Origin of the sequence: Curtobacterium sp. MCSS17_011 (genome assembly GCF_003224275.1) — a bacterium.
GTDB lineage: Bacteria > Actinomycetota > Actinomycetes > Actinomycetales > Microbacteriaceae > Curtobacterium.
The window spans coordinates 1-52,911 of record NZ_QKLE01000005.1; the positions used below are offsets into that span (position 1 = coordinate 1).

Annotated in this window: 64 protein-coding genes and 1 pseudogene (1 of these 65 only partly in view); 29 read left to right on the forward strand and 36 right to left on the reverse strand. The window is 71.9% G+C overall.

All coding sequences use genetic code 11. The annotated features are described in order from the left end of the window. Positions 1-284: hypothetical protein (locus DEJ17_RS05050; protein ID WP_220033611.1), on the reverse strand; the 284-nt coding region annotated here is incomplete at its 3' end. 111 nt (positions 285-395) lie between these two features. Here DEJ17_RS05050 and DEJ17_RS05055 point away from each other — a divergent pair. Then, positions 396-827 (forward strand): GNAT family N-acetyltransferase, encoded by a 432-nt coding sequence (locus DEJ17_RS05055; protein WP_110892372.1) that lies wholly within the window; start codon positions 396-398, stop codon positions 825-827. A gap of 29 nt (positions 828-856) precedes the next feature. Here the strand turns inward: DEJ17_RS05055 and DEJ17_RS05060 are convergent, their stop codons facing one another. Together DEJ17_RS05060 and DEJ17_RS05065 are read right to left on the reverse strand one after the other, a co-directional pair. After that, the gene (locus DEJ17_RS05060; protein WP_110892373.1) at positions 857-1,384 is read right to left on the reverse strand and encodes an Lrp/AsnC family transcriptional regulator; all 528 of its coding nucleotides are present in this window, start codon (positions 1,382-1,384) and stop codon (positions 857-859) included. A 9-nt stretch (positions 1,385-1,393) separates the two neighbouring features. Further along, a complete protein-coding gene (locus tag DEJ17_RS05065; protein ID WP_110892374.1) occupies positions 1,394-1,960 on the reverse strand; it encodes a TetR/AcrR family transcriptional regulator in 567 nt (188 codons plus the stop codon). 119 nt (positions 1,961-2,079) lie between these two features. On the opposite strand from DEJ17_RS05065, the gene DEJ17_RS05070 reads away from it, so the two are divergent. Beyond that, positions 2,080-3,555 (forward strand): MFS transporter, encoded by a 1,476-nt coding sequence (locus DEJ17_RS05070; RefSeq protein ID WP_110892375.1) that lies wholly within the window; start codon positions 2,080-2,082, stop codon positions 3,553-3,555. 177 nt (positions 3,556-3,732) lie between these two features. Next, complete coding sequence (locus tag DEJ17_RS05075) at positions 3,733-4,182, forward strand: phage holin family protein (protein ID WP_110892376.1); 450 nt, start codon at positions 3,733-3,735, stop codon at positions 4,180-4,182. A 47-nt stretch (positions 4,183-4,229) separates the two neighbouring features. On the opposite strand, the gene DEJ17_RS05080 is transcribed toward DEJ17_RS05075, so the two are convergent. Beyond that, positions 4,230-4,736 (reverse strand): hypothetical protein, encoded by a 507-nt coding sequence (locus DEJ17_RS05080; protein WP_110892377.1) that lies wholly within the window; start codon positions 4,734-4,736, stop codon positions 4,230-4,232. Between the two features lie 39 nt (positions 4,737-4,775). Next, entirely contained in the window at positions 4,776-5,165 is a 390-nt protein-coding gene (locus DEJ17_RS05085) for a DUF5997 family protein (protein WP_110892378.1), read from the reverse strand. A 33-nt stretch (positions 5,166-5,198) separates the two neighbouring features. Between DEJ17_RS05085 and DEJ17_RS05090 the strand changes: the two genes are divergently transcribed. Next, positions 5,199-6,002, forward strand: coding sequence for a LysR family transcriptional regulator substrate-binding protein (locus tag DEJ17_RS05090; RefSeq protein WP_146239631.1), 804 nt, complete (start codon positions 5,199-5,201; stop codon positions 6,000-6,002). Next, entirely contained in the window at positions 5,999-6,469 is a 471-nt protein-coding gene (locus tag DEJ17_RS05095) for a GNAT family N-acetyltransferase (protein ID WP_110892380.1), read from the forward strand. Before DEJ17_RS05090 ends, DEJ17_RS05095 begins: the two co-directional genes overlap by 4 nt. A gap of 153 nt (positions 6,470-6,622) precedes the next feature. Here DEJ17_RS05095 and DEJ17_RS05100 read toward each other — a convergent pair whose 3' ends face one another. Genes DEJ17_RS05100 through DEJ17_RS05110 form a run of 3 tightly spaced genes read right to left on the reverse strand, consistent with a single transcriptional unit; the run spans position 6,623 to position 8,429 of the window. Continuing rightward, complete coding sequence (locus tag DEJ17_RS05100) at positions 6,623-7,303, reverse strand: DJ-1/PfpI family protein (RefSeq protein ID WP_110892381.1); 681 nt, start codon at positions 7,301-7,303, stop codon at positions 6,623-6,625. Positions 7,304-7,354: 51 nt separating this feature from the next. Beyond that, complete coding sequence (locus DEJ17_RS05105) at positions 7,355-7,975, reverse strand: DNA-3-methyladenine glycosylase I (protein ID WP_110892382.1); 621 nt, start codon at positions 7,973-7,975, stop codon at positions 7,355-7,357. 37 nt (positions 7,976-8,012) lie between these two features. Then, positions 8,013-8,429, reverse strand: coding sequence for a VOC family protein (locus DEJ17_RS05110; RefSeq protein WP_110892383.1), 417 nt, complete (start codon positions 8,427-8,429; stop codon positions 8,013-8,015). Between DEJ17_RS05110 and DEJ17_RS05115 the strand changes: the two genes are divergently transcribed. After that, positions 8,410-9,054 carry a DUF3800 domain-containing protein gene (locus tag DEJ17_RS05115; RefSeq protein WP_146239632.1) on the forward strand — a complete coding sequence of 215 codons (645 nt, stop codon included), beginning with the start codon at positions 8,410-8,412 and terminating at the stop codon, positions 9,052-9,054. The two genes, DEJ17_RS05110 and DEJ17_RS05115, sit on opposite strands and share 20 nt — an antisense overlap. Positions 9,055-9,273: 219 nt before the next feature. Here the strand turns inward: DEJ17_RS05115 and DEJ17_RS05120 are convergent, their stop codons facing one another. Both DEJ17_RS05120 and DEJ17_RS05125 read right to left on the reverse strand, forming a co-directional pair. After that, the gene (locus DEJ17_RS05120; RefSeq protein WP_071247515.1) at positions 9,274-9,609 is read right to left on the reverse strand and encodes a hypothetical protein; all 336 of its coding nucleotides are present in this window, start codon (positions 9,607-9,609) and stop codon (positions 9,274-9,276) included. Between the two features lie 22 nt (positions 9,610-9,631). Continuing rightward, positions 9,632-11,302, reverse strand: a complete 1,671-nt coding sequence (locus DEJ17_RS05125; RefSeq protein WP_071405106.1) for a sodium:solute symporter family protein — start codon at positions 11,300-11,302, stop codon at positions 9,632-9,634. 142 nt (positions 11,303-11,444) lie between these two features. On the opposite strand from DEJ17_RS05125, the gene aroQ reads away from it, so the two are divergent. Further along, on the forward strand, positions 11,445-11,888 hold the full coding sequence (gene aroQ / locus DEJ17_RS05130) for a type II 3-dehydroquinate dehydratase (RefSeq protein WP_110892385.1): 444 nt from the start codon (positions 11,445-11,447) through the stop codon (positions 11,886-11,888). An 81-nt stretch (positions 11,889-11,969) separates the two neighbouring features. Here the strand turns inward: aroQ and DEJ17_RS05135 are convergent, their stop codons facing one another. After that, on the reverse strand, positions 11,970-12,866 hold the full coding sequence (locus DEJ17_RS05135) for an NADP-dependent oxidoreductase (RefSeq protein ID WP_110892386.1): 897 nt from the start codon (positions 12,864-12,866) through the stop codon (positions 11,970-11,972). Positions 12,867-12,894: 28 nt separating this feature from the next. Continuing rightward, positions 12,895-13,773, reverse strand: coding sequence for an NmrA/HSCARG family protein (locus DEJ17_RS05140; RefSeq protein WP_110892387.1), 879 nt, complete (start codon positions 13,771-13,773; stop codon positions 12,895-12,897). 70 nt (positions 13,774-13,843) lie between these two features. Here DEJ17_RS05140 and DEJ17_RS05145 point away from each other — a divergent pair, with 70 nt between their 5' ends. Beyond that, positions 13,844-14,308 carry a MarR family winged helix-turn-helix transcriptional regulator gene (locus tag DEJ17_RS05145; RefSeq protein WP_181421056.1) on the forward strand — a complete coding sequence of 155 codons (465 nt, stop codon included), beginning with the start codon at positions 13,844-13,846 and terminating at the stop codon, positions 14,306-14,308. Here the strand turns inward: DEJ17_RS05145 and DEJ17_RS05150 are convergent. Next, positions 14,305-15,363 (reverse strand): annotated as a pseudogene (locus DEJ17_RS05150) (LLM class flavin-dependent oxidoreductase). The gene DEJ17_RS05145 and the pseudogene DEJ17_RS05150 overlap by 4 nt on opposite strands. 90 nt (positions 15,364-15,453) lie before the next feature. On the opposite strand from DEJ17_RS05150, the gene DEJ17_RS05155 reads away from it, so the two are divergent. Genes DEJ17_RS05155 through DEJ17_RS05165 form a run of 3 tightly spaced genes read left to right on the forward strand, consistent with a single transcriptional unit; the run spans position 15,454 to position 16,841 of the window. Further along, positions 15,454-15,966 (forward strand): MarR family winged helix-turn-helix transcriptional regulator, encoded by a 513-nt coding sequence (locus tag DEJ17_RS05155; RefSeq protein WP_110892388.1) that lies wholly within the window; start codon positions 15,454-15,456, stop codon positions 15,964-15,966. 57 nt (positions 15,967-16,023) lie between these two features. Beyond that, complete coding sequence (locus tag DEJ17_RS05160; RefSeq protein ID WP_110892389.1) at positions 16,024-16,392, forward strand: DoxX family protein; 369 nt, start codon at positions 16,024-16,026, stop codon at positions 16,390-16,392. Beyond that, complete coding sequence (locus DEJ17_RS05165) at positions 16,389-16,841, forward strand: MmcQ/YjbR family DNA-binding protein (protein ID WP_258366667.1); 453 nt, start codon at positions 16,389-16,391, stop codon at positions 16,839-16,841. Before DEJ17_RS05160 ends, DEJ17_RS05165 begins: the two co-directional genes overlap by 4 nt. Positions 16,842-16,853: 12 nt before the next feature. Here DEJ17_RS05165 and DEJ17_RS05170 read toward each other — a convergent pair whose 3' ends face one another. Further along, complete coding sequence (locus DEJ17_RS05170; protein WP_110892534.1) at positions 16,854-17,450, reverse strand: NAD(P)H-dependent oxidoreductase; 597 nt, start codon at positions 17,448-17,450, stop codon at positions 16,854-16,856. An 88-nt stretch (positions 17,451-17,538) separates the two neighbouring features. Here DEJ17_RS05170 and DEJ17_RS05175 point away from each other — a divergent pair, with 88 nt between their 5' ends. Continuing rightward, the gene (locus tag DEJ17_RS05175; protein ID WP_110892390.1) at positions 17,539-18,006 is read left to right on the forward strand and encodes an MSMEG_6728 family protein; all 468 of its coding nucleotides are present in this window, start codon (positions 17,539-17,541) and stop codon (positions 18,004-18,006) included. Between the two features lie 3 nt (positions 18,007-18,009). Here DEJ17_RS05175 and DEJ17_RS05180 read toward each other — a convergent pair whose 3' ends face one another. The 7 genes from DEJ17_RS05180 to DEJ17_RS05210 form a co-directional block, all read right to left on the reverse strand. After that, entirely contained in the window at positions 18,010-18,300 is a 291-nt protein-coding gene (locus tag DEJ17_RS05180; RefSeq protein WP_110892391.1) for a hypothetical protein, read from the reverse strand. A 217-nt stretch (positions 18,301-18,517) separates the two neighbouring features. Next, complete coding sequence (locus DEJ17_RS05185) at positions 18,518-18,784, reverse strand: hypothetical protein (RefSeq protein ID WP_146239634.1); 267 nt, start codon at positions 18,782-18,784, stop codon at positions 18,518-18,520. 79 nt (positions 18,785-18,863) lie between these two features. Next, a complete protein-coding gene (locus tag DEJ17_RS05190) occupies positions 18,864-20,003 on the reverse strand; it encodes a cysteine desulfurase family protein (RefSeq protein WP_110892393.1) in 1,140 nt (379 codons plus the stop codon). Between the two features lie 2 nt (positions 20,004-20,005). Further along, complete coding sequence (gene nadC / locus DEJ17_RS05195) at positions 20,006-20,890, reverse strand: carboxylating nicotinate-nucleotide diphosphorylase (RefSeq protein ID WP_110892394.1); 885 nt, start codon at positions 20,888-20,890, stop codon at positions 20,006-20,008. Further along, a complete protein-coding gene (gene nadB / locus DEJ17_RS05200; RefSeq protein WP_110892395.1) occupies positions 20,887-22,539 on the reverse strand; it encodes an L-aspartate oxidase in 1,653 nt (550 codons plus the stop codon). The genes nadC and nadB overlap by 4 nt, the downstream gene beginning before the upstream one ends. Positions 22,540-22,571: 32 nt before the next feature. Continuing rightward, a complete protein-coding gene (nadA, locus tag DEJ17_RS05205) occupies positions 22,572-23,843 on the reverse strand; it encodes a quinolinate synthase NadA (RefSeq protein WP_110862480.1) in 1,272 nt (423 codons plus the stop codon). Between the two features lie 8 nt (positions 23,844-23,851). Then, positions 23,852-24,559 carry an NUDIX domain-containing protein gene (locus DEJ17_RS05210; RefSeq protein WP_110892396.1) on the reverse strand — a complete coding sequence of 236 codons (708 nt, stop codon included), beginning with the start codon at positions 24,557-24,559 and terminating at the stop codon, positions 23,852-23,854. A gap of 144 nt (positions 24,560-24,703) precedes the next feature. Here DEJ17_RS05210 and DEJ17_RS05215 point away from each other — a divergent pair, with 144 nt between their 5' ends. The 3 genes from DEJ17_RS05215 (at position 24,704) to DEJ17_RS05225 (ending at position 27,916) form a co-directional block, all read left to right on the forward strand. After that, positions 24,704-24,985, forward strand: a complete 282-nt coding sequence (locus DEJ17_RS05215) for an acylphosphatase (RefSeq protein ID WP_110892397.1) — start codon at positions 24,704-24,706, stop codon at positions 24,983-24,985. Between the two features lie 167 nt (positions 24,986-25,152). Beyond that, the gene (locus tag DEJ17_RS05220) at positions 25,153-26,634 is read left to right on the forward strand and encodes an MDR family MFS transporter (RefSeq protein WP_110892398.1); all 1,482 of its coding nucleotides are present in this window, start codon (positions 25,153-25,155) and stop codon (positions 26,632-26,634) included. A 34-nt stretch (positions 26,635-26,668) separates the two neighbouring features. Then, entirely contained in the window at positions 26,669-27,916 is a 1,248-nt protein-coding gene (locus tag DEJ17_RS05225; RefSeq protein WP_110892399.1) for a D-arabinono-1,4-lactone oxidase, read from the forward strand. A gap of 165 nt (positions 27,917-28,081) precedes the next feature. On the opposite strand, the gene DEJ17_RS17685 is transcribed toward DEJ17_RS05225, so the two are convergent. Continuing rightward, the gene (locus DEJ17_RS17685) at positions 28,082-28,591 is read right to left on the reverse strand and encodes a 2'-5' RNA ligase family protein (protein ID WP_181421057.1); all 510 of its coding nucleotides are present in this window, start codon (positions 28,589-28,591) and stop codon (positions 28,082-28,084) included. A 193-nt stretch (positions 28,592-28,784) separates the two neighbouring features. On the opposite strand from DEJ17_RS17685, the gene DEJ17_RS05235 reads away from it, so the two are divergent. From DEJ17_RS05235 to DEJ17_RS05245, 3 genes are read left to right on the forward strand one after another with little or no spacing between them, the layout of a single operon-like run. Further along, positions 28,785-29,735: a MetQ/NlpA family ABC transporter substrate-binding protein gene (locus DEJ17_RS05235; RefSeq protein WP_110892400.1), complete on the forward strand. Its 951-nt coding sequence runs from the start codon at positions 28,785-28,787 to the stop codon at positions 29,733-29,735. Next, complete coding sequence (locus tag DEJ17_RS05240; RefSeq protein ID WP_110892401.1) at positions 29,735-30,844, forward strand: methionine ABC transporter ATP-binding protein; 1,110 nt, start codon at positions 29,735-29,737, stop codon at positions 30,842-30,844. Before DEJ17_RS05235 ends, DEJ17_RS05240 begins: the two co-directional genes overlap by 1 nt. Next, on the forward strand, positions 30,841-31,515 hold the full coding sequence (locus DEJ17_RS05245; RefSeq protein ID WP_214529670.1) for a methionine ABC transporter permease: 675 nt from the start codon (positions 30,841-30,843) through the stop codon (positions 31,513-31,515). Before DEJ17_RS05240 ends, DEJ17_RS05245 begins: the two co-directional genes overlap by 4 nt. A 532-nt stretch (positions 31,516-32,047) precedes the next feature. Here the strand turns inward: DEJ17_RS05245 and DEJ17_RS05250 are convergent. Both DEJ17_RS05250 and DEJ17_RS05255 read right to left on the reverse strand, forming a co-directional pair. Further along, positions 32,048-32,824, reverse strand: a complete 777-nt coding sequence (locus DEJ17_RS05250; protein ID WP_110862486.1) for an endonuclease/exonuclease/phosphatase family protein — start codon at positions 32,822-32,824, stop codon at positions 32,048-32,050. A gap of 133 nt (positions 32,825-32,957) precedes the next feature. Continuing rightward, a complete protein-coding gene (locus tag DEJ17_RS05255; protein ID WP_110892402.1) occupies positions 32,958-34,367 on the reverse strand; it encodes an MFS transporter in 1,410 nt (469 codons plus the stop codon). A gap of 239 nt (positions 34,368-34,606) precedes the next feature. On the opposite strand from DEJ17_RS05255, the gene DEJ17_RS05260 reads away from it, so the two are divergent. Next, positions 34,607-35,854: a hypothetical protein gene (locus DEJ17_RS05260; RefSeq protein ID WP_110892403.1), complete on the forward strand. Its 1,248-nt coding sequence runs from the start codon at positions 34,607-34,609 to the stop codon at positions 35,852-35,854. Between the two features lie 115 nt (positions 35,855-35,969). Here the strand turns inward: DEJ17_RS05260 and DEJ17_RS17690 are convergent, their stop codons facing one another. From DEJ17_RS17690 to DEJ17_RS05275, 3 genes are all read right to left on the reverse strand, one after another. Continuing rightward, positions 35,970-36,461: a pyridoxamine 5'-phosphate oxidase family protein gene (locus DEJ17_RS17690; RefSeq protein WP_027466283.1), complete on the reverse strand. Its 492-nt coding sequence runs from the start codon at positions 36,459-36,461 to the stop codon at positions 35,970-35,972. Between the two features lie 369 nt (positions 36,462-36,830). Then, entirely contained in the window at positions 36,831-37,493 is a 663-nt protein-coding gene (locus tag DEJ17_RS05270; RefSeq protein ID WP_110892405.1) for a hypothetical protein, read from the reverse strand. Between the two features lie 200 nt (positions 37,494-37,693). Beyond that, the gene (locus DEJ17_RS05275) at positions 37,694-38,803 is read right to left on the reverse strand and encodes an LLM class flavin-dependent oxidoreductase (protein ID WP_258366668.1); all 1,110 of its coding nucleotides are present in this window, start codon (positions 38,801-38,803) and stop codon (positions 37,694-37,696) included. Between the two features lie 111 nt (positions 38,804-38,914). Between DEJ17_RS05275 and DEJ17_RS05280 the strand changes: the two genes are divergently transcribed. Continuing rightward, complete coding sequence (locus tag DEJ17_RS05280) at positions 38,915-39,853, forward strand: SDR family oxidoreductase (RefSeq protein ID WP_110892406.1); 939 nt, start codon at positions 38,915-38,917, stop codon at positions 39,851-39,853. Positions 39,854-40,084: 231 nt separating this feature from the next. Here DEJ17_RS05280 and DEJ17_RS05285 read toward each other — a convergent pair whose 3' ends face one another. After that, positions 40,085-40,876 carry an NRDE family protein gene (locus DEJ17_RS05285; RefSeq protein WP_181421058.1) on the reverse strand — a complete coding sequence of 264 codons (792 nt, stop codon included), beginning with the start codon at positions 40,874-40,876 and terminating at the stop codon, positions 40,085-40,087. Between the two features lie 64 nt (positions 40,877-40,940). On the opposite strand from DEJ17_RS05285, the gene DEJ17_RS05290 reads away from it, so the two are divergent. From DEJ17_RS05290 to DEJ17_RS17695, 7 genes are all read left to right on the forward strand, one after another. Continuing rightward, positions 40,941-42,206, forward strand: coding sequence for a phosphopantothenate--cysteine ligase family flavoprotein (locus DEJ17_RS05290; RefSeq protein ID WP_110892538.1), 1,266 nt, complete (start codon positions 40,941-40,943; stop codon positions 42,204-42,206). Between the two features lie 79 nt (positions 42,207-42,285). Beyond that, complete coding sequence (locus DEJ17_RS05295) at positions 42,286-42,684, forward strand: hypothetical protein (protein ID WP_110892408.1); 399 nt, start codon at positions 42,286-42,288, stop codon at positions 42,682-42,684. Continuing rightward, positions 42,681-43,472, forward strand: a complete 792-nt coding sequence (locus DEJ17_RS05300) for a YqjF family protein (protein WP_181421059.1) — start codon at positions 42,681-42,683, stop codon at positions 43,470-43,472. The genes DEJ17_RS05295 and DEJ17_RS05300 overlap by 4 nt, the downstream gene beginning before the upstream one ends. After that, positions 43,469-43,948: a DUF1810 domain-containing protein gene (locus tag DEJ17_RS05305; protein WP_110892410.1), complete on the forward strand. Its 480-nt coding sequence runs from the start codon at positions 43,469-43,471 to the stop codon at positions 43,946-43,948. The genes DEJ17_RS05300 and DEJ17_RS05305 overlap by 4 nt, the downstream gene beginning before the upstream one ends. 134 nt (positions 43,949-44,082) lie before the next feature. Further along, the gene (locus tag DEJ17_RS05310; RefSeq protein ID WP_110892411.1) at positions 44,083-44,733 is read left to right on the forward strand and encodes a GntR family transcriptional regulator; all 651 of its coding nucleotides are present in this window, start codon (positions 44,083-44,085) and stop codon (positions 44,731-44,733) included. Between the two features lie 175 nt (positions 44,734-44,908). Continuing rightward, the gene (locus tag DEJ17_RS05315; RefSeq protein WP_027466277.1) at positions 44,909-45,364 is read left to right on the forward strand and encodes a MarR family winged helix-turn-helix transcriptional regulator; all 456 of its coding nucleotides are present in this window, start codon (positions 44,909-44,911) and stop codon (positions 45,362-45,364) included. A 328-nt stretch (positions 45,365-45,692) separates the two neighbouring features. Then, positions 45,693-46,565 carry a phospholipase gene (locus DEJ17_RS17695; protein WP_181421060.1) on the forward strand — a complete coding sequence of 291 codons (873 nt, stop codon included), beginning with the start codon at positions 45,693-45,695 and terminating at the stop codon, positions 46,563-46,565. 88 nt (positions 46,566-46,653) lie between these two features. On the opposite strand, the gene DEJ17_RS05325 is transcribed toward DEJ17_RS17695, so the two are convergent. Genes DEJ17_RS05325 through DEJ17_RS17700 form a run of 4 tightly spaced genes read right to left on the reverse strand, consistent with a single transcriptional unit; the run spans position 46,654 to position 48,319 of the window. Beyond that, positions 46,654-46,962: a hypothetical protein gene (locus DEJ17_RS05325; protein ID WP_110892412.1), complete on the reverse strand. Its 309-nt coding sequence runs from the start codon at positions 46,960-46,962 to the stop codon at positions 46,654-46,656. Continuing rightward, complete coding sequence (locus tag DEJ17_RS05330; RefSeq protein WP_146239636.1) at positions 46,959-47,609, reverse strand: hypothetical protein; 651 nt, start codon at positions 47,607-47,609, stop codon at positions 46,959-46,961. The genes DEJ17_RS05325 and DEJ17_RS05330 overlap by 4 nt, the downstream gene beginning before the upstream one ends. Continuing rightward, positions 47,606-48,160: an RNA polymerase sigma factor gene (locus DEJ17_RS05335; RefSeq protein WP_110892414.1), complete on the reverse strand. Its 555-nt coding sequence runs from the start codon at positions 48,158-48,160 to the stop codon at positions 47,606-47,608. The genes DEJ17_RS05330 and DEJ17_RS05335 overlap by 4 nt, the downstream gene beginning before the upstream one ends. Before the next feature lie 9 nt (positions 48,161-48,169). Further along, positions 48,170-48,319 carry a hypothetical protein gene (locus DEJ17_RS17700; protein ID WP_181421061.1) on the reverse strand — a complete coding sequence of 50 codons (150 nt, stop codon included), beginning with the start codon at positions 48,317-48,319 and terminating at the stop codon, positions 48,170-48,172. Between the two features lie 139 nt (positions 48,320-48,458). On the opposite strand from DEJ17_RS17700, the gene DEJ17_RS05340 reads away from it, so the two are divergent. After that, positions 48,459-49,088, forward strand: a complete 630-nt coding sequence (locus DEJ17_RS05340) for an MOSC domain-containing protein (protein ID WP_181421062.1) — start codon at positions 48,459-48,461, stop codon at positions 49,086-49,088. Between the two features lie 59 nt (positions 49,089-49,147). On the opposite strand, the gene DEJ17_RS05345 is transcribed toward DEJ17_RS05340, so the two are convergent. Then, positions 49,148-49,531: an MmcQ/YjbR family DNA-binding protein gene (locus DEJ17_RS05345; RefSeq protein ID WP_110892415.1), complete on the reverse strand. Its 384-nt coding sequence runs from the start codon at positions 49,529-49,531 to the stop codon at positions 49,148-49,150. A gap of 141 nt (positions 49,532-49,672) precedes the next feature. Between DEJ17_RS05345 and DEJ17_RS05350 the strand changes: the two genes are divergently transcribed. After that, the gene (locus DEJ17_RS05350) at positions 49,673-49,972 is read left to right on the forward strand and encodes an excalibur calcium-binding domain-containing protein (RefSeq protein ID WP_220033612.1); all 300 of its coding nucleotides are present in this window, start codon (positions 49,673-49,675) and stop codon (positions 49,970-49,972) included. A gap of 158 nt (positions 49,973-50,130) precedes the next feature. Here DEJ17_RS05350 and epsC read toward each other — a convergent pair whose 3' ends face one another. From epsC to DEJ17_RS05365, 3 genes are all read right to left on the reverse strand, one after another. Beyond that, on the reverse strand, positions 50,131-50,715 hold the full coding sequence (gene epsC / locus DEJ17_RS05355) for a serine O-acetyltransferase EpsC (RefSeq protein WP_258366669.1): 585 nt from the start codon (positions 50,713-50,715) through the stop codon (positions 50,131-50,133). After that, on the reverse strand, positions 50,712-51,650 hold the full coding sequence (cysK, locus tag DEJ17_RS05360) for a cysteine synthase A (protein ID WP_110892417.1): 939 nt from the start codon (positions 51,648-51,650) through the stop codon (positions 50,712-50,714). Before cysK ends, epsC begins: the two co-directional genes overlap by 4 nt. A 260-nt stretch (positions 51,651-51,910) precedes the next feature. Continuing rightward, positions 51,911-52,911: the 3' portion of a dipeptidase gene (locus DEJ17_RS05365; protein WP_110892418.1), read on the reverse strand. It continues 37 nt past the right edge of the window; 1,001 of the gene's 1,038 nt are visible here — the last part of the coding sequence; its start codon lies beyond the right edge, outside the window; it ends in the stop codon at positions 51,911-51,913.

The following is a 52,911-nucleotide window of genomic DNA, read 5'->3' on the forward strand; positions in this document are numbered from 1 at the left end:
AGATGTGTATAAGAGACAGGTGCAACGGCCTTGCGGACGGGGTCCGTCACGCCGCCGACGACCTTGCCGACCTCACCGGTCACGCCCTGCACGGTGCCACCGACGCCGTCGACCACGCTGCCGACGAGGCCGCGCTGCTCGGTCGGGACGGCCGAGGTCGTCGCGGCGGAGGCCGGTCGCGCGCCGACGAGCAGGGACAGCAGCACGAGGGCAGCGAGGATCCCGACGCCCAGCAGGACGATGCGGAGTGCGGCGCGCCAGGGTGCGCGCAACGGGTGGTCCATGCGCTCACCTCCTGATCTCGGCTGCGCACGTAGAGTGGTTGACCGGCAATGTACGCCGATCCGGTCCGGAACACACCCCGTTTCGAAAGAAATTCTCAGGAAGGGCCGTCCGTGGTCTCGATCTTCAACGCTCCGACCCGCAACCTGGACATCGTCACGCTGCACGAGATCCTGCGGCTCCGGCAGGACGTCTTCGTCGTCGAGCAGGAAGCCGCGTACGGCGACATCGACGGCCGCGACCTCGAGCCCGGCACCGTGCAGTTCTGGGCCGGCAACGGTTCGGTGGACTCGACGCTCCGCCTGCTGCGTGAGTCCGACGGCACCGAGCGCATCGGCCGGGTCGCCACCGCGAAGCACGCACGCGGCCAGGGACTCGCCGGGCAGCTCATGGAAGCCGCGGTCGCCGAGTCCCGCTCGCCGAGCATCGCACTCGGCGCCCAGTCGCACCTCGAGCAGTGGTACGGCCGCTTCGGCTTCGTGCGCTCGGGCGACGAGTACCTGGAGGACCGCATCCCGCACATCCCGATGACCCGGCAGCGCTGACCCCGGAGCGTTGACCGGGGGTCCGTGCGTCAGGCCCGCCAGCGCCGCAGTTCGTCGAAGGAGCGGCCCTGGGTGGCCCGGTCCGCGACCAGGCGTTCGAACACGATGTTCGTCTGCGTCGTCGCCACCGAGGGGTCGCCGCTGAGTTCGTCGGCGACGAAGTCCCGGAGCTGCTCGGTCGACTCGCACGCGATGTGCACGAGGAAGTCCTTGTCCCCCGCCAGGAACGACACGTCCTGCACGACGGGCACCTGCAGCAGGCGCTTCGCGAAGTCCCGCAGCTCGTGGCGGGCAGCGGCGTGCACCCGGACGGACACCATCGCCTCGATCGAGAACCCGAGCCGGGCGACGTCCACCTCGGCTCGGTAGCCGCGGATCACCCCGGCGTCCTCGAGCGCACGGACGCGGGCCAGGCAGGTCGACGGCGCGATCCCGACGGCAGCCGCAAGTCGGTTGTTCGGGATCCGGGCGTCGGCCGCGAGGGTCCAGAGGATGCGCTCGTCGACCTCGTCCAGGCGCGGAGCGGCGTCAGGGCGACGAGCAGGACGGTCGGACACGGCTCGACGCTACCGCGCCGGTTCGAGCAGGGCGCGGAGGGCGTCCTCGAGCGCTGTCGACACGAGGGCGTCGTCGGCGGACGCGAGGGGCTCCACCGCGGTGGACTGCCGGAGCATGGACATCCCGAGCACCACCGCCAGCGCGATCTCGGCGCGGACGAGCATCTCGTCCGACCCCGCGCCACCGACCGTGCCCGCGAGTCGTTCGGCGTACCGGCGCAGGGTCTCGCGGCGGATGGCGTCGGCACCCTCGTCACCGGAGGACCGGAGCAGGAGCATCAACTGCAGGGAGTCGTCGTCGGTCGGGGCCCGCACGATGTGCATGACGATGCCCGAGAGCGCGCGTTCGAGGCCCTGCTCGCTCGTCTCCTCGGCCCCCAGGTCTCGCACGACGCGGTCCAGGCAGGCGCGGAACAGCCCCTCTTTCGAGCCAAAGTACCGGTTGATCAGGGCGACGTTCACCCCGGCGTCCCCGGCGATGTCGCGCACCGTCGTCGCGCGGTACCCGTCGAAGGCGAACCGACGCCGGGCCGCCTGCACGAGCAGCAGTCGGGTGGCCGCGGCGTCCTTGCTCATGGAGCGCAGCCTACCGGTCCCCACAGGGATGTAAGCAAGCGTTGACATGGCCTCCCGACCTTGTACGCTCGTCATGTCAGCAATTGTTTACATCGACGACCACGACGACACGGAGCACGATGACCGACACCATGCAGAGCCCACGGACCGGCTCGCACCCCACCACCGGCGGACGCCGGCCGAACAGCACGGCGATCATCGTCTACCTGTCCCTCGGCGGCCTGTCCTTCGCGGTCCTGCAGTCACTGGTCGCGCCGGCGCTCTCGACGATCGGACAGGACCTCGGCGCCTCCACCAGTGCGACGAGCTGGGTGCTGACCGCCTACTTGCTCTCCGCCTCGGTGCTCACGCCGATCCTCGGTCGCCTCGGCGACATGATCGGCAAGCGCAAGGTCCTGATCGTCGTGCTGTCGATCCTGCTCGTGGGCGCCGTGCTCGCCGCCCTCGCTCCGAACCTCGGCGTCCTGATCGTCGGGCGGGCGCTGCAGGGCGCCGCCGGGGCCGTGATGCCGCTGTCGATCGGCATCGTCCGTGACGAGCTGCCGAAGGAGAAGGTCAGCGTCACGATCGGCCTGCTGTCCGCGATCTTCGGCATCGGTGCCGGTGTCGGCATCGTCGCCGCCGGACCCATCGTCGAGCACCTGTCCTGGCACTGGCTCTTCTGGCTCCCCGCCGTGCTCGTCGTCATCGCGCTGCTCGGAGCGATCTTCGGCATGCCGGAGTCGCCCGTGCGCAAGCCCGGCCGCCTCGACACGGCCGGGACGTTCGTCCTCGCGGTGTCGCTCGTCGCGATCCTGCTCGCCGTCAGCGAGGGCGAGACCTGGGGCTGGGGCGACGGCAAGACCATCGGCCTGCTGATCCTCGGCGCAGTCGCACTCGTCGTGTTCGTCCTCGTCGAGCTCCGGGTCGCCGAGCCGCTCATCGACGTCCGGCTCTTCGCGGTCCGCGGGGTCTGGACCGCCCACGTCGTCGCACTCGTCTTCGGGTTCGCCATGTTCGGCACCTTCGTCCTCGTCCCGACGCTCCTGCAGCTGCCGACCGCGACCGGTTACGGCTTCGGCAAGGACGTCACCCAGGCCGGGCTCTTCCTGCTGCCGACCGTCGTGATGATGGTCGTCGCCGGGCCGATCGCCGGCATCCTGGTGCGCAAGGTCGGCCCGAAGCCACCGATGCTCATCGGCGGGTTCGCCATCGTCGCCGCGTTCCTGCTGCCGGCGATCGCGCACGCCGAGCTGTGGCAGGTGGTGGCCTCCGGCATCCTGACCGGCATCGGCATCGGCATGGCCCTCGCCGCCTGCTCGAACGCCATCATCGAGAGCGTCCCCGCGAACCAGACCGGTGAGGCCATCAGCGCCAACACGGTCGTCCGCACCATCGGTTCGAGTGTCGGCACCGCCGTCATCGCAGCGCTGATCGCCTCGCACAGCACGCCGCAGGGGCTGCCGACCGACGACGCCTTCACGATCGGGTTCTGGGCGTGCACGGGGGTCGCGGTCGTGGCCGTGCTCGCCGCGCTCGTCGCCCCGTCGATGCGTGCCCGCCGCGCGGCGGCCGCCGCCCGAGGGATCGACGACCTCGACGAGGTCACCGAGTAGGGGCACCGCACCCGGCCACTCCAGGAGGCCCGTCCTGCGTCGTCGACGCGGGGCGGGCCTCCTGTCCGTTGCGCAACCTGGGAACGCACCGGGCGCAGGCGCGTCAGCGTGACGATCATCGGATCAGTCGCGTCCCGTCAGGGGACGCGGACCGCCGCGCCCGGACAGGAGACCCCCATGAGCAGCACCGACCACGACGACACCGCAGCACCCGGCCGGCCGTCGTTCCGCGACACCGTGACCGCCGGGCTCGTGCAGAAGGCGCTCGAGCCGGTGCTGCGGGCGGTGCGCGAGGAGGTCGCCTCGGCGCGGCGCGAGATCGGCGAGCGCGCGAGCGGTGCGAAGACCGGGCTGGTGCTCACCGGCGTGGCCGTCGGGTTCGCCCTGACCACACTGGTCGTGCTGGCCGGCTTCGCGGTGGCGCTGTTGACCCTGGTGCTGCCGCTGTGGGCGGCGACCGGGATCACGTTCGTCGTGTTCGCGATCGTGACCGCGATCCTGTTCGTCATCGGCCTGCGCGGGATCCGGCGGGGTGTGCCGCCGGTGCCCAAGGACACGATCCAGGCCGCCAGGCAGCGGGTGACGCACGCCGCCGACGCCTCCACGGACAGCGCCGCGCGCGACTGACGGCGGCGCGCGACGGACGGCGACGCAGCGGACCGGACCGGACCGCGCTACATCGCCAGGGTCATGCCGACCACGGCGACGGTCATCGCGAAGACCTCGCCGCTGCGGACCGCGCGACGGTCCTCACGCCCCCACTCGTAGCGGAGCAGCCAGCCACTGAAGGCGCAGTAGCCGATCACACCGGCCCCGAGCACCGCCGACAGCGCGATGCCGTGCCCCGCATGGTCACCTGTGATGCCCGTGGCGTGGCCCATCAGCAGCATCCCCGCCATCACGACGGCGGAGAGCGCGCGGTGGACGTCCATCGGCTCCGCGCGACGCCCGTCGGCGCGGCGTCGACGCATCACGGGCAACGGCGCGAGCAGCAGCAACAACGTCGCGGCGAACAGGGTCCACACCGCTCCGGCGTCGACGACGGGCATGAGCATCGCGACGAGCATCACGCCCGCCGGCACGATCACGCCCGGACGCGGGCGGTAGCGGTCACCGACGATGCAGCACACGGACGCGAACTGCGGCACGACGAGCATGGCGTCGGCGACGGTCTCGTGCACGTGGGGTGTCCTCGGTGCGGCGGAGTGGAGCGGGTGGGGTCAGTCCTCGGCGCGGGCAGCGGCCTTGGCGGCACGCTCCTGCTTCACGCGGGCGTTCTCAGCGTGCACCGCGGCCTGCGTCGCACGCTCACGGACGAGCCAATCGGGCTTTTGTTCGAGCAGCGTCTTGATGTCCGCCGTCGTCAGTGCGTCGTCGATCCCCGCACGGCTCAGGCCGGAGATGGAGATGCCGAGCTTCTGCGCCACGACGGGTCGCGGGTGCGGGCCGTCGCGGCGGAGGTCCTCGAGCCAGGTCGGGGGCTCGGTCCGGAGCTCGTCGAAGGCGGTCCGCGTGAGGGGAGCGCTCTGGAAGGACTCCGGAGCGGCCGTCAGCAAGATGCCGAGCTTCTTCGCAGCCGTCTCGGGCTTCATGGTCTGTTCCTGCGCCATGAGGACAAGGGTACGGCCCCTATGCTCGTCTGCATGACCGCGGCTCTCACCATCGCCTTCGTGCCGGGGGTCTCCCCCGCAAAGTGGGCCCGTGTCTGGCGGGATCGCTTCCCCTCCGTCGAGCTCCGGCTGCGGCCGATCGGTGCCGACGACGTCGACGACACGCTGGCGGGCGAGGCCGACATGGTCTTCGCACGCATGCCCATGTCCGAGCAGCACAACGCCATCCCGCTCTGGACCGAGACGGCCGTCGTCGCGATGCCCAAGGACTCCCCCCTCGCCGAACTCGCCGAGGTGGACCTCGCCGACGCCGAGGTCCACGTGATCGACGCCGGCCCGGTGCCTGCCGACATCGACGGATCGCTCGACCTGGTCGAGGCGAACGTCGGCGTCGTCGTGCTCCCCCAGTCGCTGTTCCGCGCCGCCAGCCGCAAGGACCTGGTGGGTCGTCCGCTCATGAACGCCGAGGGCACGCGCATCGCGCTGGTCTGGCGGGACGAGGACGCCACCGAGACCACCGAGGAGTTCATCGGCGTGGTGCGCGGGCGGACCGCCAACAGTTCGCGCCAGCCAGGAGGCACGGATCGCGACGGCGACGACGACTCGCGTCCGGCTCGTGGCGGCACCAAGGCCGGGTCGGGTGCCAAGGGTGGGTCGGGGACGTCGGGTTCCAAGGGCGGCTCCGCCGGCGCCGGCGCCGGCGGCAAGGCCAAGGCGAAGTCGCCGGGCAGTGGCAAGTCCGGCAGCGGCAAGAAGTCGAACACCGGCAAGGGGCCCACGCCCGGTCGCGGCAAGATGCGCGGCAAGCCGAGCCGGGGTTCCAAGGGCAACCGATGACGGACACGCGGCTGGTCGTGATGCCGGGCACACGTCTGCCGGCCTGGCTCCAGCGCACGATGGCCGAGTACGTCGAGTCTCGGATGCGGGCGGGCGAGACCCGCGAGCAGGCCGAGGCGAACGAGCAGCAGTCGCGGGACCGCTGGTTCCCGGGCGGGTCCCCCGCTGACGGGCACATCGTGTGGGACGTCACCGACCAGGACGACACCGTCATCGGGTACCTGTGGATCGGACCGCTCACGCCGGGCAGCACCGATTGGTGGGTGTTCAACGTCGAGATCGACGAGGCACACCGGCGCCGCGGGCACGCCCGGCGGGCACTCGAACTCGGGCACCGCGCCGCCGCCGAGAACGGTGCGACGAGCATCGGGCTGAACGTGTTCGGCTACAACACGGGGGCGCAGGAGCTCTACGCGGCGCTCGGGTACCAGGTGACGTCGGCGCAGATGCGCAAAGCCCTGGTCTAGCGCAGGACGGCGGCTCGGTTCACCGCCCGGCCGCAACACCCCGCGTGCATGGCCCCGAGCGGTCACGAAGTGTCGACTGGCCGCGCCCGGATCGACAGGTCGCGACCACTCGGCGGAGGCCAGCGGAGATTCGTGACCGTGTGCAGGTCCGCGTCAGCGCAGGACGGCTGCGGCTGCGCGGGTCACCCTCGCGCCGCGCGATTCCTCGGCTGCTGCGCGGGCCCGGGTGACGACGGCGGCGTCGGCGCGCTCGGCCGATCCGTGGTCGAACGGCGGTTGCGGGTCGTACTCGATCTGCAACTGGATCGCCTCGGCCGCGGGCCGTCCGGCGAGCTCGGCCGCGAGCCACAGCGCCATGTCGATGCCCGCACTCACCCCGGCGGCGGTGACGACGGCGCCGTCCCGGGCGACCCGGACGTCCACCGGCTGCGCGCCGAAGGCCTCGAGCATCGGCTTCGAGGCCCAGTGGGTCGTCGCGCGTCTGCCGGCGAGCAGCCCGGCGGCGCCGAGCACGAAGGCGCCGGTGCACACCGAGGTGATCCACGCCGCGTGCTCGGCCTGGCACCGCACGAAGGCCACGACATCCGGGTCGAGCATCGCGTCGAAGGCACCGTCGCCGCCGGGCACCACGAGCACGTCCGCCGCTCGGGCATCGCTCATCGTGGTCGTCGGGACGAGTGACAGGCCGCAGTCGCTCGGCACCGGGTCGAGCGTCGCCGCCACGTACTCGACGGACGCACCGGGCACGCGGCTGAGGACCTGCGCCGGACCGGTCAGGTCGAGCTGGGTCAGGTGCGGGAACAGCAGGAACGCGATCCGGATCTCATCGGCCATGCCGCGACAGTAGTCCCGGCCCGCGCACCCCGCCCCTGCCGCTTTCTTCCGTCAGCTCCAGACCCCGGAGGTGCCGCGCCGGTGGCTGCCCATCAGGTGGGTGTCGACGATGCCGAGCGCTTCCATCAGGGCGTACATCGTCGTCGGTCCGACGAAGGCGAAGCCGCGCTTCCGCAGCGCCTTCGACAGGGCGAGGGATTCGTCCGACTTCGTCGGGACCTCGGCGGACGACCGTGGCTCGGGCGTGGACGTCGGCCGGAACGACCACACGAAGTCGGCGAGCCCGCCGTCCTGCCGCAGCGCGATCGTGGCGTTCGCGTTGGTGATCGTCGCGAGGATCTTCGCGCGGTTCCGGACGATCCCGGCGTCGGTCATCAGCCGTGCGACGTCGTCCTCGCCGAAGGCCGCGACGGTGTCGGCGTCGAAGTCGGCGAAGGCTGCACGGAACGCCGGTCGTTTCGCGAGGATCGTGCGCCACGACAGACCCGACTGGAACGCCTCGAGCGAGAGCCGCTCGAACACCCCGCGTTCGTCGCGGACGGGCATGCCCCACTCGGTGTCGTAGTACTCGCGCAGGAGCTCGTCCGACGACGCCCAGACCGGCCGAGCGAGGCCGTCGTCGCCGGTGACGAGGTCGGGCACGGGCGGGGCGTCGACGGGCTCGGTGCTCATGCGACCATCCTGGCGGGCGCCGCCGACAGCGCCTGGCTCACTCTGCGGGCGGGCCGTCCTGCGTCGCCTGCTCGTCCATCCACACGTACTCCCAGCGGTGTCCGTCCGGGTCGGTGAAGCTCCGCTGGTACATGAAGCCGAGGTCCATCTCCGGGCGGTCCTCGGTGCCGCCGGCGGCCACCGCGGCGTCGACGACGCGGTGCACTTCTTCCTTCGACGGGGCACTGAGCGAGTTGATGACCTCGATCGTGTCGGCGTCGGCGATCCGCTTGTCGGTGAACTCCGCGAACTTCGCCGTCGTCAGGATCATGACGTAGATCGTGTCGGACACGACCACGCACGCCGCGGTGTCGTCGCTGAAGGCCGGGTTGATCGAGTACCCGAGCGCCTCGTAGAACGCCTTCGAGCGCTCGAGGTCCGTGACGGGCAGGTTGATGAAGACCATCGTGTCCATGGCGGTTCCTTTCGTCACGCTCAACCTGGACCCACCTGGACCAGCGCGCAACCGTTTCGTGGGGAAACCAACCGGTACACAATATTCTGGTCTGATGCGGGCTTACGTGGACGAGTCAGAACCCGGTGGCGGGCGGGACCACGCCGCGTACGTCCTCGCTGCGGTGATCATGCGGATCAACGGCGAGGAAGAAGCTCGGGAGGCGGTTCGACGGGCGACCCCTCGGCGGATGCGGAAGCTGCACTGGTACGAGGCGCTGCCGGCCCAGCGCATCTCGTGGCTCGATCTCCTCCGGCGTGCGGTGGCCGTCATCGTGGTCCGGTACGACGGCGCCGTGGCACGGACGGAACGTCGGCGAAGACGGTGCATCGAACGCCTCGTGCACGAACTCGAGCTGCGAAAGGTCGGCCACGTGGTCCTCGAGACGCGCGGACCCGCCCGTGACAAGGATGACCGGGCGATGATCGATGCCCTCCGCGATCGTGGAGTCGGTCACGGAGTGCGGTTCGAGCACCTCAACCCGTCCGAGGAGCCCCTCCTCGCGCTGGCGGACATCGCCTGCGGGGCTCATGTTGCCGGCCTCGCCGGGGATCACGGACTGACGAGCCCGATCCTGGTCTCCTGACGGACGCCTGAAAGCGCAAATCCTCGGGCCCGCGCTGGCTGCAGGACATCCGAGGATCACTTTCGACCGAGCAGCACCCGATCGACATATCAATGCTACCCGCCGTGTTCGGCTCCGGTCAAGACGTTCGCCGACGGGGCCGGAAACGACGAAGTCACTGTCGTCCGACAGCGACTTCGTCGTTCCGCGTCAGGCCGGGGACGCCCGACCCGAGCGGCCTCAGGCCAGCTCGCGTCCCTCGCCCGCGGCACGCTGGTGCGACTCGGCCTCGGCCTGGCCGATGATGTCCTCGGCGGGCACCGGGTTCAGACGGTCCCAGAGGAAGAACAGGCCGCCGCCGATGAGCAGCGAGATCCCGACCCACAGGTTGATGTGGATCCCGCCGGTCTTCTCGGGGTCGGTGTTCCAGTGCACGATCCCGACGATGGTCGTGATCACGCCGTAGAGCACGAACAGGCCGCCGAGGATGCGGCGCAGGTCGAGTCGGCGGGTGGAGCGGACGAGGGCTGCCTTCTGCTCCTCGGTCATCGCGCCGGGGGTGGTGGTGTCACTCATGAGAAGTGGTCTCCTTCGCGGATCAGAGGAACGGGAGGTACAGGACGACGCACAGCACGAGCGCCACGGTGCCGAGCAGGGCGGGCGAGCGGTACCAGGCGGTGTCCGTCGCGACCGAGTCACCGTGCAGGTCGATCTTGCCCACGCCGTACACGAGCCCGCCGAGCTCCTTCTCGTCCTTCGGCTTGGTCAGCATCGAGACGACGAAGCCGACGACGAGCACGGTGACGAACGAGATGATCGCCCCGTACAGGGTCTCCGCGGTGGCGGTGGCGAACAGGTCCGGGTTGACCAGGTAGGCGATCCAGGTGATCGTCGGGGTCACGATGCCGAGCACGTAGCCCCAGAGCGCACCCTGCGTCGTCATGCGCTTCCACAGCAGGCCGAGGATGAACACGGCGAACAGCGGTGCGTTGAAGAACGAGAACAGCGTCTGCATGTAGGTCATGATGTTCGACGCCTGGGCCGCGATGAACGCGGTGGCGATGCCGACCACGACGCCGACGACGGTGACCCAACGACCGGTCTTCAGGTAGTGCAGGTCGGGCATGTTCGGGCGGATGTAGCGCTGCCAGATGTCGTAGGTGAAGACGGTGTTGAACGACGAGACGTTCGCCGCCATGCCCGCCATGAAGGACGCCAGCAGACCCGTCACCGCGATGCCGAGCACACCGGTCGGCAGGTACATCTGGATGAGCTTCGGGATCGCGTCGTTGTAGGTCAGCGTGCCGTCGGCGAACTGGTTGCCCACGACGGCCGCGGCGATGAGGCCGGGGATCACGACGATGGCCGGGATGAAGAGCTTCGGGATCGCGGCGATGAGCGGGGTGCGGCGGGCCGCGGACATGTTCTTCGCCGAGAACGCACGCTGCACCTCGGTGAAGTTCGTGGTCCAGTAGCCGAACCCGAGCACGAAGCCCAGGCCGAGCACGATGGCGAGCCAGTTGGCGCCGATCGGGTTGGTGACGTCGCCGAAGCCGGTGCCAGCCCAGGCCTGCAGGTGCTGCACGCCCTGGGTCTCGGTGATCGCCTTCGACAGACCGTCCCAGCCGCCGACGCGGTGCAGACCGACGATCGTCAGCGGGATGAGCCCGGCGATGATCACGAAGAACTGCATGACCTCGTTGTAGATCGCGCTCGAGAGCCCGCCGAGGGTGATGTAGACGAGCACGAAGCCGGCGGAGACGATGATCGCCAGCCACTCCGGCCAGCCGAGCATGGCCTCGATGACGATGGCCATCGCGTAGAGGTTGATGCCCGCGATGAGCACGTTCGACACCGCGAACGCGATCGCGTTCACCAGGTGCGGCGCCTTGCCGAAGCGGCGCAGCATGAACTCCGGCACGGAACGGACCTTCGAGCCGTAGTAGAACGGCATCATCACGAGGCCGAGGAACACCATCGCGGGCACGGCACCGACGAGGTAGTAGTGCAGGGTGGCCATGCCGATCTGGGCACCGTTGGCCGCCATGCCGAGGATCTCGGTGGCACCGAGGTTCGCGGACACGAACGCCAGGCCCGTGATCCACGCCGGCATCGAGCGGCCGGACAGGAAGAAGTCCATGCTCGTCCGGACCTGCTTGCGGGCGGTGAACCCGATGCCGATGACGACCGCGAAGTACACGATGATCATCAGGTAGTCGACCCAGCCCAAGTCGAGCCGGATCCCTTCGTTCGCTGCAGCGAGAACCATTCACATCTCCACGTCAGTGTGTTGCAGCCGACAACTCTGCCGACCCGGACGGCGACGTTACACCGATTTGTGACCGTTCACATAGCCAGCGCATGCATCGTCCGAGCCGCGCAGTGCTCCCCCGGTTCGCTACGCTCGGCCCATGACCGACGCGTCGCGCATCCTCGTCCTCAACGGCCCGAACCTCGACGTCCTCGGGCGCCGCGACCCGGAGCAGTACGGCACCGTGACGCTCGCCGAGATCGAGGCGATCGTGCACACCGAGGCGGCCGTGCACGGGCTCGAGGCCGACTTCCGCCAGACGAACCGCGAGGGCGAGCTGGTCGAGTGGCTGCACGAGGCGCTCGACGACTTCGCCGCGGTCGTCATCAACCCCGCCGCCTATGCGCACACCTCGGTCGCGCTGCACGACGCGGTGGAGGCCCTGTGGGTCCCCGTCGTCGAGGTGCACCTGTCGAACACGTGGAAGCGCGAGCCGTTCCGCCACGTCGACCACGTCGCCACCGCCGCGACGGCGGTCATCGCCGGCGCGGGCGCCGACGGCTACCGCCTGGCGGTCGCGCACGTCGCGTCCCTGCTCGGCTGAGCAACAGGCGGACGGGAGGCCCGTGGCGGATCCACCACGGGCCTCCCGTCCGCCACCCGACGCGTCCCGGACCGCCTTCGCCTACGGGATGACGACGAGCTTGCCGACGGTGTGCCCGCGTTCCGCGGCCGTGTGCGCGGCCCGCACCTCGTCGAGCCGGTACCGGCGCTCGACGTGCAGGGAGAAGCCCGGCAGGGCTGCGGCCTCGCCGAAGCCGTCGCGCGGATCGGTGGTGCGGTTCGCGCCCGTCGAGACGCGCGCGCCGAGCCCGGGAGCGGTGAAGTCCGAGATCGAGATCACCTGCCGGGGATCGCCGACGAGCGCGACGAGGTCACGGATGACCCCGGCGCCGGAGAGGTCCAGCGCGCCGTCGATCCCGCTCGGCGCCACCGCGCGCACCCGCTCGACCAGTCCGGGACCGTACGTGACCGGGACCGCTCCGAGGCCCTCGAGGTACGCGTGGTTCCGCTCGCTCGCTGTCCCGACCACCTGCAGCCCGCGAGCCCGGGCCAGCTGCACGAGCGCCGAACCGACGCCACCTGACGCGCCGCTGAGCAGGAGCGTGCCGTGCTCGAGGCCGATCTCGGTGAGGAGCCGGTTCGCCGTCTCGACCGCGACACCCCATCCGCCGGCGTCGGCGGGGTCCACTCCGGTGGGGACCAGCGCCCACCGGGCCAGCACGGCCTGCTGGGCGAGCGTGTCCCGTCCGGTGCCGAAGACGGTGTCGCCCGGCATGACGTCGGTCACGTCGGTGCCGACCTCGATGACGGTCCCGGCCGCGTCGAACCCCGTGCCGGACGGTGCGGCGAGCGCTGCACCCGCCGCCATCGCCCCGGAGCGGATCTTGGTGTCCAGCTGGTTGATGCCGGCACCGGCGACGTCGATGAGGACCTCGGCGGGCCCGGGGCGAGGCACGTCGACGTCCACGACCTCGAGGACGTCCGGTGACCCGTACGCGGTGAACTGCACTGCCTGCATGGTGTCTCCCTGGGCTTCGTCGGCGGCGTCAGCGGGTGGGCGTGAAGTGGACGGCCTGCAGCCACTGGTCGAGCGTCCAGGTGTCCGGCGCGATGCGGCGGACCTGGTCGAGGTCGGCCTGGTACGCGGGCGTCTCGGCGAACCACCGGAACATGGCCTGCATGTCGTCCTGCCCGTCCATCACGGCCAGGGGCAGTGCCTCGTACCGTGCGGGCATGCCGGTGTGCTCGGCGAAGGCCGCGGCGATCTCGCTGCCGGTACGGGCGTCGCCGGCGATCTCGATCGTCGCCGGGACGGCGTCCGGATCGAGCAGTGCCGTGGCGGCCACGGCACCGACATCACGCGCGGCGATCATCTGGAGCACGACGTCGTCGGGGAACGGCAGGCGGAGGACCAGGGTGCCGTCCTCCGTCGTCGGAGCGAACCAGCGGAAGTTGTCCATGAAGAACACCGGACGCACGATCGTCGTGACCAGCCCCATGGCGACCAGGTGCTCCTCGACGCGGTACTTCGAGTCGAAGTGCGGCACGTGGGAGTCGCGCTCGGCACCGCCGACCGAGCTGAAGACGACGCGGGGCACGCGTGCCGCCGCAGCGGCGTCGGCCAGTGCGATGCCCTGAGCGGTCTCCCCTGCGGTGTCGGCGTCCTGCATGCCCCCGGGTGGGGTGGTCATGAACCAGCAGGCGTCGACGCCCTCGAGTGCAGCGACGAGCGAGGCGGCATCAGCGACGTCGATGCCGGCGAGCTCGACCCCGCGTTCGGCGAGCGCGGCGGCCTTCTCCGAACCGGTGTCGCGGATGAGTGCGCGCACGGTGGCGCCGCGTGCCAGCAGCGCGTCGGTGACGGCACCGCCCTGGCTCCCGGTGGCGGCGAAGACGGCGATGGTGGGGGTGGATCGTGTCGTCATGGTTGACTCCTTCGTGTTCGATCGTCGGGTAGAACCTAAGCCGACTAATGATTATTCCGGAAGGACTCGGATGGACTCCCCAGGCAGCCCCGAGCGCCCTGCGACCCCGATCAGCTCACTGATCCCCGCGGTGGCCAAGGCACACCGGAAGCGCGCCGGCTCGTTGCTGCAGGCCGTCGGTCTCGCCGCCGGCCAGGAGTTCGTGCTGATGGAGCTGTGGAGGGAAGCCCCGCTGTCGCAGGCCGACCTGACGCGTCGGTTGTCCGTGGAGCCACCGACCACGGCGAAGGCGCTCGCGCGACTCGAGAAGCTCGGACTCGTGAGCCGCGAGCGCTCGACGACGGACCGTCGGGTCGTCCTCGTGTCACTCACCGCGGCCGGCCGCGCACTCGAGGAGCCCGTCGCGGCCGTCTGGGACTCCCTGGAAGCGCAGACGACAGCAGGCCTGACAGCGACCGAGCAGGACGTGCTCCGGGGCCTGCTGACCCGACTCGGCGACACCCTGGCCGCCGAGCCCTCCCCCGATCGCAGCTAGGCCGCGTCCGTCGCCTGCCCCGCCGGCATCTCGGCCAGCAGCTCCCGCACGCGGGGCACCACGGTGCCGCCGTACAGCTCCACGGAGCGCAGGCGGGCACGCATCGACTGGGCTCCCGAGGTGTAGATCATGTCGAACCGACCGACACCCATCGCGTGTACCGTCCGTGCGATCTTCCGGGCGACGGTCTCGGCGGAGCCGATGTACATCGAGCCGGACCGTACCTCGTGGTCGAACTCGGCCCGCGTCACCGGCGGCCATCCGCGCAGCGCGCCGATCCGGTCGCGGACGACCTTGTAGTGCGGGTACCACGCCTCGAGCGCCTCCTCGTCGGTGTCGGCCACGAACCCGGGTGAGTGCATGCCGATGGGGTGCGCGGTCGTCCCGAACTCCTCCGTGGCACGGCGGTACAGGTCCAGGAACGGCAGGAAGCGCTCCGGCTGCCCGCCGATGACGGCGAGCATCAGGGGGAACCCCTACTGGGCGGTGCGCACCACGGACTGCGGCGACCCGCCGACGCCGACCCAGGTCCGGAGCCCGTGCTCGGTCTTCGGGAACACGTCTGCGTCGACGAGCGGCGCGCGGGTCGTGCCCGACCAGGTGACGGGTGTCTCGCGCAGCAACCGGGCGAACAGCTCGATCTTCTCCTCGAACAGCACCTCGTAGTCGGTCATGTCGTAGCCGAAGAGCGGGAACGACTCGGTGAAGGACCCGCGACCGAGGATCACCTCGGCCCGTCCGTTCGACAGCGCGTCCACCGTCGCGAAGCGCTGGAACACCCGGACCGGGTCGTCAGAGCTCAGGACCGTGACGCCCGAGCTGAGCCGGATGCGCTCGGTCGCCGTCGCCAGGCCGGCCAGGACGGTCTCGGGCGAGGAGACCGAGTACTCCGGCCGGTGGTGCTCGCCCACCGCGAAGACGTCGACGCCGAGCTGGTCCGCCAGGACCGCCTCGTCGACGAGCTGCCGGATCGACCGCGCGTGCCCCACCTGGGCGCCGTCGTCATCGGTGGGGACGTCCCCGAACGTGTCGAGGCCGAAGGTGAAGTCGGACATGATGGCCCTCTTTTCATTGACGTGTCAATCATGTAATTGACGTGTCAATCATCTGCGGATAGGGTCGGCTTGTCAACGAGGGAGGCACCCGTGCACGGAACCGACGAGCACCGATCCGGACGGCGATCACCGAACGCGAGCGAACTGGCGACGTGGCGCGCCTACGTCGAGGCGTCGGAGCGCGTCCGGCGCGCACTGTCGACGGCGTTCCTGGACACCTCGGGGATCTCACCCGGGGACTACTCGGTGATGCTCGCCCTGAGCGAGGCCGAGGACCGCACCCTGCGGTCGTCGGACCTGGCGACGGGGATCGGGTGGGAGCGCAGCCGCCTGTCGCACCACCTCAAACGCATGGAGGAACGCGGTCTCGTGCTCCGGGGGCGCGTCGGCGGTGATGCTCGCGGCGCCGCCGTCACCCTCACCGACGCCGGAGCGAGCGTCTTCCGCAGCTCGTCCGCCGCACACCTCCGGCTGGTCCGCCAGGTGTTCGTCGACGCGTTCACACCCGACCAGCTCGAGACCATGCGGGCACTCTCGGCCACCCTGCACCACCACCTCGACCAGCGGGACGCCGACGCCGATCGTCCCGATGACGACGACTGAACCCACCGCGCACCACGCGCACCACGCGCACCACGCTCACCAACAGGAAGACACCCCATGCTCATCGCACTCTGGATCATCTCCGGCCTCCTCGCCCTCGCCTTCCTCGGCGCCGGCGTCATGAAGCTCGTCCGCCCCCGATCGGCACTGATCGACGGCGGGATGCCCTGGGCCGCAGACTTCTCCCCCGCCGCGGTCAAGCTGATCGCGGCCCTCGAGGTCGTCGGCGCCCTGGGCCTCGTCCTGCCACTGCTCACCTCGACCGCACAGGTCCTCACCCCGATCGCCGCTGTCGGGCTCGCCGTGCTGATGATCGGGGCGGTCGTCGTGCACGCCCGGCGCCACGAACCCGTCGTGCCGCCGCTCGTGCTGGCCGTCCTCTCCGTCGCCGCGGCCGTGCTCGGTTTCGCGACGGTTGCCGGATGACGGGCGCCCCGCGGACGGACTCTGCACAGGCGCACGACGGCGGCGACTCAAGCCGCACCGACGACCTGGACGGCACCGCCGTGCAGGAGCACGCGATGGAGGTCGCGGCCGGTCTGCCCGCGGTGACCCACGAGCACCCCTTCGGCCCCGACTGGGAGGTCTTCAAGGTGGTCGGCAAGGTGTTCCTGCTGGTCACCGAGGTCCCGGGAGAGCCCATCGTGGTCCTCAAGGCCGAGCCGGAGCACTCCGAGGCCCTGCGACAGGAGCGGGACACCGTCACGCCCGGCTACCACATGAACAAGGAGCACTGGATCACGCTCCACGGCGGGGCCGGCGTCACCGAGGCGTTCGTCGGCGACCTCGTCCGCAACTCGTACGAGCTCGTCGTCGAGACCCTGCCGCAGGGGCGACGACCCGTGCGCAGCGGACGACGTCACCGGCCGGACTGAGCGGACCGCGGGTCAGAAGTCCGCGGGACGGGGCACGTCGGTGACCCCGGCGGTGGCGAAGCCCCCGCGGATGAGCGGCACGGCCCGGCGGACGGCCTGGTCGATGCGGAGCTCCAGGTCGACGCTCGCGATGTCGTAGCCGCCCTCGCGCTTGGTGAAGTCGCGCTCGTTCCCGAACACCCCGAGCGGCAGGGTCGTGGACTGGAAGAACCCGAACAGCGGGCGCATCTGGTGCTCGACGAGCAGGGCGTGCCGGTCGCTGCCGCCGGTGGCGGTCAGGAGCACCGGAGTGTCGACGAGGTCGTACTGGCCGACCCAGTCGAAGAACAGCTTGAAGGCGCCGGAGTAGGCCGCCCGGAAGGCCGGGCTGCCGACGACGAGCACGTCCGCGGCCTCCACCGTCTCGAGGGCCCGGCGGGTGCGGTCGGACATCGTCTCGCGACCCGACGCCGCCCCGAGGTCGGCGAGCAGCGGGCCGATCTCGATCGTCTCGGTCCGGGCGCCGTCGATCTCCTCGGCCAACCGGGCCACCGTCGCCGCGACCAGGGTCGAGGTCCGCGAGGGGTCCGATGGGCTGCCGCTGACGCCGACGACCAGTTCTCCGCTCATGCGGTCGATGCTCACACGCTGCCGGGGCGGGCGGCACGTTCGTGACGACATGTGTCGCGTGCCAGTCGGTCGGGGTAGCGTCCGCGCCATGCAGACCTTCCTGCCGTACGCCGACTTCCGGGCATCCGCCGAGGTCCTCGACGACCGGCGGCTCGGCAAGCAGCGCGTCGAGACCCTGCAGGTGATGCGCGCCCTGACGCTCCCCGACTACGGCTGGCAGCACCACCCGGTGACGGCGATGTGGCGCGGGTACCGTCCGGCGCTGATGGCGTACCAGGAGGCGACCTGCCGCGTCTGGGCCGAGCGCGGGTACGCCGACACGTGTCTCGAGAAGACCCTGCTCGACCTGGGCCGCGTGCCGGAGGACCTGGCGGCGTACGAGCGGGGCGAGGTGCCGATGCCGCCGTGGAACGACGACGAGGCCCTGCACGTGTCACACCGCTCGAAGCTCGTGCAGAAGGCACCGGAGCACTACCGGGAACTGTTCCCGGACGTGCCGGACGGCCTGGACTACGTCTGGCCGGGGACACCCGAACCGGCGACGCACACCGTCTGACCGTCAGGCGACCGGGATCCAGCGACCACCCTCGCGCCGGGTGACGACGTCGGAGCGGATCTCCACGACGTCCCGCAGCCCGTCGACAGCGGCTTCGCGGACGGCCGCGGCGACACGGTCGTCCTCGGCCTCGAAGCGCACGACCGCGCACGGGACGCCACGGAGCAGGCGGACGTCCTCGGCCTCCACCACGGCGTGTTCGCGCACCAGGGCGGAGGCGGCGGGCAGGACGGCGTCCGGTGCCGTGCCGGTCGCGAGGGCACCGATCGCCAGGGTCACGCGGTACGAGGGCATGCGACGACGCTACCGGGGAACCGGATCCCGCCGTGGGCTGCAGGGGAACCGACGCCGCTCAGGGGTGCGGACGTCGACCCACGGCGGGATCGCGGTGTACGGCGGGACACGACGACAGGGGGAACGTCGCGCCCCGCGCCGGACGTCGATCAGGGGCCGACATCCGGTCTGGGTCCACCGCGCGGCTCGGTTCAGGGGAACCGCACGGTGGTGGACCTCAAGGGTGTTCGGTGTCCTCTCGGTACCGGTCCGTCTCGGTCGGTGCGGGCATCGACCGGTGGGCGGCGGCTGGCCGGACCATCGGGAGCAGGGCACTCCCGGCGGTCGCGAGCGCTCCGACCACGGCGATGACCCCGAGCGGGGCCGTGCCGAGGTCGTGCTGCGCTGCCAGGGCGAGCGCGACGAGGGTGGCCGGTGCCGGCAGGAGCTGCACCGCTCGGAAGCGGTCGTCCCGTCGTGTCCGGGTCATCATCGCGTTTGCCATGACGACACTCTGACGCAGATCGGTTGTCCGCAGAAGGGGGGACACGTACCCAGAGATGGAGTAGAACGTCTAGTACACCTCAGGCGAGGGCACGGACGGTCGCCACGGCGTCGGCCACGGCCCCGACGACGACCGGGACGTCGTCGGCCGTCAGGGCCGCGTCGAACGTCAGGCGGAGCGCGGTGCGAGCGACGTCCTCGGGGGTCCCGACCGCCGTGAGCACGTGGGAGGCCTCGGTGCTGCCCGCAGCACAGGCGCTGCCCGACGACGACACCACGTCGCGCTGCTCGAGCTCGAGCAGGACGGTCTCGCCGTTGACGCCCGGGAAGCAGAACGACGCGTGCCCGGGCAGCCGGTGCTCCCGCGACCCGGTGACGAACGCGCCGGGGACCGCGGCGAGCACGCCGTCGAGCACCGCGTCGCGCACGGTGGTCGCCGTACCCTCCCCCGACCGCACCGTCTCCGCCGCCAACCCGAGGGCGGTCGCCACCGCCACGGCACCGGCCACGTCCTCGGTGCCGGACCGCCGCCCCCGTTCCTGTCCCCCGCCGTGCAGCAGCGGCTCGAGCGGGACGCCGGAGCGCACGGCGAGCACGCCGGTGCCCTTCGGGGCGCCCAGCTTGTGCCCCGACAACGACAGCGCGTCGACGCCCAGGACCCCGAGACCGATCGGCAGCCAGGGCGCGGACTGCACGGCGTCGGTGTGGAACCGCGCCCCGACCTCGTGCGCCACCGCCGCGAGCGCGGGGACGTCCTGCACGGTGCCGATCTCGTTGTCGGCGTGCGCGATCGAGACGAGCGTGCTGTCCGGGCGGAGTGCCGCGCGCAGCACCGCCGGGTCGACGCGGCCGTCCGGCCCGACGGGCAGCACGGTGACGTCGAAGTCGTGGAAGCGGGCGAGGTACGCGCAGCTCTCCAGCACGGCCTCGTGCTCGATGGCACTCGTGACGACGTGCCGACCGCGGGGCGTGGCGAGGGCGATCCCCTTGATCGCGGTGTTCGCCCCCTCGGTACCGCCGGTGGTGAAGACGACCTCGGCGGGTCGGCACCCGAGCACCCCGGCGACGGCGGCCCGTGCGGCGGTGAGTCCCCGCGCGGCCTCGTCACCGACCCCGTGCGTCGACGAGGGGTTGCCGAACACCCCCGTCAGGTACGGCCACATCGCCTCGAGCACCTCGCGGCGGACCGGGGTGGTGGCGGCGCGGTCCAGGTAGAACACGGTCAGTCCCCGGTCGGCACCGCGACGTCGATGTCGAGCCCGAGGTCGAGCGCCCGCGCCGAATGGGTCAGCGCCCCGACCGAGATGACGTCGACGCCGGTCGCCGCGATCGCCGCGACGGTGTCGAGCGAGACTCCGCCCGAGGCCTCGACGAGCGCGCGTCCGGCGACGATGCCGACCCCGGTCACGAGTTCGTCCCGGGTGAAGTTGTCGAGCATGACCGTGTCGACCCCGGCTGCGACGACGGGTTCGATCTGGTCGATGCGGTCCACCTCGACCTCCACGTGCACGGTGTGCCCGAGCCGCCGGCGGGCCTGGGCGATCGCGTCGCCGATGCCGATCCCGCCGGCCAGCAGCACCGCCAGGTGGTTGTCCTTGGCGAGCACGGCGTCGGAGAGCGAGGTGCGGTGGTTGTGTCCTCCACCGCACCGGACGGCGTACCGCTCGAGTGCTCGGAGGCCCGGCGTCGTCTTCCGGGTGTCGACGATCCGCGCAGCGGTGCCCGCGGCGGCCGCGACGTGGGCCGCGGTGGCCGTCGCGATGCCCGACATGCGCTGGACCAGGTTGAGGGCGACCCGTTCGGCCCGCAGCACGGCCCGCGCCGACCCGGTCACGGTCGCGAGGACGTCACCGGCCGCGAAGTGCGTGCCGTCGGCGACGTGCACCACCGCCTGGATCGACGGGTCGACGGCGTGCATCACGGCGACGAACACCGCCCCGCCGCTGAGCACGCCCGGCTCGCGCGCGCCGAGGGTCGCGGTCGCGGTCGCTTCCACGGGGATCAGGGTCTCGCTGGTGACGTCGCCCCAGGGCGCGTCCTCCTCGAGCGCGGTCTCGATCACGCGACGCAGCGCGTGCGGCGGGATGGTGCCGGGGTCGGTGGTCATGCGGGTACCTCCTGCGGGACGACGGCGGGGTCGTCGGGGTGGGCGACGGCCTGGTCGGGGTGTTCGACGACCCAGGCGTACGAGGCCGGGGCGGTGGGGTCGGTGTCGGGGTGGTCGGTGCGGGCGTGCGCCCCGCGGGACTCGGTGCGGGCCTCGGCGGCGAGCGCGACGAGTCGGGCCAGGTCGAGCAGTGCGCGGTCCTCGTGCTCGCGCACGCCGCCGCCGGTCGGCGCGGTCAGCGCGTCGAGCTCGCGGCGCGCGCTGGCCAGCCCGACGGCGTCACGGAGCAGCCCGACGCGGTCCGTCATGACGGACTGGACCGCCTGCCGGACCGTACCCGCGTCGTCGAGGTGGGTCGCGCCTCCAGGCAGGGTCGGACGGGAGGCACGGATCGCGTCGGCCGCTCGGGGCACGCTGGTCACGTGGAGACCGGCGTCCCCGCGCAGGCGGAGCAGGCCGGGTCGCGGTGCGGCGACCGCGTCCGCTGCGCGGACCGCGAAGACGAGTCCCTCGAGCAGGGAGTTCGAGGCGAGCCGGTTGGCGCCGTGCACCCCGGTGCAGGCGGCTTCGCCGACGGCGAGCAGTCCGGGCAGGCTGGTGCGGCCCTCGGCGTCGGTGGCGATGCCGCCCATCGAGTAGTGCGCGGCCGGTGCGACGGGGACGCCTTCGCGGGTCCAGTCGAACCCGGCGGCGCGGGTGGCCCGGGTGAGTCCGGGGAACCGCGAGACCAGGAACCCGGCGTCGAGACCGGTGGCGTCGAGGAGCACGGGCGCGCCGCCCTGGTCGCGCACCGCGGCGGCGATCCCACGGGCGACGACGTCACGCGGGGCGAGCTCGGCGTCCGGGTGCGCGTCGGTCATGAAGCGGTGCCCGGCGGCGTCGCGGAGCACGGCACCCTCGCCACGGACGGCCTCGGAGACCAGTCCCCCGCCGGGGACTGCGAGTCGGGTCGGGTGGAACTGGACGAACTCCAGGTCGGCGAGGACGGCACCGGCGCGCCAGGCGGCGGCGACCCCGTCGCCCGTCGCGACCAGGGGATTGGTCGTCTCGCGGTACAGGTGTCCGGCTCCCCCGGACGCGATGACGACGGCGTCCGCGTCGAGCCGGCGGGGTTCCCCGAGCAGGTCGAGGACGTCGAGGCCGACGACCACGCCGCCGCGGACGACCAGGTCGGTCAGGCTCGTGCGCTCGAGGATCGTGACGTGCCGTCGGTGCAGTGCTGCGATGAGGGTGCGTTCGATCGCGGCCCCGGTCCCGTCACCGTCGGCGTGTACGACGCGCCACCGGCCGTGCGCGGCTTCACGACCTCGGGCGAGGTCGTCGCCGTACCGGTCCAGTGACGCCGGGTCCGACGAACGGTCGAAGGGCACCCCGAGGGCGAGCAGGTCGCGGACGCGAGCCGGACCGTCGGTGCACAGGACCTCGACGGCCCGGGCGTCGGCGCTGCCCGCCGCAGCCACGTGGGTGTCGGCCTGGTGCAGCGCCGCGGAGTCGTCGGCGCCGAGCGCCACCGCGATGCCGCCCTGGGCGTAGGCGGTGGCGCTGTCGGCGAGTGCCCCCTTCGTCACCAGGGTGACGTCGTGCAGGGCACTGGCGCGGATCGCTGCGGTCAGCCCGGCGATGCCGGAGCCGACGATGACGACGTGCACGGTGGTCTCCCTCGCTCGGTCGGGTCCGCGTCTCAGCCGCGCGGCTTGGCGGCGAGCATGCGCTCGAGCGCCACCTTGGCGTCGGCCTGCACGTCGGCGGGGACGACGATCTCGTTGAGGACCTCGCCGCGGACGAGTGCCTCGAGCACCCAGGCGAGGTAGCCCGGGTGGATCCGGTACATCGTCGAGCAGGGGCAGACGACCGGGTCGAGGCAGAAGATCGTGTGCTGCGGGTACTCGGCGGCGAGGCGGTTCACCATGTTGATCTCGGTGCCGATCGCGAACGTCGTCGGCTCGGTGGCCGCGGCGACGGTCTTCCGGATCAGGTCGGTGCTGCCGGCGTGGTCGGCGGCGTCGACGACGGCCATCGGGCACTCCGGGTGCACGATGACCTGCACGCCCGGGTGCTCGCGGCGGGCCTGGTCGATCTGGTCGACGGTGAAGCGGCGGTGCACCGAGCAGAAGCCGTGCCAGAGGATGACCTTGGCCGCTTCGAGGTCGCTCGTTTCGTTGCCGCCGAGGGGCTTCCGGGGGTTCCACATCGGCATCAGGTCGGTGCTGATGCCCATCGCCTTCGCGGTGTTGCGGCCGAGGTGCTGGTCGGGGAAGAACAGGACGCGCTGCCCGCGCTCGAAGGCCCACTCGAGCACCGTCGCGGCGTTCGACGAGGTGCAGACGATGCCACCGTTGCGACCGCAGAAGGCCTTGAGGTCGGCGGCGGAGTTCATGTAGGTGACCGGGATCACGGGGACGCGGCCGTCGGCGTCGGGCTCGGTGCCGTAGACCGCCGTCAGCTCCGCCCACGCGGCCTCGACGCTGTCGATGTCGGCCATGTCGGCCATCGAGCACCCGGCCGCCAGGTTCGGCAGGATCACGCGCTGGTCGTCGCGCGCCAGGATGTCGGCCGTCTCGGCCATGAAGTGCACACCGCAGAACACGATCGCCTCGGCGTCGGGCTTCGTCAGGGCGGCGTTCGCGAGCTGGAACGAGTCGCCCAGGAAGTCCGCGTGCCGGACGACCTCGTCGCGCTGGTAGAAGTGCCCGAGGACGACGACCCGGTCGCCGAGGGTGGCCTTCGCCCGCTCGATGCGCTCGTGGAGCTCGTCGGTCGGGGCCGTCTTGTACTCGTCGGGCAGCACACCCTGGCGCGGGGCGCTCGTCGGGATGACGTCGGACATCGACGACCCCGGGCCGTACCCGGGGCGCGAGTCGAAGTCCCACGTCGGCACGGCGAGGTCGGGCGTGCAGGTGCTGCCGCCGGCCCGGCCGTTGGAGATGAGTTCGATCGTCGTGGCGATGGACACGGGGTTTCCTATCGGTTCCGCTGCTGGTGCTGATCGGCCCCGGTCCGCAGCGGGCCGTTGTCCGCGTAGGCCAGGTCAGGGTTCGAGCGGTACAGCCGGGCCGGACGGTGCCGGCCCCCGCTCGTGGTCTCGTCGGTCGGCAGGACCGCGTCGGTCTTCTCGACCTGCCGACGGAAGTTCGCGGGGTCGAGCGCTCGGCCGAGCACGGCCTCGTACACGCCCCGGAGTTCGGCGAGGGTGAACCGGTCGCCGAGGAACGCCTGCGCGATCCGCGAGTACGACATCTTGTTGCGCAGCCGCCAGAGGGCGTACTCGACGATGCGATCGTGGTCGAAGGCGAGCGGCGGGTGCTCGTCGGCCAGGAACCACCGGACGTTCCAGTCGTCGGGCACGACGTTCGCCTCGTCCGGGTGCACGAGTGCCCAGTAGACGATCGACACGACCCGGCTCGGGGAGCGTCCGACGTCGCCGAACGCGTAGAGCTGCTCGAGGTACCGCGGCTGGACGTTGGTCGTCTCGCGGAGTCGGGCGGCCGCCGAGTCCTCCAGCCCCTCGTCGTCGCCGACCCAGCCGCCGGGGAGCGCCCAGGAACCCTCGAACGGTTCGGCGACGCGACGGACGAGCGGCATCCACAGCGCCGGCGACCCGGTGTCGGGGTGCGGGCGCAGCGCGACGATCACGGTGGAGACCGCGACGCGGATGCCTGCTTCGCCCATGGTGGAGATAGTGTCAATCTGACTCGAAGTGTTCGGGTTGGGATGACACTATCATTGTCGACGCGACGCGCTCGTCACGAGCCGGAAACAGATCGTCACGGGGCCGAAAACTCCCGACGGCCCGCCGCGGTTAGCGTGGAGGACATGACGACGGTGACGAGGGTGCATGCCGTGGTGTCGGGGACGGTCCAGGGGGTCGGCTTCCGGTACTGGACCGCTCGGAAGGCCGACGGGCTCAACCTCGTCGGCTACGCGAGGAACCTCTGGGACGGCACCGTCGAGGTCGAGGCCGAGGGACCGTCGGTCGCGGTCGACTCCCTGGTGGAGTGCCTGCGGACCGGACCACCGTCGGCGACCGTGACCGACGTCAGCCTGCGGTCGGTCGTGCCGCACGGGGACGCCGACGGGTTCGCGATCCTGCACTGAGCGGACGTGCGTGGGAGCGGTGCCGGCGTCCGGCGCGCTCGGCACGGATCGTTCACCTGCGGATGTCGGAGCGAAGCGGAATAATCGCATCCACTCAGGGAGTTGGCCTGTCTGCGCGTCCTGCGCCACACCCGTTCCACCCGTCGTGACCCACCAGGAGCACCCGCATGACCCAGGCCGTCGATTCCGCCCCCCGCACGGGAAGCGTCTCGCAGCCGTCCGCTGCCGAGACCCGACTCGTGATCGGGCTGCTGCTCGTCTCCGCGTTCGTCGTCATCCTGAACGAGACGATCATGGGCGTGGCGCTGCCCCGGCTCATGGACGACCTGGACATCAGCGCCGCGACCGGCCAGTGGCTGACCACCGGCTTCCTGCTCACCATGGCGGTCGTCATCCCGATCACCGGCTTCCTGCTGCAGCGCTTCAACACCCGCCCCGTCTTCGTCTGGGCGATGGGCCTGTTCTCGGTCGGCACGCTGATCGCCCTGCTCGCGCCGGGGTTCACCGTCCTGCTCGTCGGCCGCATCGTGCAGGCGAGCGGCACGGCGATCATGATGCCGCTGCTCATGACGACGGTCCTGACCCTCGTCGACCCCGCGCACCGTGGCCGCATCATGGGCAACATCTCGATCGTCATCTCGGTCGCGCCGGCCATCGGTCCGACCATCTCCGGCCTGATCCTCAACGCGTTCTCGTGGCGCTGGCTGTTCGGCTTCGTGCTGCCCATCGCGATCGCGGCGCTCGTCCTCGGCATGGTCAAGGTGCAGAACGTCTCGACGCCCCGCAAGGCGCCGATCGACGTCGTCTCGGTCGTGCTCTCCGCCTTCGCGTTCGGCGGCATCGTCTACGGGCTGTCCAGCATCGGTGAGGCCGGCGCGACCGGTCCGCTCGTGCCGGTGACCGCCCTGGTCGTCGGCGCCGTCGCCCTCACGGTCTTCATCGTCCGGCAGACGCGCCTGCAGCGCACCGACAGCGCCCTGCTCGACCTCCGCACCTTCCGCACCCGTGGCTTCACGGTGCCGATCGTCGCAATGGGCCTGAGCTTCATGGCGATGTTCGGCACGCTCATCCTGCTGCCGATCTACCTGGAGCGCGTCCTCGGACTCGAGGTCCTGCAGGTCGGCCTGCTGCTGCTCCCCGGTGGCCTGCTGATGGGCCTGCTCTCCCCCATCGTCGGTCGCATCTACGACCGCCGTGGCCCGCGCGTGCTGCTCATCCCCGGGTCGATCATCGTCAGCGCCGTGCTCTGGGCGCTCTCCACCGTCGGCGTCGACACCAGCGTGTGGTTCGTCCTCGGTGCGCACGTGGTGCTGAGCATCGGTCTGGCCCTGACCTTCACGCCGCTGTTCACCGCGGCGCTCGGCGGGCTGCCCCCGAAGCTGTACTCGCACGGCAGCGCGGTGCTCGGCACGGCGCAGCAGCTCGCCGGTGCGGCGGGCACCGCCCTGTTCGTCACGCTGCTGACGATCGGTGCGGCCACCGCCGTCGAGGGTTCCGGTGCCCGTGGGGTCCAGGTGGCCACCGCCTCGGGCGTCAGCACCGCCTTCATGGTCGGCGCGATCATCTCCCTGTTCGGCATCCTGGCGTCGGTGTTCGTCCGCCGGCCGGAGGTGCCCGAAGGCGCGCCGACGCCCCCGCCCGTGCACTGACCCCGTCGCGGGCCCGCATGGCAGTGTGGGCGGCATGCGGTCGACGACGAGCGAACTCAACTGGTCCGGCACTTTCACGTACACGGCCGAACGGGTCGTCCGTCCGTCGTCGGTCGGCGAGGCGGCCCAGGTCGTGGCGGATGCCGAACGGGTGCACGGGCTGGGCACCCGCCACTCGTTCAACGACGTCGCCGACACCCCGGGGGTCCTGCTCGACCTGACCGGCATCCCCACCGACCTGGTCGTCGACGCCGAGCACCGCACCGTGACGCTCGGGGCCGGCACCCGGTACGGCGACGTGGCAGCCGACATCGACCGTGCCGGGTTCGCCCTGCACAACACGGGGTCCCTGCCGCACATCTCCGTCGGGGGTGCGGTCGCGACCGGCACCCACGGTTCCGGCACGACACTGGGCTCGCTCGCCACCGCGGTGCGCGCGTTCGAGGTGCTCGGTCCGGACGGCTCCGCCCGGACGGTCGACCGGACGAACCCCGCGTTCGACGGTGCCGTACTGCACCTCGGACTGCTCGGCATCGTGACCCGGGTGACCCTCGACGTCGAACCTGCCTACCGGATGCGTCAGGACGTCTACGGCGCGATCCCGTGGGACACCTTCACGGCGAACGTCGCCGAGGTGCACGCCGCCGCGTACTCGGTGTGCGCCTACACGGTGTTCGGCGACGCGATCACCGAGGTCCTGGTGAAGTCGCGCGTCCCCGACGGTGGCGAGGACGTGCCGGTGCCGGAGACCTTGGCCGGCGCACGCCGCCTGCCCGGCACGCCCGGCGACGACCACCGGACCGCGCGCGACGGCTCGGTCGGCCCGTGGTGGGACCGCCTGCCGCACTTCCCGATCGGGTCCGTCCCGAGCCACGGGTCCGAGGTGCAGAGCGAGCACTTCGTCCCGCTGCGGCACGCGGCGGCCGCTCTCGACGCGCTCCGGGGTCTGGCCGACCGGATCCAGCCGCACCTGCACGTCTGCGAACTCCGGACGATGGCAGCGGACGACCTCTGGCTCAGCCCGGCCCAGGGCGAGGACGTCCTCTGCATCGCGTTCACCTGGAAGAAGCACCCGGCCGAGGTCGCCGCGCTCCTGCCCGACCTGGAGTCCCGGCTCGCGGCCTTCGACGGCCGACCGCACTGGGGCAAGATGAGCTCGCTCGACCACGCGGCGATCGCCGGGCTGTACCCGCGGCTCGCGGACTTCCGCGACCTCGTCGCACGGTCCGACCCGGAGCGGACGTTCGCATCCGCGTTCGGCGAGCGGGTTCTCGGGACCTGAGCCGGGCCTCCTGGCCGTGCCAAGCGTTCCGTTGCTCGCCGCTCGCCGAACCGCTCGCCGCGCCCGGAACCAGGTTCTGGACACCGAACCACGGGATCGCACGGTGCTGTGTCCGGAACCTGGTTCCGGGATGCGGGAACGCGCCCGACGCAGCCCCGCCAGCGGTCAGATCGACGTGAACGCGAGCGGCGTGATCGTCCGCGTCTCGCCGTCCCAGTGCCGCACGCCGCCGACGTCGAGCGTCTCGGGCAGCGCCACGGTGCGCAGCGCCGCGACCGCGCGCGGCAGGTCCTCGTCACGCACCCGGCGGGCCAGCGTGACGTGCGGTGACCAGTGCCCGGGCACCGAGGTCTCGACGCCGCCGGGGGCGACCGCGTGCACCTCGCCGTGGAAGGTCGTGAGCGCCGCGTCGACGACCACCGCACGCACGAGCACCGAACGACCGGCACCCGCGGGGAAGAGCAGGAGCCCGCCGAGCCGGATCGACGTCGGGACCGGCGTTCGCAACCCCGCGGGCACGGGCAGCGTGTCCCCGGCGGCCAGGGTGACGTGCGGAGCGTTCGACGGTGACGGGTGCCGCCCGAGGCTCGGCAGGTCGGCGTCGATCAGGGCCTGCCACGCGGACCGCACGGCGGCGTCCGACTCCGGGCCGAGGACGAGTTCGATGCTGCGCACGGTCCGAGTCAACCAACGCGACCCGTGACGCGTCCGGCGCCGCGTCCGCGACGTGTCCGCGACGTGTTCCGTGACGTCGATGTAACACAGCGGAACGGAACTCGCCCCGGGGCTGGGCCGCACGTCACACTCGTCTCCACGCCGCGGACCACCGCGGCTTCCCCCACACGCACGGCCCACGAGGAGCACCAGCATGTCCGCAGCCCCCGCACTGCCCGAGAAGCCGAAGGGCAAGCGTCCGATCGGCTGGATCGTCGCCGCCGCGATCGTCGTCGTCGCGATCGTCGTCGCCGTCATCGTCGGAGCCGTCCGCTCCGGGAGCAACGACGCCGGTGCCGCCGGCGACGCCGCCCCGAAGACCGTCACGATCGGTGTCGCGGACAAGTCGCTCGGCTACTGGAGCACCTACACGAAGCTCGCGAAGGAGAAGCTCAACGTCACCGTCAAGCTGACGAACTTCTCCGACTACTCGCTGCCGAACCCAGCGCTCAAGGACGGCCAGCTGGACATCAACCAGTTCCAGCACATCCAGTACCTGGCGGACTACAACGTCACCTCGAACGACGACCTGCAGCCGATCGGCTCCACAGCCGTCTACCCGCTGCCGCTCTACGCGACGAAGTACGACAAGCCCTCAGAGCTGCCCGCGAACGCGAAGGTCGCGATCCCGAACGACTCGATCAACCAGGCCCGTGCGCTCCTGATCCTGCAGGCGGCCGACCTGATCACCCTGAAGGACGGCGGCTCGGCGTTCTCCACCGCGGACGACATCGAGACGAAGAAGGTCGACGTCCAGCCCCTCGACGCCTCGCAGACCGCGAACGCGCTGCAGCAGGGCTCCGTCGCCGCCGCCGTCGTGAACAACAACTTCGCCACCGCCGCCGGCCTGCCGATCTCGGACGCGATCTACCAGGACGACCCCTCGAGCGCGAGCGCCGCCCCGTACGTGAACGTGTTCGCCGTCCGCGACGAGGACAAGGGCAACAAGACCTACCTCGACCTGGCGGAGCTGTTCCAGGACGACGCCGTGCAGCAGGCCTTCGCGAAGGACCTGCCCGAGGCCGTCGCCCGTGACGAGAGCGCCACGAAGCTGCAGGACGAGCTCGCCCAGGTCGAGCAGGACGCGAAGGCGGCCAAGCAGTAGTGCCGGTCCTCGTCGAACTCCGCGGCGTCTCGAAGCACTACCGCCGCGCCGACACCGGCGAGACCGTGGTGGCCGTCGAGGACGTCTCCCTGGACGTGCACCAGGGAGAGGTCCTCGGCGTCATCGGGTACTCCGGTGCCGGCAAGTCCACCCTGGTCCGCCTGGTCAACGCGCTGGAGCTGCCGAGCTCCGGCACGGTGACCGTCGCGGGCCGCGAGCTGACGGCGATCCCCGAGCGGGACCGCCGTCTGGCGCGTCGCAACATCGGGATGATCTTCCAGCAGTTCAACCTGTTCCGGTCCCGCACGATCGCCGGCAACGTCGCGTACCCGCTCAAGGTCGCCGGCGTGCCGAAGGCCGAGCGGAACCGTCGGGTCGCCGAGCTGCTCGACTTCGTCGGCCTGCTTGAGCGCGCCCACGCCTACCCGGAGCAGCTGTCCGGCGGGCAGAAGCAGCGCGTCGGCATCGCCCGCGCCCTCGCCGCGTCGCCCGACCTGCTGCTCGCCGACGAGGCGACCAGCGCCCTCGACCCGGAGACCACGTCCGAGGTGCTCGCGCTGCTCCGCCGGGTCAACCGGGAGCTCGGCGTCACCATCATCGTGATCACCCACGAGATGGACGCCGTCCGGCAGATCGCCGACCGGGTCGCCGTGATGGAGCAGGGCCGGGTCGTCGAGGTCGGGGACGTGTACGACGTGTTCTCGACGCCGAAGACCGGCGCCGCGCAGCGCTTCGTGCGCACCGCGCTGCACGACCGGCCCTCCCCCGAGACGCTCCGGCGCCTGCGGGACCGCCACCCGGGTCGGCTCGTCACCGTGCAGATCACGGACGAGGCCGGGCTGCAGAACCGCATCGACGCCGCGTTCCGTGCCGCCGGGGTCACCGCCGAGCTCGTCTACGGCGGGGTCGGCGAGATCCGGGAGCGTCGGATCGGGTCGCTCACCTACGAGCTGAGCGACGCCAGGGGCGGGCCAGGCGGCCCCGGCGGGTCGGGTGCGTCCGGTGCGTCCGGTGCGTCCGGTGCGCCCGGTGCGCCCGGCGCCATCGACCGCGCGATCGCCGCACTCCGCGCCGACGGCGTCACCACCGACGAGGAGGCCGCCGCGTGAACAACAACTCGTTCCAGAGCGTGATCGACACGTTCGACGTCTTCCTGGCGGCCATCCGCGACACCATCGTGATGTCGCTCGTCTCGCTGGTCATCGCCGGGGTCATCGGCCTCGCGCTCGGCCTGCTGCTCTACGCGACCCGGCCGGGCAACGTGCTCGGCAACCGCACGGCGTACACGGTGCTCAACGTGTTCGTGAACCTGATCCGCCCGATCCCGTTCGTGATCTTCCTGGCCGCGATCGCCCCGTTGTCGCGGGTCGTCGTGCAGACCACGATCGGTGTCCCCGCGGTGACCTTCGCGATCTCGCTGGCCGCGGCCTTCGCGGTGTCCCGGATCGTCGAGCAGAACCTGCTGTCGGTCGACCCGGGCGTCGTCGAGGCCGCTCGGGCCTCGGGTGCGCACCCCGTCTCGATCCTGCTGACCGTGCTCATCCCCGAGGGCCTCGGCCCCCTGATCCTCGGCTACACGTTCATCTACATCGGCATCGTCGACATGACGGCACAGGGCGCGCTGATCGGCGGCGGCGGACTCGGCGAGTACGCGATCACCTACGGCTCGCAGCGCTACGACTGGTGGGTGGTCTACGTCTCGGTGGCGGCGATCGTCGTCATCGTGCAGCTCGGCCAGTTCATCGGCAACCGGTTGGCTCGGGCGACGCTGCGTCGCTGACGCGGGCGGTCGGGACGGTGCGGGGCGGGGCGGGCGGTCGGGACGGTGCGGGGCGGTCACGACTCCCCGCTCACGTCCACCGAGTGGTCGCAAACTGTCGCCCGACAAAGCCGCAGGCGACGGTTCGTGACCACTCGGCAACGCCCCGCCTGGAGGCCCGGCGCCGGTCCACGAGACCGGCACCGGGCCTCCAGTGCGTCGCCGCCCCGACGGACGCGCCCAGCGTCGTCCACCGAGTGGCCACAACTCCCCGCTCACGTCCGCCGAGCGGTCGCGAACTGTCGCCCGGCTGGCCCGCAGGCGACGGTCCGTGACCACTCGGCGACAAGCCGGCGGCAGGTCGTGACCGCTCGGCGACAAGCCGGCGGCAGGTCATGCACCCTCGGCACCCGCCCCGCGTCGTCCGCCGAGTGGCCACGACTCCCCGCTCACGCCCGCCGAGCGGTCGCGAACTGTCGCCCGACGAAGCCACAGGCGACGGTTTGTGACCACTCGGCGGAGTGCACGCGGCATGTCGCCCGGTGGCGCCGGGTCAGGCTGCGGGGGCCTCGACGGTGGTGACGGCGCCGGTCTCGCCGGGGTGCTCGTAGTGGGCACGGACCAGGATCGGGCGGTGGTCGGAGATGCCGGCCGGCAGGGTCTCGACGCCGGCGATGTGCAGGCCGACGCTGGTCGCGAAGTCGAAGTGGCCCGTGAACTTGCGGTAGCGCAGGTACGTCGGCTGGTCGGACAGCGAGAGGGCGAAGCCGTGCTGCTCGATCTTGCGGCGCAGGTTCGTCTGGAACCACGGGTAGTTGAAGTCACCGACCATGACCGCGGGGACGTCCTTCGCCAGTTCGCGCAGGAACTGGTGCGCCGCCTCGATCTGCTTGCGGCGCAGCGAGTTCGTCGCGGTGAGCGGTGAGGCGTGGAACGAGGCGACGACGACCTCGGCGTCGGCCTCGGTGTCACGCAGGTGCATCGCGATGAGGCGCTCGTGCGCGGGTGCGAGGACCCGGTCGTGCAGCGACTTCTGGAGCGAGTGGATGCTGAAGTCCTGCACCTCGAAGCGGTCGTCGCGCTTGTAGATGGCGAGCCCGAGTCGGTTGGTACGGGTCGACGCGGCGAGCGAAAGGCCGCCGATCGACGGTGCGAGGTCGTTGCTGTCACACTCCTGCACGCACAGGACGTCGGCTTCGGAGGCCTCGGCCAGTGCAGCGAGCTCGCCGTTCGCGGTGTGCTCGCGGAGGTTGTAGCTGACGACACGGAGCTGCGTGGGCTGCACGGTCTGCTCTGGTGCGATCGTGCTCTGCTGCTCTGGCGCGGCCATGCTGCCTTCCTGTCCGGGTGTTCCGGTCACCCTGCCGCGGTCACCGTACTCGGGGATCGCGGACGGTTGCTGAGACTGTAACGCCTGCCGGGTTTCGTCCGTGTGACCGTGACGGAAACGGACAGCGGCGGGATCAGGCACGGACACGGCGGACCGGGCGGACGGTGTCGCCCGCTGTGCGACTCATCAGGATCCCCTCGACGCAGGCGACGACGAGCAGGGCGGCGATGACCCAGAACGCGGCCGTGTACGGTCCGTCACCACCCAGGCCGGAGGCCGCGCGGATGACCACGGCGGCGACGGCGACGCCGAAGCCCGCGGCGGTCTGCTGCAGGGTCGACGACAGCGTGTTCGCTGGGGTCATGTCGGCCTGCTCGACGTCGGCGAAGGCGATGGTGTTGTACGCTGTGAAGCCCACGGAGCGGGCGGCACCGCTGACGACGAGCAGCACGGCGAGCAGCCAGAACGGGGTGTCCTCGGTCATGAACGCCATCGCGACCACGGTCAGCGCGGCGACGGCCGACGACACGATGATCACCGGGCGGTAGCCGAACCAGCGGAGGAACGGGGTCGTCATCGGCTTGATGCCGAGGTTGCCGACGAACACCCAGAGCACCGCGGACCCGGCGAGCACGGCGCTCCAGCCCCAGGCGTCCTGGAACAGCAGCGGGAGCACGAACGGCACCGCGGACACGGCCAGGCGGAACAGGCTGCCGCCGGCGTGCGACACCCGGAAGGTCTCGAGTCGGAAGGCGTCGAGTCCCATGATCGGGTGCGGGGCGCGGCGGAAGTGCCGGATCGCGAGCCAGCAGCACACGGCGCCGAGGACCCCGGAGACGACGACCGCGGTGACCGGCACGGCGTCGAGCGCGAGCAGCGAGGCCATCACCACGAGCGAGCCGAGCCCGACGCAGGCGAGCAGCGACCCGAACCAGTCGAACGGCACGCGCTGCGCCGCACGCTCCTGCGGGACGAGCACCAGGGCGGCGACGAAGGCGATGACGCCGAGCGGGATGTTGATGAGGAAGATCCAGTGCCACGTCAGTGTCTCGACGAGGACCCCGCCGATGAACGGCGCGATGATCGGTGCGGCGAGGGCCGGCCACGTCAGGATGGCGATCGCGGTGACGAGCTGTTCCCGGCCGGCGCTCCGGAGCACGACGAGCCGGCCGACGGGCACCATGAGCGCTCCGCCGAGGCCCTGCAGGATGCGCCACAGCGTCAGCTCGACCAGCCCGGTGGACAGCGCGCACAGAGCGGACGCGATCGTGAAGAGCGCGATCGCCCCGGCGAAGACCGTCCGCGAGCCGATCCGGTCGGTGAGCCAGCCGGACACCGGGATGAACACCGCGAGGGTGACGAGGTAGGCGGTGATCGCGACGCCCACCGCGGCGGAGTCGACCCCGAGGTCGCGCCCCATCGCCGGAGCGGCGGTCGCCAGGATCGTGCCGTCCAGGAGCTCCATGAAGAAGGTCCCGGCCACCAGCACGGCGACCGCCGTGCTGCCCGTCCGTCGTCTGGGTGTCGTCGCCGTCGTCGTCATCGCCCACCGAGACTATGCCCGCGGACGCCCGCGCCGTCACGGACGGGCCGCCCACCGGACGCGACACCGTGCGCGGCACAGCCCACCCGCCGGACGCCGCACCGGCCCCCCACCGGGCGCGAGGCGACACGCACGACGCGGGACGGGCCTCCAGGCGCAGTTCCGTGCGGTCCTCATGCTCGGGCCGACTACCCTGGCCGGGTGCCGACCCGACCACCCGAACGCCGAGGAACTCGCGCGTGAGCCGCACCGACAGTGCCGGCGTGGTCGCCGGACGCTCGTCCGCCGGGCGACGGCGCGTCCTCGACGCCGTGACGTCCCTGCCGGCGTGGGCGGCGGTCCTGCTCGTCTGGACGGGCGGTCGTGTGCTGTCGACCCTGTGGCTCGCGCTCGCGTACCCGCTCATCGGTCGTGCGCTTCCGGGCAACGCCATCTGGGGCAACGAGCACGGGTTCGGTGCCTTCCTGGTGGCCTGGGACGGGCAGTACTACGAGCAGATCTCGCTGCACGGGTACCCGGACGCACTGCCGCTCGACGCCGCCGGGAACGTCGCACAGAACGCCTGGGCCTTCCTGCCGGCGTTCCCCTTCACCATCCGTGCGCTGACCGCCTCGACCGGGGTGCCGTTCGAACTCGGCGCCCCGCTCGTCGCGATCGTCGCCGGACTGCTCGCCACATTCCTGCTGCACCGCCTGGTGCGGGACCGGGCCGGACACGCCGCCGCGATGTGGGCGGTCTTCTTCTTCAGCTGCGGTCCGCTGTCGTTCCTGCTGCAGGTCGGGTACGCGGAGAGCATGTTCCTCGCGCTGTCGTTCGGGGCGCTGCTCGCCCTGGAACGTCGGCGCTACGGACTCCTGACGGCACTCGGCGTCGCCGCGGCCTTCACCCGCCCCGGCGCCCTGGCGATCCCGCTCGTGCTCGGCGTCGTCGCGCTCGTGCGGTGGGTCCGCGCGCGGCGGGAGACCGGCCGGGTGTTCGAGGGCTTCCCGCTCCGCGAGCAGGTACGGGTGGTCGCCGCGGGGCTGACCATGGTCGCCGCGGGGCTCGCCTGGCCGGTGATCGCGTCGCACGTCACCGGGACGCCGAACGCCTACCTGGAGACCGAGATGTCCTGGTGGGTGAACTTCATCGGCCGGGTGGACTTCGTGCCGCTGACACCGTGGTTCCTCATCGCGGGCCGCTGGCTCGGCGTGGGCGGGATCCTGATCGTGGTGTTCCTGCTCGTCGCCTACCCGATCTGGCTGCTCCGCCGGTCGACGCTGCGGCTCGGGCCCACGACGGTGCTGTACTCGGCCGCGTACGCGCTGTACATCTTCGCGGTGTCGCTGCCGATGGCCTCGACCCCCCGGCTGCTGATGCCGCTCGCGCCGCTGTTCGGGTCGCCGGAGCTGGTCGCGAAGCCCTGGATGCGGTGGACCCTGGTGACCGCCGCGTTGGCCGGGCAGCCGGTGCTGGTCGCGGTGCTGTGGCTGCTCGGCCCTCCGTGAGCGGCTGACGCGCAGCCGAGGCAGGTGCCGGCCGCGGCACCGCGCACCGGCATGGCACGACGCCGCCGTCCGGACAGGACGACGGCGTCGTGCGTTGTGCGTCAGGCGTCGCGCCTCAGAGCTCGATCGTGCCGTGGTCGCCGGTGTCCGGCTGGCTCTGCTTGCCGAGCGCCGCCTTGAACATCTGCACCAGGCTGCCGACCGGCCCGGTGTCCTGGGTCCAGTACTCGACCGAGACCCCCTCGACCGTGAGCAGCCGGATCGACGGGTCCTGGCGCCCCTCGGGGAACCAGGCCTCGGCGAACGGGGACCACAGCTCGTCGACCACCGAGTCGTCCCGGGTCACCGTGGCGGTGCCGGCGATGGACAGGTACCCGCCCTGCGACTCGATCGAGACGTTCACGTGCGGGTTCCGCGCGATGTCCTCGACCTTCTCGCTGCCGTCCTGCACCAGGAACCGCAGGGTCCCGTGGAACGTCTTGTCCTGCACCGCGAGGGGCCTGGCGTGCAGGTTCCCGTCCTCGCTCACCGTGGTGAGCAGTGCCGTGTGGGCGCCGTGGACGATGTCCGAGATGGCGGCGCGCTGGTCCGTCTGTGTGTCGGTCATGGTGCTCCTTTGCGTCATGCGCCCCGCTCCGTGCGACGTGCGACCGTCGGTGCACGGGGCCGTACCGTTCCGACCAGTGTGCCCCTCCGGCGCTGGACGCGTCAGCCCGGCGCGTCCAGGTGGTCCGGTCGCGGTCGGCCTGGAGGCCCGGCGCACCTCCGCCACACCGCCCCGGCCCGGCGCGTCACGGCCATCGGACCGTGCATGCGTGCGCAGGAAGCGACACCGCGCGCGTCGATCGACAGGTGGAACGTCGTTGCATGCACACGCAACCGATGCAGGCGCATCGGGCGACCGAACACGAGTCGATCGACGCGCGGATCGTCGGAACATGCGCACGCACGCACCGGAGAACGGCTCCCGCGAGGGTCAGGCGGGTTCGCGGATGGTGGTCTCGACGTCGACGACCTGCGGGATCTTCGGCATCGAGGCGAAGCCGAACGCCACGGGCGGGTCGAGCGGCGCCAACTCGCCGAGGGGCTCCCCCGCCCAGGTGCCCCGTACGCCGGTGACGTCGTGCGCCCCGGTCACGCCGTAGTACTCGCGACGACCGTTGCCCGCCGAACCCGCGGTGCCGGACCCGGGCGCGAGCAGGCGTGCCACGGGGTCGATCGCGGCGAGCCAGCGCGGGTCGCGGGCGATCGGCTTCGGCACGATGCGCAGGATCCGGCCGAGCGGTGAGATGCCTCCGACGTCGATCGAGGCCTGCAGCGCCCCGGCGGACAGCTCGAGCCCGCGGGCGGTGCGGCGGGCGCGGACGTCGACCGCCGAGACGGTGTCGAAGCGGTAGGTGCCGGAGACGTACGCGGCGACGATCTCGTCGGGTGCGAGCAGCACGCTGGTGCCGTCGGGGAGCTCGAGGAACACGTCCGTGAACGGCCCGAACGGCGACCGGTCCCACATCCCGACGACGATCCGGACGCCCGAGGTGGTCCCGACGCCCATGATCCGGCCGCGGAACCGGCGCTCGACGACGGAGTCGGCGGCGTGACCAGATGCGGGACGGGAGGCGTGGTCGGGGCGTGACGACATGCCCTGGACCGTACCCGCGGCCCCCGTGAGCCGATCTCGGCGGGCCGAGCCGGGCCTCCCGGCCGTCGCGCGCGTGCACCTGCTCGCCGGAACCCGCACGCAGAACACCGGTGCCCACGCTCCGAACACCCGCGAAGGGGGGTGTGGAGCGCGAACACCGGTGTCTTGCGGAGCGGGGACCCCGACCGAGCCCGCGTCCGTCAGGCGACGGGGACGGGCTGCGCCAGCAGCTCGCGCACGCGGGGTGCGACCTCGGTGCCGTAGAGCTCGATCGACCGCATCATGTCGGCGTGCGGCAGACGGCCCGTCGCGTACCGCATGTCGAAGCGCGAGGCGCCGAGGATCCGCATGTTGCGCGCGACCTTCCGGGCGACGGTCTCCGGTGACCCGACGTAGAGCGACCCGCCGGCCGACAGGCTCGCTCGGTACCCGGCGACGTCGAGGGGCGGCCAGCCGCGCTCCCGGCCGAGCTGGTCGGTGACGGCCTTGTGGTACGGCCAGTAGCGCTCGGCGGCCTCTTCGTCGGTGGCGGCCACGAAGCCCGGCGAGTGCATCGCGATCGGCTGCTGCGGCAGGTCGAGCTGCGCGAGGGCCTGGCGGTACAGGCGGGAGAACGGAGCGAACTGGGCCGGCTGCCCGCCGATGATGGCGAGGAACAGCGGCAGGCCGTACGACGCCGCGCGGATGACCGACTGCGGGGAGCCGCCGACACCGATCCACGTCGGGATGGCGCCGTGCTCGAGCTTCGGGAAGACATCCTGGTCGACCAGGCCCGCGCGCTTCGTGCCGGACCAGGTGACGGCGTCGCCGCCGCGCAGGGCCGCCCAGAGCTGGAGCTTCTCCTCGAACAGGACCTCGTAGTCGCTCAGCTCGTAGCCGAACAGGGGGAACGACTCGGTGAAGGAGCCACGACCCAGGATGACCTCGGCGCGACCGTTCGACAGGGCGTCGACGGTTGCGAAGCGCTCGTAGACACGGACGGGGTCGTCGGAGGACAGCACGGTAACCGCGGAGCCCATCCGGATGCGCTCGGTGCTGGCAGCGATCGCGGCGAGGACGACCTCGGGGGCGCTCACGACGAAGTCGGCGCGGTGGTGCTCCCCGACACCGATGAAGTCGACGCCGACCTGGTCGGCGAGGACGGCCTGGTCGACGACGTCGCGGATGCTCTGCGCGTCGGAGTGCAGGCTGCCGTCGGCGCGTTCGGTGACGTCGCCGAAGGTGTCGAGGCCGAGCTGCAGCGGTCCGATCCGGTCGGGTGCGGGCGGCGGGACGTCCGAGGGACGGTCGGTGCCGAATGCGTTGCTCATGGTGTCCTCCTGGTCGCACTTCCATGCGTTTGCATAAACATAGCACGACGTCAGTGCGCGCGCACCGGGTCGGGCCGGGGTCGGCCAGCCCACACGAGTACGGTCGCCCGCATGCCGAACCTCCCCGACCAGACCGGACGTCGCATCGTCGTCACCGGGTCCAACAGCGGCACCGGACAGGAGGCCGCCCTGCGCCTCGCCGGAGCCGGCGCCAGCGTCGTGCTCGCCGTCCGGAGCACCGAGAAGGGCGAGACCGCCGCTGCCGGTATCCGCGCCGCCCACCCCGCGGCCGACGTGGAGGTCCGCGAACTCGACCTCGCCGACCTGGCGAGCGTGCGTCGCTTCGCGACCGGGATCGTCGACGAGGAGCGCCCGATCGACGTCCTCGTGAACAACGCCGGCGTGATGGCCCCACCGGAACGCTTCGAGACCGTCGACGGCTTCGAGCTGCAGTTCGGCACGAACTTCCTCGGCCCGTTCGCCCTGACGAACCTGCTGCTGCCGTCGCTGCTCCGCGCCCGAGCACCCCTCGCCGACGGGCCCCTGACCCAGGCACCCCGCGTCGTCACGATGTCGAGCCTGGCCGCGATCCCCGGCCGGATCCGCTTCGCCGACCTGCAGTGGGAGCGCGGCTACAACGGCTGGCGCGCCTACGCGCAGTCGAAGCTCGCCGACCTGCTCCTCGCGCTGCACCTGCACCGTCTGACGGTCGAGGCCGACGTGCCCCTGGTCAGCACCGCTGCCCACCCCGGCTACACGCGGACGAACCTGGAGGCCGCGGGACGCTCGCTCGGTCGGTCGAAGCCGGTGCGGTCGAGCAACCGTGCGCTGCCCTTCACCCAGGCCGTCGAGCAGGGCACCGAGCCGCTGCTGTACGCGGCGGTCGGGCCGAACGCCGTCGGCGGCGCCTACTACGGCCCCTCGGGTCCGTTCGGCATGACCGGTCCGACCACCACCGTCTCGATCCCCGGGTCCGCGCGGAGCGCCGACCTCGCCCGCTCGCTCTGGGCCGTCGCCGAGGACCTCACCGGGACGCGCCCGCCGCTCTGAGTGCGGCGCCAGACGCCGGCGTCTCGCGCGGTCGAGGACGCGGGGACAGGCGGACGGGAGGCCCGTGGTCACGCCGTCACGGGCCTCCCGTCCGATGGTGGGGACCGCGCACCAGACGCCGGCGTCACACCGCGACGCCCCGGAACGCACGAGACGCCGCCGGATCCGGCGGCGTCTCGGTGCCACGCCGGCGTCTCGCGGCCCGCGCGTCGCACCGCTCGCCGGCCAGCGTCAGGCGCGGTGCAGCTCGACCGATCCGTCCAGCCGACCGGGTTCCGTCAGGCGAGCGTGCTGCAGGACGGTGCGGCCCGGCGCGATGGCCGCAGCGACGATGGACAGTGTCGTCATGTGCCCCTCGGCCTCGTGCACGTCGCGGAGGATCGCGTCGGGGTGGTCGCTCGGCAGCGCTGCGGACTCCGCCAGCACCCCGAACCAGCCACCCCAGCCGTCCCCGGCGTCGCCACCGGAGTCCACCGTGCGGAGTTCGTCGAACGGACCGAGCACCGGCGGGCCGGCCGGGGCGTCGACGGCACGGAAGGCCTCGAGCCACCGACCGATGCGCGGCGCCGCGGGGTCGTCGGCCGCACCGTGCGTGACCATGTGGACGCCGGGGCCGAGGTCGGTGGTGCTGACCTGTTCGCCGTCCCAGGTCAGCACCGAGGCGCCCTCGGCCGTTGCACGCACCAGGTTGAAGGCCCGCGTGGTCGGCAGTGTGCCGTCGTGTCCGGGCAGCAGGTCGTCGGCGACGGCGTCCACCGGCACCACGCCGCGGGTCGTCCACGTGCCGTCGACGCTCGTCACGGGTTCGGCGCGGTTGAGCACCACGGCCAGGCCGGCTCGGTCGGACGCGGCGAGCCACGCACCACCGGCGGAGCGGTCACGGACACCACGGAGGTCCGGGTCGCGGTCCGGCCACCAGGCAGCGGGCGGGTCCCACGGACGCTCGGGCGACTCGTCCCGCAGGGCGAGCACGGTGACGGGCCACGCGGACCCGGGGTCGACGCGGACGACGACGGTGCACATGCCGTCGATCCTCGCACGTGGCCCCGGTAGCGTGAGCCAGGTGAACGCAGCAGCAGAGCGCGCCCTGACCGTCATCGTGGGGATCACCGGGGGCATCGCCGCCTACAAGGCCGTCGGGGTCGTCCGCGACCTGGTCAAGCGCGGCCACGACGTCCACGTCGTCCCGACCGAGGGCGCCCTGCGCTTCGTCGGACTGCCGACGCTCGAGGCCCTCAGCCGCAACCCCGTCACCACGAGCGTGTGGGACGACGTCGCCGAGGTGCGCCACGTCGCGCTCGGTCGCCGGGCGGACCTGGTCGTCATCGCCCCAGCCACCGCGGACTCGCTGGCCCGGATGGCGCACGGCCTGGCGAGCGACCTGCTCGGAACGACACTGCTCGCGACCGAGGCACCCGTGGTGGTCGCCCCGGCGATGCACCCGCAGATGTGGGAGCACCCCGCGACCCGTGCGAACGTCGCCACGCTGCGTGACCGCGGCGTCCACCTGGTCGGCCCGGTCGTCGGCGCGCTCACCGGCGACGACGCGGGCATCGGTCGGATGGCGGAGCCCGAGGACATCGTCGCCGCCGCGCTCGCCGTGCTCGACCAGCACCCCGGACCGGCCGGCCGCCGCGACGCGGACGGCTCGGTGGCCGGCACCGGAGCCCGTGGCGAACAGGGCGACCTGGCCGGCGTCCGCGTCGTCGTCAGCGCGGGCGGCACCCGCGAGCCCTTCGACCCGGTGCGGTTCGTCGGCAACCGCTCGAGCGGCCGTCAGGGCATCGCGATCGCCGCCGATGCCGTGCGTCGGGGCGCGTCCGTGACCCTCGTCGCCGCGAACGTCGAGGGCTCGCTGACCGCCGGGCTGGACGCGACCGTGGTGCCCGTCGGGTCTGCGCTCGAACTCGCCGAGGCCGTGCACACCGCGGCCACCGAAGCCGACGTCGTCGTGATGACCGCCGCCGTTGCCGACTACCGTCCGGCCGAGGTGCTCACGGAGAAGCTCAAGAAGGACTCGCAGGGCGAGCGCATGACGCTCGAGCTGGTGCGGAACCCGGACGTGCTCGCCGACCTCGTGGCGGCACGGCGGACGGGGCAGATCATCGTCGGGTTCGCCGCCGAGACCGAACCCGACCGCGACGCGCGGATCGAGCTCGGCCGCGCCAAGATCAGCCGGAAGCCCGCGGACCTGCTCGTCGTGAACCACGTCGGCTGGTCGGCCGGCTTCGAGCGCGAGGAGAACGCGATCGAGGTCCTGGTCCCCGGTGGCGAGGTCGTGCGCGAGACCTCCGGCTCGAAGGCCGAGGTGGCGACGGCGGTGCTCGACCTCGTGGCGACCGCACTGACCTGAGCCCGCACGGACCTGAGCCCGCACCGACCCGGGCGGCGTCTGCGGCTGCTTCCGAGGACGGACGAGCACGATGGGGCGCATGCGACGACGTGACCGGGTCCGACGTGCCGACCGCACTGCCACCCTCTTGGCGGTGATCCTCGGGGCTGCCGGTGTCACCCACTTCCTGCGCCCGCGCGGGTACGACCGGATCGTGCCGGACGCCCTGCCACCGCGGCTGACCACCCTGGCCTCCGGGGTGGCCGAACTCGGCATCGCCGCCGGGCTCGCGTTCCCCGCCACCCGGCGAGCCTCGGGGTGGGCCGCAGCGGCGCTGTTCGCGGCGGTGTTCCCGGCGAACGTGAAGATGGCGAACGACCTGCTCGACCACCCCCGCTCGAGCCGGGCGAGCCGACTGGTCTCGGTGCTGCGACTCCCGCTGCAGGCGCCGCTGGTCCTCTGGGGCGTGCGTGTCGGTCGACACGCACCGAAGCCGTGAACCAGCCGTCGTCGACCCGCGCGTCGGTGCCGCTCCTGCACCGCCCGGTCACCCAGCACGCCTGGGAGGACATCGTGTTCGCGCACTGGCGGCACGACCCGGCGTCGCTGCAGCGGCTCGTCCCCCGTGGGACCCGTCCGGACGTGGTCGACGGCAGCGCCTGGGTGGGGCTGTCGGCGTACGTGTTCCGGGAGACCCGGGTGCCGCCGTTCCCGTCCGCCGGGCGGCTCGGCACCATGACCGAGGTCACGATCGAGGTGCTCACGGTGGACGACCAGGGGCGGCGCGGGGTGACCTACCGCACGGTCGACACCGCGAACGTGCCCGCCATCGTCGCCGCGCACGCGCTGCTCGGCGTGCCGTACACGTTCGCGCGCGCACGTTCCCGTCGCCGCGGTGACGCGGTGGCGCACCGCTCCGTCCGGCACCCGACCCGCGCACTGCACCCGGTGCGGTGGGCGCGGTCGCTCCGGCAGGAACGCCCGACCGGTGCGGCCAGGCCGAAGCACGCGGCCTCGGTGCGGGTGACCGCCGGCGAGGTCGTCGACACCCCGCTGGCTGCCGAGCTCACCACCCGCGCCGGCATCCACGCGCGGTACCTGACGCAGACCCTGTTCTGGCAGCGACAGCACCCGGAGCTCACCACCCGTTCAGCCACGCTCGACCGGCTCGAGGGCGACCTGCCCGACGCCGTCGGCATGCCGGGGCTGTTCGAGCGTGCGCCGGACTCCCTGCTCGTGGTCGACGGCACGACCGTGCGGTACGGCTGGGGCGGGGTCGTCCGGTGACGGACGCACAGAACGACGCGCAGGCCGACGACCCGTTCGACCTCGGGCGCTTCGTCCGGGCCCAGCAGGGCGTGCACGACGTCGCGCTCGACGAACTCCGTCGGGGCCGCAAGTCGTCGCACTGGATGTGGTTCGTGTTCCCCCAGCTGGCCGGCCTGGGGCGGAGTGCCACGGCCGAGCGCTACGGCATCACCGGCGCGGACGAAGCCCGTGCCTACCTGGCGCACCCGGTGCTCGGGGCCCGCCTGCTCGCGGCGACCGACGTCGTGGACAACGCTCCGGCTCGTTCCGCCGACGCCCTGCTCGGGGGCATCGACGCGGTGAAGCTCCGGTCGTCGATGACGCTCTTCGCGCGGGTCTCCGCAGACCCGCGGCCGTTCGTCGCCGTGCTCGACCGCTGGTACGGCGGCGCCGAGGACCCGGCGACGATCCGCCTGCTCGGCGAGCGGGGCGGACCCACCGGAACCGGTACCTGACACGCGGACACTGGCACGGGCGTGACCGACCGCAACGCCGTTGTCATATCAGGTACGGTGATGCGAGCACGTGCGATGTCGACCGTGCCCGTTCGCCCGGCGCCCCGACGCCACCGCCCCCCGAAGGAGAACGCATGCCGGTCCCCCGCAGCGCCCCGACCGAGCACCAGCTGCTCCGTGACACCGTCCGCCACAAGATCCACGACGCGATCATGGACGGCACGCTGCTGCCCGGCGAACGACTCAACGACGACGAGCTCATCGCGTGGCTCGGTGTCTCCCGCACGCCGATCCGCGAGGCCCTGAGCCAGCTGTCCCGCGCCGGCCTGATCGAGATGGCCCCGAACCGGTACACCCGCGTCACCACGCCGGACCCGGCCGAGGTGATCGAGGCGATGCAGACCCTCGGCGTGCTGTTCGGCGGCGTCGTCCGACTCGCGGTCCCGCGCCTGGGGTCGGCGGCCCGGAAGAAGATCCTCGCGCAGCTCGACAGGACGATCATCGAGCTCGAGGCCCACGAGGTCGCCGCCGTCAACCACGACGCCCTCGACGTCTTCGCCCTGTACGTCGCCGAGTGCGGCAACGAGAACCTGCAGCGCGTGTGCCGCGACACGATGGACGGCCTGGCGTTCCGGCTGCGTCTGCCGAACCTCGACGAGCTGGTCGACTGGGACCGGATGACCGAGGACTTCCGGCGTCTGCGCGCGGCGACCGAATCCGGCGACAACGTCGCGGCCGAGCTCGCGACCGAGGCGATCCACCAGCTGCCGGGCGAGAAGCACTGAGGCTGCCTGTACCCGTGTACAGGAACCGCCCGTCTCGCGACGCGAGGCGGGCGGTCGACGTCCCACGGGCCTCCCGGTCGGTGCGCGGAGCACGCGCGTGACGCTGCCAGTCCCGGGGTCGCGCGGACCGATAGCATCGCTGGCGACCACCTGAACCAGGCACCCGGAGCAGCACATGAACCCCCGCCCGACGGACCGTACCGAAGTCGCCGCACGCCTGGCCGCCGCGGTCGGTCGGATCAACCGACGGGCCCGTACCGACTCGGCCTCGCTCGGGTACGGCATCGTGTCGGCGCTCGCGTCGATCCAACGGCACGGACCCCTGCGCCCCGGCGACCTGTCGCGGATCGAGGTGGTCACGAAGCCCACGATGACCCGCATCCTCACCGAACTCGAGCAGCGCGGGTTCATCCAGCGCGAGGCCGACCCGCGCGACGGCCGGGCGTTCATGGTCACGGCGACACCGGAGGGCATCGAAGCGGTCGAGCAGGCCCGCGCGAACCGCACCGGGATCGTCGCCGAACTCATCGCCGAGCTCGACGAGTCGGACGTCCAGGCGATCGCCGGCGCCCTGGCCGCGCTCGAGCGCGTCGCCCAGGGCGAGCACGCCCAGGAACCTCACACCTTCTAGGCCGCGCACGACCGTTACCGAACCGTTACCAAGCGGTGGACGGACCGTTCTGCCAGCGTTCCTGGACGCGTTGCCCAGTCTGACCGGTCATGGTGTCGGCTCCGCCTGACCGCGGCCACCCCACGGCTGCTCCCGGCGGACGGACGGGCCCCACACCACCGTCCGGTCCTCACCGGCTCGAGGACTCCCCCGTCGTCGCCGACGGTGTCACCGGCACCGCCGACCCCCGGCGTGCCACCCGACGGCACGGCCGCACGACGGTACGGGCTCGCGATCTCGGTCGCGCAGCAGGAGTCCCTTCCCACCGAGCCGCCGACCTGCGGAACCGATGCGACACACTCCTGAGCTCCCCACCACCACCGCCTCGACCCGACGTGAGGCCCTGGACACCCCGACCCGCCGGATGCGCCGGGCCCTGCGGCACCGCGCGACGCTGATCGCCGGCGGCGCGGCGGTCCTCGCCGTCGCCGGTGGCGCGATGACCGTCGGCACGCAGCCCGCCATCGGCGAGGCCCTCGGCATGCCGACCGGCACCGCGAGCGCCTCGGCGACCGCGCAGCCCGCCCTGCGCGGCACCGCGCTCGACCGTGCCCAGGCAGCCGCCACGATCACCACGGCGAAGACCGTCATGCAGACCGCGAACGGCAAGGTCGACACCTCGGCGCTCGAACAGCGTGTCGATGCCCTGAGCGACTACCCGGACCTGTCCGGCGCGGCGCTGACGAACCGGATCTCGACGACGGTCGCATCGACCACGCACGTCGCCCAGGCGAGCGCCACGCAGGACAAGCGGGACGTCGACGCGAAGGCAGCGGCGGCCGCGAAGGCCGCAGCCGAGCGGCGGGCGGCCGCCGAAGCAGCAGAGGCCGCCCGGAAGCTCGCCGCGGGCAACACCGTCGCCGGCGCCAAGGCCACGGCGACCTCGCTCGCGTCGTCCGACTACGGCTGGGGCGCGGACCAGTTCCGGTGCCTGGACAACCTGTGGACCAAGGAGTCCGGCTGGAACTACCAGGCCGTCAACGCGAACGGCGGCGCGACCGGCATCCCGCAGGCGCTCCCCGGCTCGAAGATGGCCACGATCGCGTCGGACTGGCGCACCAACGCCTCCACCCAGATCACCTGGGGCCTGCAGTATATCAGCTCGGCGTACGGCACGCCCTGCGCCGCGTGGGCACACTCGCAGGCGAACAACTTCTACTGATCGGCGCGGGTCGCGACGGCGACCGGCAGACGGACGGGAGGCCCGTGGCGGATCCGCCACGGGCCTCCCGTCCGTTTCGTGGTCGCGGTCAACCCACCCGGGCGACGCGGACGTCGACGCGGCTGAGCGCCAGGCCGTGCGCGGCGGCGGTCGCCAGGGCGACGTCGTGGACGGCGCGGGCGACCTCGGGAGCCGGGCGGAAGCCGTCGGTGCCGATGACGACGCGCAGGGCGTCGTCGTCCACGACGACCCGGAGCGGGCCGGTGTTCGTGGCGATGCTGCGGACCGCCTGGACGGCGCTCGCCACCGTCGGGCGGGAACGGTAGAGATCGTCGACCCCGGGGACCTGCAGGACGGCGGACTCGATCGCGGCGAGGGTCTCGTCGGTGGTGCTCATCGGGCCGCCTCCGGGTCGGTGCCGGGCTCGGGGTCCGGCAGCAGGTCGCGGACGACCACGTCGATCGCCTCGACGAGCAGGTCGGTCTGCTCGGCCAGGGCACCGGCCACGGCGGTGCGCACCAGCTCGGCGGTCGCGGGGATCGACGGACCGGCGGCGATCGCGATCTCGACGGCCACCCGGATCGGGGATGCCAGCTCCGTGACGTCACCGTCCAGCTGGCAGCGGGCGACGAGGACCCCGGGGACCTCGTCACCGGTACGCCGGATGAGCGAGCGGATGGCACCCTCGGTCATCACGGGACGCTCGGTCTCGGACAGCGGGCGGAGCGGGACGTCACGTCCGGAGCGGGACTCGATCGAGATGTTCGCCAGGACGCCGGTGATCCAGGACTCGTCTGCCGGGGCCTCGTCGCGCGCAGCCGCCTCGAGCGAGCGGAGCGAGGCGTGGCGGACGCGGATGATCGCGGCCAGGGCGTTCTGGCACGCCGGCGAGTCGTCGATGCTCGGGTCGGCCGGCTGCATGCCCGCGTCGAGGTAGTCGGCGAGCTCGTCGATCGAGTGCCCGTCCAGGTCTCCGGGTTCGAGGGCGTCGAGTGCTTCGGGGCTGTCGGGCAGGTCCGGCCGCAGGCCGTCGTGGTCGGTCATCGCCATCCCTCCATGAGTCGGATCATGTTCTTCCTCGCTCGGGACAGCAGTCCCCGGACCGTCGACGGTGGCAGATCGAGTTCGGCGGCGATCTCCTCGTACCGGTACTCGAGCACCTCCTTCATGATCCAGCACCGTCGTTGGGCTTCGGGCAGTTCGGCCAGCGCCCGTTCCACCGCGTCCTCGCGGGAGCGAGCCTCGGCGACCCGGTCGGGTGCGTCGTCGGCGGGCGCCGCGACCTCGAGCTCGGTGACGTCGTCGTGGATGCGACGCGCGCGGATGCGGTCCAGGCACTTCCGGCTGAGGATGCGCATCAACCAGGACTTCACCCGCGCGAGGTCCTCGAGGCTGTCGAGGCGGTCCCAGGCGGTGATGAAGGTCTCCTGCACGACGTCGTCGAGTTCGTCGGTGGAGCCGAGGGTCCGACGGGCGTAGGCGCGGAGCAGCGGGGTGTGGCGACGGATCAGGACCTCGAAGGCCCGGACGTCACCGTCGGACGACCGGCCGGCGAGGACCGCGTCGTCGAGCTCGGCGAGGGACTGGTGGTGCACGCGTTCCTTCTACTGGTGGTGGATGGTGAACGGCTGGGTACGCCGGTGGGCCGGCACGACCTTGAGCGGTCCGACCGGCCGGGCGGCGAGCGACCGGACACGCGCCAGGGCGAGCACGTGCGCGTGGGCGTTCCTGGGCACTGCGGCAGTGCGGGTCATGTCGGCTCCTCGTGGTGTGGTCACCGGTGGGACGTGGGTCGCACCCGTTTCGTCACACACGACGTCAAGAGCAACCCAGACGGACCCGGCTGCCCATCGGGGTTTGGCGCACCGTGCCCGGGTGCGCCAGAGTTGCTCCATGCCGCTCGTCACCGCCGTCTGCCGCGTCGACCGCCTGCTGCCGGACTCGGGCATCATCGGTGTCACGGCGATCGACAAGCGTCCGGTCACGGGCAGCGTCCGGGTCCGACCCCTCGGCCTGCGCGCCGACGTGCAGGCGAACCGCAAGTACCACGGCGGTGTGGACCAGGCCGTCTACGCCTACGCCGACGAGGACGCCGCGTACTTCGCCGACCTGCTCGACCGCGAGGTCACGCCGGGCCTGTTCGGCGAGAACCTCCGCACCAGCGGCATCGACGTCACCGGGGCCGTGACCGGGGAACGCTGGCGGATCGGCGAGACCCTGGAACTCGAGGTCACGATCCCCCGCACGCCCTGCGGCACCTTCGCCCGGCGGATGGGGATCGACAGGTGGGTGAAGCGGTTCGCCGACGAGGGGCGGCCGGGGGCGTACTTCCGCGTGGTCAAGTCCGGCTCGGTCGCGGCGGGCGACCCGATCGAGGTGACCCACCGGCCCGACCACGGGATGACCATCGGTGAGATCTTCAGCGACCTGTCGCCCGAGCGTGCACGGGCCGTGCTCGATTCGGGCGAGCGCCTGGCACCGAAGGTCGTCCAGGACCTGTCGAAGGTCGCCGCGCGGGCCTGAGCTCGTCGAGCTCGTCGAGCTCGTCGAGCTCGTCGAGCTCGTCGAGCCCTTGCGCCCGGTCAGCCCGGCAGCACGCCGCGCGAGGGGTCGATCGGACGCTTCGCCACGGGCAGCCCGGCGACCACCAGGTCGTACGCGTTCGCCACGAGGTCCTCGACCAGGGTCTCGTCGATGCCGTCGCCCGGCATCAGCGTGATCCAGTGCCGCTTGTTCATGTGCCACCCCGGCGTGATCTCGTCGTGGTCGCGCACCAGCGCCGCCCCGTGCGGCGGCGCGCACTTGAGGTTCACGATCGGGGTCCCACGCACCTCGGTCACCATCACGAACATCTTGCCGACGACCTTGTAGACGACCGAGCCCTCGCCGAACGGCTGGGTCTCGACGGCCGCCGGCAGCCCCAGGGCCGTGCGGCTCGCGATCTCGTGCAGCTGCTCGCCGTCCATGGGATCAGCATGGCGCAGGCCGCCGACACGGAACCCCGTTCGGGGGCAGGTCGTGAGTGTCGATCACGTCGTAGGATCACCACGCCGCGCACCCGACGCGGCGGTCGCTCCAGCGATCACCACCAGTTCCAGGGGGAACCCGTGCGCATCATCCGTACCCTCGGCATCGCCGCCGCCACCGCCGTCCTCGCGACCACCGTCGTCGTCGGCGGGACCTCGACCGCGCAGGCCGCGCCGAAGTCCTACGCCAACTGCACCGCGGTGCACAAGGTGTACTCGGGCGGCATCGCGAAGAAGTCCGTCAAGAAGAACAAGGTCGTCTCCGGCGGCAAGACCACCTACCGTGCGCTCAAGGGCACGGTGAAAAAGGACGACGCGCTGTACAAGGCGAACACCAAGCTCGACCGCGACAAGGACGGCATCGCCTGCGAGAAGAGCTGACGCTCGCCCGCTCGCTCCGGTGACCAGCAAGACACCGGTGTTCGCGCTCCGAACACCCGCACGCCGCGGTGCAACGCGCGAACACCGGTGTCTTGCGCGCGTGGCGCGGCCCGCGGGCTCGGCTCGGCCGGCGCAGGCGCAGGCGCAGGCGCTGCCGGTCAGAGCGTCGGAACGCCCTCGTGCCCGGACCGGGGACGCGGAGTCCCGGCGACCCCGGTGACCACCGACCCCGTCGGCACGTCCTTGGTGACCACGGTGTTGGCACCGACGACGGAGTCCGGACCGATCGTGATCGCCCCGATCAACGACGACCCGGCGCCGAGCACCACGCGGTCCCCCACCACCGGGTGCCGTCGGGCTCCCGGTCCGTGGTCGCCCCCGCGTCCGCCCAGGGTGACACCGTGGAACACGAGCACGTCGTCACCGATGACCGCGGTCTCCCCGATGACGACACCCATGCCGTGGTCGATGAAGAACCGGCGGCCGATGCGCGCGCCGGGGTGGATCTCGATGCCGGTGACCGACCGTGCGACCTGCCCGAGCAGCCGGGCCGCGAACCGGGACCCGGGCAGCCCCTGTGCGTTCCAGAGGCGGTGGGCCACCCGGTACGTCCAGATGGCGTGCAACCCGGAGTAGATGATCGCGTTCTCCAGGTCACCCCGGGCAGCGGGGTCACCTCGGCGTGCTGCGGACAGGTCCTCACGGATGGTCCGCAGCACGCCTCGTCGGAGGGGACGACTCACGCAGTGAGCCCCTCGAAGAGCACCGTGGACAGGTAGCGCTCTCCGGTGTCGCACACGATGGCGACGATCCGCTTGCCGGCGTTCTCGGGACGTGCCGCGATCTCGAGGGCGGCGTGGACGATCGCGCCGGACGAGATGCCGGACAGGATGCCCTCCTGTGTCGCCAGGGCGCGGGCGACCCGGAGCGCGTCGTCGAGCTCGACGTCGAACACCTCGTCGATGACGCTCTGGTCGAGGACCTCGGGGACGAAGTTCGCGCCGATGCCCTGGATCTTGTGCGGACCCGCCTTGCCCTCGGAGAGCAGGGGCGAGTCCTTCGGCTCGACGGCGACGATCTGCACGCCGGGCACGCGTTCCTTGAGCACCTGCCCGACGCCGGTGATCGTGCCGCCGGTGCCGACGCCCGCGACGAACACGTCGACGTGCTCCTCGGTGTCGCGGAGGATCTCCTCCGCCGTGGTCTTCCGGTGGATCTCGGCGTTCGCAGCCGTCTCGAACTGGTGGGCGAGGATCGCGCCCGGGGTCTCCGCGACGATCGACTCGGCCTTGGCGACCGCACCCTTCATGCCCTCGGGCCCGGGGGTCAGGACGATCTCGGCACCGTACGCACGGATCACCGCGCGGCGCTCGACACTCATCGTCTCGGGCATCGTGATGACGACCCGGTAGCCACGTGCGGCGCCGACCAGGGCGAGGGCGATGCCGGTGTTGCCGGACGACCCCTCGACGATGGTGCCGCCGGCCTGCAGCGCGCCGGCGGCCTCGGCGGCGTCGATGATCGCGACGCCCAAGCGGTCTTTGACGCTGGCCCCCGGGTTGTAGAACTCGAGCTTGGCGAGCACCTCGGCGCCGCCTGCCTTCGGCAGCCGGTTCAGCTTGACGAGGGGGGTGTTGCCGAACGCCTGGGAGATGTTCTCGTAGATGGTGCCGCTCATCCGGTCCGTCCTTCGCAGCTCAGGTCGCGCATCGCTCTTCCTGGAGGCGCGGTGTGCGCCCGATCCTAGCGACCGGACCCCAGGCGGTCCTGTCCGTGACGGCGCGTGCGCTCCGGACGCGAGTCGTGACTCCACACCTGGGTCCCGGCCTGCGAAAGCGACTGGTGTCCGCGGAAGGTTCGCGGACATCTGTCGCTTTCGCGGGAGTGAGCACGACCAGCGCCGAGGAGAGTCGCTTTCGCGGCGCGAAACCCACCGCGTCAGTGCACGAACGCCGTCCGGGCGAACCGCTCGTCGGTCGCCTCGAGCACCCGCAGCACGTTGCCCCCGGCGAGCGCTCGCAGGTCCGACTCGCCCCAGCCACGCCGGACGAGCTCCGCCGCGAGCACCGGGTACCGCGAAACGTCCCGCAGATCCGGCGGCAGCACCGGGGTGCCGTCGTAGTCGCCGCCGAGGCCCAGGTGCGCCACACCGGCGACGTCGCGGGCGTGCTCGACGTGGTCGGCGACGTCCGACACCGTGACCAGCGGCGGCTCGCCGGACATGCCCGACTCCTCCCAGTCCGCCCACGCCCGCGACACGAACTTCGGCACGAAGGTGATCATCACCACGCCGCCGTTGTCGGCCAGCCGGGCGAGCACGTCGTCGGGCACGTTCCGCGGGTGGTCGTCGATCGCGACGGTCGACGAGTGGCTGAACACGACGGGCCGGGTCGCCACGTCGAGGGTGTCCCGCATGGTGGCCGGGGCGGTGTGGGACAGGTCGACGAGCATGCCGATCCGCTCCATCTCGGCGACGATCTGCCGCCCGCGGTCGGTCAGACCGCCGTGCGCCCGTTCCCCGGTCGCGGAGTCGGCCCAGGGGGTGTCGTCGTTGTGGGTGAGGGTCATGTAGCGGACGCCGAGCCGGGCGAGGGTCCTGAGGACCGCGAGGTCGTCGCCGATCGAGTGCCCGCCCTCTGCGCCGAGCAGCGACGCGATCCGGCCGGAGTCGACGGCGGCACGGACCTCGGCGGCGGTGCGGGCGAGCGCGAGGTCGTCGGGGTAGCGCTCGATGATGCGGTGCGCGAGGTCGACCTGCTGCAGCGTCGTCGTCACGGGGTCCGGGTCGTCCGCGGGCACGAACACCGACCAGAACTGCCCGACGACGCCGCCGGCACGGAGCTTCGGGATGTCGGTGTGCAGCGAGTCAGTCTCGGTGTCGATGCCCTCGACACCGGAGTCGTGGCTGTCACGGCGCTCCCAGGGCAGGTCGTTGTGGC

Bases quoted from the DNA above. Each gene is read 5' to 3' on its own strand.
- DEJ17_RS05310 (WP_110892411.1), top strand. From the start codon at position 44,083: ATGCCGGTCCCCCGCAGCGCCCCGACCGAGCACCAGCTGCTCCGTGAC.
- DEJ17_RS05325 (WP_110892412.1), bottom strand. From the start codon at position 46,962: ATGAGCACCACCGACGAGACCCTCGCCGCGATCGAGTCCGCCGTCCTG.
- DEJ17_RS05330 (WP_146239636.1), bottom strand. From the start codon at position 47,609: ATGACCGACCACGACGGCCTGCGGCCGGACCTGCCCGACAGCCCCGAA.
- DEJ17_RS05175 (WP_110892390.1), top strand. From the start codon at position 17,539: ATGCAGACCTTCCTGCCGTACGCCGACTTCCGGGCATCCGCCGAGGTC.
- DEJ17_RS05295 (WP_110892408.1), top strand. From the start codon at position 42,286: ATGCGACGACGTGACCGGGTCCGACGTGCCGACCGCACTGCCACCCTC.
- DEJ17_RS05285 (WP_181421058.1), bottom strand. From the start codon at position 40,876: ATGTGCACCGTCGTCGTCCGCGTCGACCCCGGGTCCGCGTGGCCCGTC.
- DEJ17_RS05165 (WP_258366667.1), top strand. From the start codon at position 16,389: ATGACGGGCGCCCCGCGGACGGACTCTGCACAGGCGCACGACGGCGGC.
- DEJ17_RS17695 (WP_181421060.1), top strand. From the start codon at position 45,693: ATGCGACACACTCCTGAGCTCCCCACCACCACCGCCTCGACCCGACGT.
- DEJ17_RS05075 (WP_110892376.1), top strand. From the start codon at position 3,733: ATGAGCAGCACCGACCACGACGACACCGCAGCACCCGGCCGGCCGTCG.
- DEJ17_RS05235 (WP_110892400.1), top strand. From the start codon at position 28,785: ATGTCCGCAGCCCCCGCACTGCCCGAGAAGCCGAAGGGCAAGCGTCCG.
- nadC (WP_110892394.1), bottom strand. From the start codon at position 20,890: ATGACCACCGACCCCGGCACCATCCCGCCGCACGCGCTGCGTCGCGTG.
- DEJ17_RS17690 (WP_027466283.1), bottom strand. From the start codon at position 36,461: ATGACCGACACACAGACGGACCAGCGCGCCGCCATCTCGGACATCGTC.
- DEJ17_RS05110 (WP_110892383.1), bottom strand. From the start codon at position 8,429: ATGGACACGATGGTCTTCATCAACCTGCCCGTCACGGACCTCGAGCGC.
- DEJ17_RS05070 (WP_110892375.1), top strand. From the start codon at position 2,080: ATGACCGACACCATGCAGAGCCCACGGACCGGCTCGCACCCCACCACC.
- DEJ17_RS17700 (WP_181421061.1), bottom strand. From the start codon at position 48,319: ATGACCCGCACTGCCGCAGTGCCCAGGAACGCCCACGCGCACGTGCTC.
- DEJ17_RS05280 (WP_110892406.1), top strand. From the start codon at position 38,915: ATGCCGAACCTCCCCGACCAGACCGGACGTCGCATCGTCGTCACCGGG.
- DEJ17_RS05340 (WP_181421062.1), top strand. From the start codon at position 48,459: ATGCCGCTCGTCACCGCCGTCTGCCGCGTCGACCGCCTGCTGCCGGAC.
- DEJ17_RS05220 (WP_110892398.1), top strand. From the start codon at position 25,153: ATGACCCAGGCCGTCGATTCCGCCCCCCGCACGGGAAGCGTCTCGCAG.
- DEJ17_RS05345 (WP_110892415.1), bottom strand. From the start codon at position 49,531: ATGGACGGCGAGCAGCTGCACGAGATCGCGAGCCGCACGGCCCTGGGG.
- DEJ17_RS05210 (WP_110892396.1), bottom strand. From the start codon at position 24,559: ATGGGCGAAGCAGGCATCCGCGTCGCGGTCTCCACCGTGATCGTCGCG.
- DEJ17_RS05255 (WP_110892402.1), bottom strand. From the start codon at position 34,367: ATGACGACGACGGCGACGACACCCAGACGACGGACGGGCAGCACGGCG.
- DEJ17_RS05225 (WP_110892399.1), top strand. From the start codon at position 26,669: ATGCGGTCGACGACGAGCGAACTCAACTGGTCCGGCACTTTCACGTAC.
- DEJ17_RS05090 (WP_146239631.1), top strand. From the start codon at position 5,199: ATGACCGCGGCTCTCACCATCGCCTTCGTGCCGGGGGTCTCCCCCGCA.
- DEJ17_RS05115 (WP_146239632.1), top strand. From the start codon at position 8,410: ATGAAGACCATCGTGTCCATGGCGGTTCCTTTCGTCACGCTCAACCTG.
- DEJ17_RS05180 (WP_110892391.1), bottom strand. From the start codon at position 18,300: ATGCCCTCGTACCGCGTGACCCTGGCGATCGGTGCCCTCGCGACCGGC.
- DEJ17_RS05120 (WP_071247515.1), bottom strand. From the start codon at position 9,609: ATGAGTGACACCACCACCCCCGGCGCGATGACCGAGGAGCAGAAGGCA.
- DEJ17_RS05160 (WP_110892389.1), top strand. From the start codon at position 16,024: ATGCTCATCGCACTCTGGATCATCTCCGGCCTCCTCGCCCTCGCCTTC.
- DEJ17_RS05140 (WP_110892387.1), bottom strand. From the start codon at position 13,773: ATGACGACACGATCCACCCCCACCATCGCCGTCTTCGCCGCCACCGGG.
- DEJ17_RS05100 (WP_110892381.1), bottom strand. From the start codon at position 7,303: ATGGCCGATGAGATCCGGATCGCGTTCCTGCTGTTCCCGCACCTGACC.
- DEJ17_RS05145 (WP_181421056.1), top strand. From the start codon at position 13,844: ATGGACTCCCCAGGCAGCCCCGAGCGCCCTGCGACCCCGATCAGCTCA.
- DEJ17_RS05065 (WP_110892374.1), bottom strand. From the start codon at position 1,960: ATGAGCAAGGACGCCGCGGCCACCCGACTGCTGCTCGTGCAGGCGGCC.
- DEJ17_RS05270 (WP_110892405.1), bottom strand. From the start codon at position 37,493: ATGTCGTCACGCCCCGACCACGCCTCCCGTCCCGCATCTGGTCACGCC.
- DEJ17_RS05105 (WP_110892382.1), bottom strand. From the start codon at position 7,975: ATGAGCACCGAGCCCGTCGACGCCCCGCCCGTGCCCGACCTCGTCACC.
- DEJ17_RS05125 (WP_071405106.1), bottom strand. From the start codon at position 11,302: ATGGTTCTCGCTGCAGCGAACGAAGGGATCCGGCTCGACTTGGGCTGG.
- aroQ (WP_110892385.1), top strand. From the start codon at position 11,445: ATGACCGACGCGTCGCGCATCCTCGTCCTCAACGGCCCGAACCTCGAC.
- DEJ17_RS05215 (WP_110892397.1), top strand. From the start codon at position 24,704: ATGACGACGGTGACGAGGGTGCATGCCGTGGTGTCGGGGACGGTCCAG.
- DEJ17_RS05170 (WP_110892534.1), bottom strand. From the start codon at position 17,450: ATGAGCGGAGAACTGGTCGTCGGCGTCAGCGGCAGCCCATCGGACCCC.
- DEJ17_RS05275 (WP_258366668.1), bottom strand. From the start codon at position 38,803: ATGAGCAACGCATTCGGCACCGACCGTCCCTCGGACGTCCCGCCGCCC.
- cysK (WP_110892417.1), bottom strand. From the start codon at position 51,650: ATGAGCGGCACCATCTACGAGAACATCTCCCAGGCGTTCGGCAACACC.
- DEJ17_RS05250 (WP_110862486.1), bottom strand. From the start codon at position 32,824: ATGGCCGCGCCAGAGCAGCAGAGCACGATCGCACCAGAGCAGACCGTG.
- DEJ17_RS05185 (WP_146239634.1), bottom strand. From the start codon at position 18,784: ATGGCAAACGCGATGATGACCCGGACACGACGGGACGACCGCTTCCGA.
- DEJ17_RS05095 (WP_110892380.1), top strand. From the start codon at position 5,999: ATGACGGACACGCGGCTGGTCGTGATGCCGGGCACACGTCTGCCGGCC.
- DEJ17_RS05315 (WP_027466277.1), top strand. From the start codon at position 44,909: ATGAACCCCCGCCCGACGGACCGTACCGAAGTCGCCGCACGCCTGGCC.
- DEJ17_RS05135 (WP_110892386.1), bottom strand. From the start codon at position 12,866: ATGCAGGCAGTGCAGTTCACCGCGTACGGGTCACCGGACGTCCTCGAG.
- DEJ17_RS05085 (WP_110892378.1), bottom strand. From the start codon at position 5,165: ATGGCGCAGGAACAGACCATGAAGCCCGAGACGGCTGCGAAGAAGCTC.